At 64.8% G+C, this 54,095-nt stretch carries 65 protein-coding genes (2 of these 65 running past the window's edge); 41 read left to right on the top strand and 24 right to left on the bottom strand.

From position 1 onward, the window contains the following. The 5 genes from BLR35_RS18120 to BLR35_RS18100 all read left to right on the top strand — a co-directional run. On the top strand, nucleotides 1-150 hold the 3' portion of the coding sequence (locus BLR35_RS18120) for a bifunctional nuclease family protein (RefSeq protein ID WP_090385192.1). It extends 318 nt beyond the left edge of the window; the window shows 150 of its 468 coding nt (coding positions 319-468); its start codon lies off the left edge, out of view; the stop codon is at nucleotides 148-150. Next, nucleotides 151-435 (top strand): phosphoribosyl-ATP diphosphatase, encoded by a 285-nt coding sequence (hisE, locus tag BLR35_RS18115; protein ID WP_090385189.1) that lies wholly within the window; start codon nucleotides 151-153, stop codon nucleotides 433-435. A gap of 100 nt (nucleotides 436-535) precedes the next feature. Then, nucleotides 536-1,942 carry a DUF8130 domain-containing protein gene (locus BLR35_RS18110; protein WP_090385187.1) on the top strand — a complete coding sequence of 469 codons (1,407 nt, stop codon included), beginning with the start codon at nucleotides 536-538 and terminating at the stop codon, nucleotides 1,940-1,942. 95 nt (nucleotides 1,943-2,037) lie between these two features. Further along, nucleotides 2,038-2,385, top strand: coding sequence for a four-helix bundle copper-binding protein (locus BLR35_RS18105; protein ID WP_090385184.1), 348 nt, complete (start codon nucleotides 2,038-2,040; stop codon nucleotides 2,383-2,385). After that, complete coding sequence (locus tag BLR35_RS18100) at nucleotides 2,351-2,560, top strand: hypothetical protein (RefSeq protein ID WP_090385182.1); 210 nt, start codon at nucleotides 2,351-2,353, stop codon at nucleotides 2,558-2,560. Before BLR35_RS18105 ends, BLR35_RS18100 begins: the two co-directional genes overlap by 35 nt. An 18-nt stretch (nucleotides 2,561-2,578) precedes the next feature. On the opposite strand, the gene BLR35_RS18095 is transcribed toward BLR35_RS18100, so the two are convergent. From BLR35_RS18095 to BLR35_RS18085, 3 genes are all read right to left on the bottom strand, one after another. After that, on the bottom strand, nucleotides 2,579-3,424 hold the full coding sequence (locus tag BLR35_RS18095; RefSeq protein ID WP_090385179.1) for an arylamine N-acetyltransferase family protein: 846 nt from the start codon (nucleotides 3,422-3,424) through the stop codon (nucleotides 2,579-2,581). Between the two features lie 95 nt (nucleotides 3,425-3,519). Beyond that, complete coding sequence (locus BLR35_RS18090) at nucleotides 3,520-4,812, bottom strand: hypothetical protein (RefSeq protein ID WP_090385178.1); 1,293 nt, start codon at nucleotides 4,810-4,812, stop codon at nucleotides 3,520-3,522. 213 nt (nucleotides 4,813-5,025) lie between these two features. Beyond that, the gene (locus tag BLR35_RS18085) at nucleotides 5,026-5,433 is read right to left on the bottom strand and encodes a DUF5518 domain-containing protein (RefSeq protein WP_090385176.1); all 408 of its coding nucleotides are present in this window, start codon (nucleotides 5,431-5,433) and stop codon (nucleotides 5,026-5,028) included. A gap of 81 nt (nucleotides 5,434-5,514) precedes the next feature. On the opposite strand from BLR35_RS18085, the gene BLR35_RS18080 reads away from it, so the two are divergent. After that, entirely contained in the window at nucleotides 5,515-6,507 is a 993-nt protein-coding gene (locus BLR35_RS18080; protein WP_090385173.1) for an NOG1 family protein, read from the top strand. 1 nt (nucleotide 6,508) lies between these two features. Further along, nucleotides 6,509-6,826, top strand: a complete 318-nt coding sequence (locus BLR35_RS18075) for a hypothetical protein (RefSeq protein WP_090385171.1) — start codon at nucleotides 6,509-6,511, stop codon at nucleotides 6,824-6,826. 65 nt (nucleotides 6,827-6,891) lie between these two features. On the opposite strand, the gene BLR35_RS18070 is transcribed toward BLR35_RS18075, so the two are convergent. Beyond that, nucleotides 6,892-7,203, bottom strand: coding sequence for a hypothetical protein (locus BLR35_RS18070; protein WP_090385169.1), 312 nt, complete (start codon nucleotides 7,201-7,203; stop codon nucleotides 6,892-6,894). A 120-nt stretch (nucleotides 7,204-7,323) separates the two neighbouring features. Further along, entirely contained in the window at nucleotides 7,324-7,896 is a 573-nt protein-coding gene (locus tag BLR35_RS18065; RefSeq protein ID WP_090385166.1) for a helix-turn-helix transcriptional regulator, read from the bottom strand. A 143-nt stretch (nucleotides 7,897-8,039) separates the two neighbouring features. Between BLR35_RS18065 and BLR35_RS18060 the strand changes: the two genes are divergently transcribed. Next, nucleotides 8,040-8,714 (top strand): hypothetical protein, encoded by a 675-nt coding sequence (locus BLR35_RS18060; protein ID WP_090385163.1) that lies wholly within the window; start codon nucleotides 8,040-8,042, stop codon nucleotides 8,712-8,714. Nucleotides 8,715-8,942: 228 nt separating this feature from the next. Here BLR35_RS18060 and BLR35_RS18050 read toward each other — a convergent pair whose 3' ends face one another. After that, nucleotides 8,943-10,229, bottom strand: a complete 1,287-nt coding sequence (locus BLR35_RS18050) for a TIGR00341 family protein (protein ID WP_090385158.1) — start codon at nucleotides 10,227-10,229, stop codon at nucleotides 8,943-8,945. Nucleotides 10,230-10,385: 156 nt separating this feature from the next. Between BLR35_RS18050 and BLR35_RS18045 the strand changes: the two genes are divergently transcribed. After that, on the top strand, nucleotides 10,386-10,856 hold the full coding sequence (locus tag BLR35_RS18045; RefSeq protein WP_244510281.1) for a DUF7994 family protein: 471 nt from the start codon (nucleotides 10,386-10,388) through the stop codon (nucleotides 10,854-10,856). 80 nt (nucleotides 10,857-10,936) lie between these two features. Further along, on the top strand, nucleotides 10,937-11,554 hold the full coding sequence (engB, locus tag BLR35_RS18040) for a GTP-binding protein EngB (RefSeq protein WP_090385156.1): 618 nt from the start codon (nucleotides 10,937-10,939) through the stop codon (nucleotides 11,552-11,554). A 7-nt stretch (nucleotides 11,555-11,561) separates the two neighbouring features. Here engB and BLR35_RS18035 read toward each other — a convergent pair whose 3' ends face one another. The 3 genes from BLR35_RS18035 to BLR35_RS18025 form a co-directional block, all read right to left on the bottom strand. Continuing rightward, entirely contained in the window at nucleotides 11,562-12,470 is a 909-nt protein-coding gene (locus BLR35_RS18035) for an AEC family transporter (RefSeq protein ID WP_090385154.1), read from the bottom strand. A gap of 94 nt (nucleotides 12,471-12,564) precedes the next feature. Then, entirely contained in the window at nucleotides 12,565-13,494 is a 930-nt protein-coding gene (ddh, locus tag BLR35_RS18030; RefSeq protein WP_090385151.1) for a D-2-hydroxyacid dehydrogenase, read from the bottom strand. Between the two features lie 175 nt (nucleotides 13,495-13,669). Further along, nucleotides 13,670-15,022 carry an eIF2B alpha/beta/delta subunit family protein gene (locus BLR35_RS18025; RefSeq protein ID WP_090385150.1) on the bottom strand — a complete coding sequence of 451 codons (1,353 nt, stop codon included), beginning with the start codon at nucleotides 15,020-15,022 and terminating at the stop codon, nucleotides 13,670-13,672. Nucleotides 15,023-15,082: 60 nt separating this feature from the next. Between BLR35_RS18025 and BLR35_RS18020 the strand changes: the two genes are divergently transcribed. The 7 genes from BLR35_RS18020 (at nucleotide 15,083) to BLR35_RS17990 (ending at nucleotide 22,347) form a co-directional block, all read left to right on the top strand. After that, nucleotides 15,083-15,586: a metallophosphoesterase family protein gene (locus BLR35_RS18020; protein ID WP_090385316.1), complete on the top strand. Its 504-nt coding sequence runs from the start codon at nucleotides 15,083-15,085 to the stop codon at nucleotides 15,584-15,586. A gap of 52 nt (nucleotides 15,587-15,638) precedes the next feature. Then, on the top strand, nucleotides 15,639-16,184 hold the full coding sequence (locus BLR35_RS18015; protein ID WP_090385314.1) for a ribbon-helix-helix protein, CopG family: 546 nt from the start codon (nucleotides 15,639-15,641) through the stop codon (nucleotides 16,182-16,184). A gap of 145 nt (nucleotides 16,185-16,329) precedes the next feature. Beyond that, nucleotides 16,330-17,556 carry an Nramp family divalent metal transporter gene (locus BLR35_RS18010; RefSeq protein ID WP_090385146.1) on the top strand — a complete coding sequence of 409 codons (1,227 nt, stop codon included), beginning with the start codon at nucleotides 16,330-16,332 and terminating at the stop codon, nucleotides 17,554-17,556. A 129-nt stretch (nucleotides 17,557-17,685) separates the two neighbouring features. Continuing rightward, nucleotides 17,686-19,710, top strand: a complete 2,025-nt coding sequence (locus tag BLR35_RS18005; RefSeq protein ID WP_244510280.1) for a hydantoinase/oxoprolinase family protein — start codon at nucleotides 17,686-17,688, stop codon at nucleotides 19,708-19,710. Then, nucleotides 19,707-21,344, top strand: coding sequence for a hydantoinase B/oxoprolinase family protein (locus BLR35_RS18000; protein WP_090385141.1), 1,638 nt, complete (start codon nucleotides 19,707-19,709; stop codon nucleotides 21,342-21,344). The genes BLR35_RS18005 and BLR35_RS18000 overlap by 4 nt, the downstream gene beginning before the upstream one ends. Before the next feature lie 8 nt (nucleotides 21,345-21,352). Beyond that, nucleotides 21,353-22,069 (top strand): maleate cis-trans isomerase family protein, encoded by a 717-nt coding sequence (locus BLR35_RS17995; RefSeq protein WP_090385139.1) that lies wholly within the window; start codon nucleotides 21,353-21,355, stop codon nucleotides 22,067-22,069. Between the two features lie 35 nt (nucleotides 22,070-22,104). Then, nucleotides 22,105-22,347, top strand: a complete 243-nt coding sequence (locus BLR35_RS17990; RefSeq protein WP_090385137.1) for a hypothetical protein — start codon at nucleotides 22,105-22,107, stop codon at nucleotides 22,345-22,347. 47 nt (nucleotides 22,348-22,394) lie between these two features. Here BLR35_RS17990 and BLR35_RS17985 read toward each other — a convergent pair whose 3' ends face one another. Beyond that, nucleotides 22,395-22,736 (bottom strand): hypothetical protein, encoded by a 342-nt coding sequence (locus tag BLR35_RS17985; RefSeq protein ID WP_090385134.1) that lies wholly within the window; start codon nucleotides 22,734-22,736, stop codon nucleotides 22,395-22,397. 227 nt (nucleotides 22,737-22,963) lie between these two features. On the opposite strand from BLR35_RS17985, the gene BLR35_RS17980 reads away from it, so the two are divergent. Beyond that, nucleotides 22,964-23,188: a DUF8066 domain-containing protein gene (locus BLR35_RS17980; protein WP_090385131.1), complete on the top strand. Its 225-nt coding sequence runs from the start codon at nucleotides 22,964-22,966 to the stop codon at nucleotides 23,186-23,188. Nucleotides 23,189-23,258: 70 nt separating this feature from the next. Here BLR35_RS17980 and BLR35_RS17975 read toward each other — a convergent pair whose 3' ends face one another. Continuing rightward, nucleotides 23,259-23,591 carry a growth inhibitor gene (locus BLR35_RS17975; RefSeq protein WP_090385127.1) on the bottom strand — a complete coding sequence of 111 codons (333 nt, stop codon included), beginning with the start codon at nucleotides 23,589-23,591 and terminating at the stop codon, nucleotides 23,259-23,261. After that, on the bottom strand, nucleotides 23,588-23,953 hold the full coding sequence (locus tag BLR35_RS17970) for a MarR family transcriptional regulator (RefSeq protein WP_090385125.1): 366 nt from the start codon (nucleotides 23,951-23,953) through the stop codon (nucleotides 23,588-23,590). The genes BLR35_RS17975 and BLR35_RS17970 overlap by 4 nt, the downstream gene beginning before the upstream one ends. A gap of 118 nt (nucleotides 23,954-24,071) precedes the next feature. On the opposite strand from BLR35_RS17970, the gene BLR35_RS17965 reads away from it, so the two are divergent. Next, nucleotides 24,072-24,848: a coenzyme F420-0:L-glutamate ligase gene (locus BLR35_RS17965; RefSeq protein WP_090385122.1), complete on the top strand. Its 777-nt coding sequence runs from the start codon at nucleotides 24,072-24,074 to the stop codon at nucleotides 24,846-24,848. Next, complete coding sequence (locus tag BLR35_RS17960; protein WP_090385119.1) at nucleotides 24,845-25,870, top strand: 5,10-methylenetetrahydromethanopterin reductase; 1,026 nt, start codon at nucleotides 24,845-24,847, stop codon at nucleotides 25,868-25,870. Before BLR35_RS17965 ends, BLR35_RS17960 begins: the two co-directional genes overlap by 4 nt. Before the next feature lie 84 nt (nucleotides 25,871-25,954). On the opposite strand, the gene BLR35_RS17955 is transcribed toward BLR35_RS17960, so the two are convergent. Continuing rightward, entirely contained in the window at nucleotides 25,955-26,152 is a 198-nt protein-coding gene (locus BLR35_RS17955; RefSeq protein WP_090385118.1) for a DUF8024 family protein, read from the bottom strand. A 119-nt stretch (nucleotides 26,153-26,271) separates the two neighbouring features. On the opposite strand from BLR35_RS17955, the gene BLR35_RS17950 reads away from it, so the two are divergent. From BLR35_RS17950 to yciH, 8 genes are all read left to right on the top strand, one after another. After that, the gene (locus BLR35_RS17950; RefSeq protein ID WP_090385114.1) at nucleotides 26,272-26,505 is read left to right on the top strand and encodes a DUF7573 domain-containing protein; all 234 of its coding nucleotides are present in this window, start codon (nucleotides 26,272-26,274) and stop codon (nucleotides 26,503-26,505) included. A gap of 128 nt (nucleotides 26,506-26,633) precedes the next feature. After that, the gene (locus BLR35_RS17945) at nucleotides 26,634-29,060 is read left to right on the top strand and encodes a methyl-accepting chemotaxis protein (RefSeq protein WP_090385111.1); all 2,427 of its coding nucleotides are present in this window, start codon (nucleotides 26,634-26,636) and stop codon (nucleotides 29,058-29,060) included. A gap of 400 nt (nucleotides 29,061-29,460) precedes the next feature. Then, nucleotides 29,461-31,101, top strand: a complete 1,641-nt coding sequence (locus tag BLR35_RS17940) for a BCCT family transporter (RefSeq protein ID WP_090385110.1) — start codon at nucleotides 29,461-29,463, stop codon at nucleotides 31,099-31,101. A 92-nt stretch (nucleotides 31,102-31,193) separates the two neighbouring features. Next, nucleotides 31,194-31,388, top strand: a complete 195-nt coding sequence (locus BLR35_RS17935; protein WP_090385108.1) for a cold-shock protein — start codon at nucleotides 31,194-31,196, stop codon at nucleotides 31,386-31,388. A gap of 282 nt (nucleotides 31,389-31,670) precedes the next feature. Then, on the top strand, nucleotides 31,671-32,678 hold the full coding sequence (locus tag BLR35_RS17930) for an AAA family ATPase (protein WP_090385105.1): 1,008 nt from the start codon (nucleotides 31,671-31,673) through the stop codon (nucleotides 32,676-32,678). Next, entirely contained in the window at nucleotides 32,675-33,760 is a 1,086-nt protein-coding gene (locus BLR35_RS17925; protein WP_090385104.1) for a DUF58 domain-containing protein, read from the top strand. The genes BLR35_RS17930 and BLR35_RS17925 overlap by 4 nt, the downstream gene beginning before the upstream one ends. Beyond that, nucleotides 33,757-36,090 carry a transglutaminase TgpA family protein gene (locus BLR35_RS17920; protein ID WP_090385100.1) on the top strand — a complete coding sequence of 778 codons (2,334 nt, stop codon included), beginning with the start codon at nucleotides 33,757-33,759 and terminating at the stop codon, nucleotides 36,088-36,090. Before BLR35_RS17925 ends, BLR35_RS17920 begins: the two co-directional genes overlap by 4 nt. Nucleotides 36,091-36,171: 81 nt before the next feature. Continuing rightward, entirely contained in the window at nucleotides 36,172-36,465 is a 294-nt protein-coding gene (gene yciH / locus BLR35_RS17915; protein WP_004217450.1) for a stress response translation initiation inhibitor YciH, read from the top strand. Nucleotides 36,466-36,652: 187 nt separating this feature from the next. On the opposite strand, the gene BLR35_RS17910 is transcribed toward yciH, so the two are convergent. Continuing rightward, nucleotides 36,653-37,015, bottom strand: coding sequence for a rhodanese-like domain-containing protein (locus tag BLR35_RS17910; protein ID WP_090385098.1), 363 nt, complete (start codon nucleotides 37,013-37,015; stop codon nucleotides 36,653-36,655). A 112-nt stretch (nucleotides 37,016-37,127) separates the two neighbouring features. Between BLR35_RS17910 and BLR35_RS17905 the strand changes: the two genes are divergently transcribed. After that, nucleotides 37,128-37,550 carry a DUF2237 family protein gene (locus BLR35_RS17905; protein WP_090385095.1) on the top strand — a complete coding sequence of 141 codons (423 nt, stop codon included), beginning with the start codon at nucleotides 37,128-37,130 and terminating at the stop codon, nucleotides 37,548-37,550. Nucleotides 37,551-37,587: 37 nt separating this feature from the next. Here BLR35_RS17905 and BLR35_RS17900 read toward each other — a convergent pair whose 3' ends face one another. Next, complete coding sequence (locus BLR35_RS17900) at nucleotides 37,588-37,977, bottom strand: hypothetical protein (RefSeq protein ID WP_244510279.1); 390 nt, start codon at nucleotides 37,975-37,977, stop codon at nucleotides 37,588-37,590. Nucleotides 37,978-38,078: 101 nt separating this feature from the next. On the opposite strand from BLR35_RS17900, the gene BLR35_RS17895 reads away from it, so the two are divergent. From BLR35_RS17895 to BLR35_RS17885, 3 genes are read left to right on the top strand one after another with little or no spacing between them, the layout of a single operon-like run. Beyond that, nucleotides 38,079-38,450, top strand: a complete 372-nt coding sequence (locus tag BLR35_RS17895) for a hypothetical protein (RefSeq protein WP_090385090.1) — start codon at nucleotides 38,079-38,081, stop codon at nucleotides 38,448-38,450. A gap of 9 nt (nucleotides 38,451-38,459) precedes the next feature. Further along, nucleotides 38,460-39,284 carry an MBL fold metallo-hydrolase gene (locus tag BLR35_RS17890; RefSeq protein WP_090385088.1) on the top strand — a complete coding sequence of 275 codons (825 nt, stop codon included), beginning with the start codon at nucleotides 38,460-38,462 and terminating at the stop codon, nucleotides 39,282-39,284. 45 nt (nucleotides 39,285-39,329) lie between these two features. Continuing rightward, nucleotides 39,330-39,527, top strand: a complete 198-nt coding sequence (locus BLR35_RS17885; protein WP_090385085.1) for a hypothetical protein — start codon at nucleotides 39,330-39,332, stop codon at nucleotides 39,525-39,527. A 31-nt stretch (nucleotides 39,528-39,558) separates the two neighbouring features. Here BLR35_RS17885 and BLR35_RS17880 read toward each other — a convergent pair whose 3' ends face one another. The 3 genes from BLR35_RS17880 to BLR35_RS17870 all read right to left on the bottom strand — a co-directional run bounded on the left by BLR35_RS17880 (nucleotide 39,559) and on the right by BLR35_RS17870 (nucleotide 42,049). After that, on the bottom strand, nucleotides 39,559-40,536 hold the full coding sequence (locus tag BLR35_RS17880; protein WP_090385082.1) for a DUF5787 family protein: 978 nt from the start codon (nucleotides 40,534-40,536) through the stop codon (nucleotides 39,559-39,561). Between the two features lie 103 nt (nucleotides 40,537-40,639). Further along, the gene (locus tag BLR35_RS17875) at nucleotides 40,640-40,993 is read right to left on the bottom strand and encodes a hypothetical protein (RefSeq protein WP_090385080.1); all 354 of its coding nucleotides are present in this window, start codon (nucleotides 40,991-40,993) and stop codon (nucleotides 40,640-40,642) included. Nucleotides 40,994-41,131: 138 nt separating this feature from the next. Next, nucleotides 41,132-42,049 carry a winged helix-turn-helix domain-containing protein gene (locus tag BLR35_RS17870; protein ID WP_090385076.1) on the bottom strand — a complete coding sequence of 306 codons (918 nt, stop codon included), beginning with the start codon at nucleotides 42,047-42,049 and terminating at the stop codon, nucleotides 41,132-41,134. 264 nt (nucleotides 42,050-42,313) lie between these two features. Here BLR35_RS17870 and BLR35_RS17865 point away from each other — a divergent pair, with 264 nt between their 5' ends. The 7 genes from BLR35_RS17865 to BLR35_RS17835 are packed head-to-tail and all read left to right on the top strand — an operon-like array spanning nucleotide 42,314 to nucleotide 48,013. Next, complete coding sequence (locus BLR35_RS17865) at nucleotides 42,314-43,549, top strand: translation initiation factor IF-2 subunit gamma (protein WP_090385073.1); 1,236 nt, start codon at nucleotides 42,314-42,316, stop codon at nucleotides 43,547-43,549. Between the two features lie 21 nt (nucleotides 43,550-43,570). Continuing rightward, nucleotides 43,571-44,020, top strand: a complete 450-nt coding sequence (locus tag BLR35_RS17860) for a PIN domain-containing protein (RefSeq protein ID WP_090385071.1) — start codon at nucleotides 43,571-43,573, stop codon at nucleotides 44,018-44,020. After that, nucleotides 44,021-44,596, top strand: a complete 576-nt coding sequence (locus BLR35_RS17855) for a DNA-directed RNA polymerase (protein ID WP_090385068.1) — start codon at nucleotides 44,021-44,023, stop codon at nucleotides 44,594-44,596. It abuts the gene before it with no gap. A 2-nt stretch (nucleotides 44,597-44,598) separates the two neighbouring features. Then, entirely contained in the window at nucleotides 44,599-44,796 is a 198-nt protein-coding gene (gene spt4 / locus BLR35_RS17850; protein ID WP_090385067.1) for a transcription elongation factor subunit Spt4, read from the top strand. 6 nt (nucleotides 44,797-44,802) lie between these two features. Then, entirely contained in the window at nucleotides 44,803-45,384 is a 582-nt protein-coding gene (locus BLR35_RS17845; RefSeq protein ID WP_090385064.1) for a GTP-dependent dephospho-CoA kinase family protein, read from the top strand. A gap of 50 nt (nucleotides 45,385-45,434) precedes the next feature. After that, on the top strand, nucleotides 45,435-46,526 hold the full coding sequence (locus BLR35_RS17840; protein ID WP_090385062.1) for a geranylgeranyl reductase family protein: 1,092 nt from the start codon (nucleotides 45,435-45,437) through the stop codon (nucleotides 46,524-46,526). Between the two features lie 59 nt (nucleotides 46,527-46,585). Continuing rightward, a complete protein-coding gene (locus BLR35_RS17835) occupies nucleotides 46,586-48,013 on the top strand; it encodes an MATE family efflux transporter (RefSeq protein ID WP_090385060.1) in 1,428 nt (475 codons plus the stop codon). On the opposite strand, the gene BLR35_RS17830 is transcribed toward BLR35_RS17835, so the two are convergent. The 6 genes from BLR35_RS17830 to BLR35_RS17805 form a co-directional block, all read right to left on the bottom strand. Continuing rightward, entirely contained in the window at nucleotides 47,937-49,325 is a 1,389-nt protein-coding gene (locus BLR35_RS17830; RefSeq protein ID WP_090385058.1) for a TIGR00341 family protein, read from the bottom strand. The genes BLR35_RS17835 and BLR35_RS17830 overlap by 77 nt on opposite strands. A gap of 60 nt (nucleotides 49,326-49,385) precedes the next feature. Continuing rightward, nucleotides 49,386-49,790 carry a hypothetical protein gene (locus BLR35_RS17825; RefSeq protein WP_090385055.1) on the bottom strand — a complete coding sequence of 135 codons (405 nt, stop codon included), beginning with the start codon at nucleotides 49,788-49,790 and terminating at the stop codon, nucleotides 49,386-49,388. Nucleotides 49,791-49,874: 84 nt separating this feature from the next. After that, nucleotides 49,875-50,462, bottom strand: a complete 588-nt coding sequence (locus BLR35_RS17820; protein ID WP_244510278.1) for a DUF8173 domain-containing protein — start codon at nucleotides 50,460-50,462, stop codon at nucleotides 49,875-49,877. A gap of 119 nt (nucleotides 50,463-50,581) precedes the next feature. Beyond that, nucleotides 50,582-51,121, bottom strand: a complete 540-nt coding sequence (locus BLR35_RS17815) for a DUF8173 domain-containing protein (protein WP_090385053.1) — start codon at nucleotides 51,119-51,121, stop codon at nucleotides 50,582-50,584. A gap of 100 nt (nucleotides 51,122-51,221) precedes the next feature. After that, nucleotides 51,222-52,334, bottom strand: coding sequence for a CAF17-like 4Fe-4S cluster assembly/insertion protein YgfZ (ygfZ, locus tag BLR35_RS17810; RefSeq protein WP_090385050.1), 1,113 nt, complete (start codon nucleotides 52,332-52,334; stop codon nucleotides 51,222-51,224). A 100-nt stretch (nucleotides 52,335-52,434) separates the two neighbouring features. Then, nucleotides 52,435-52,731 (bottom strand): DUF6432 family protein, encoded by a 297-nt coding sequence (locus tag BLR35_RS17805; RefSeq protein WP_090385048.1) that lies wholly within the window; start codon nucleotides 52,729-52,731, stop codon nucleotides 52,435-52,437. Nucleotides 52,732-52,887: 156 nt separating this feature from the next. On the opposite strand from BLR35_RS17805, the gene BLR35_RS17800 reads away from it, so the two are divergent. After that, a complete protein-coding gene (locus BLR35_RS17800) occupies nucleotides 52,888-53,871 on the top strand; it encodes a DUF7093 family protein (protein ID WP_090385047.1) in 984 nt (327 codons plus the stop codon). 103 nt (nucleotides 53,872-53,974) lie between these two features. Further along, a protein-coding gene (locus tag BLR35_RS17795; RefSeq protein ID WP_090385309.1) for a DUF5611 family protein crosses the window boundary here: on the top strand, nucleotides 53,975-54,095 show its start. 269 nt of this gene lie beyond the right edge of the window; 121 of the gene's 390 nt are visible here — the first part of the coding sequence; it begins with the start codon at nucleotides 53,975-53,977; the stop codon falls past the right edge of the window.

Genomic DNA, 54,095 nt, shown 5'->3' with positions numbered 1-54,095 from the left:
GTCGACGCACGGCCCAGTGACTCGCTCGCGCTCGCTGCCAGAACCAACGCCTCGATCGAAGTCACGGAGGACGTCTTCGAGGACGGCCGAGACGACAGCGAAAAGTTCGACGAGTTGCAAGACATCCGCAACGTCGCCGGTGAAATGTAGATGGAGGACACACTCGAAGAACTGTTCGCCGTGATCGAGGACCGCAAGGAAACGCTGCCCGAGGACTCCTACACTGCCTCGCTGTTCACCCACGAGAAAGGCGAGAACGCAGTCCTGGAGAAACTCGGCGAGGAGACGACGGAACTGGTGCTCGCGGCCAAAGACGACGACCGCGACGAAATCGCCTACGAATCTGCCGATATCGTCTATCACCTGCTCGTCCTGCTCTCGATGAAAGACATGGAGCTGGACGATCTCGAGGCGGAACTCGAGGCGCGTCGCTGAGACGGACTGCTGGAACCAGTGTCGGGAGTCGACGAGTCGATTTTCACGATCACTTCGTGTTCGCACAAAACACATTACCGAGGGTTTCGAACAGAAGCGTATGCACCGACGAACGGTCCTCGCGACAGCCGGTTTCGCGGCAGTCGCCGGCTGCATTGCCGATCCCTCCAATCCGAGTCCCGGCACCGACCCTACTCCGTCCGAGACGGACGAGATCCCGTCGACGTTCGACGCGACGCTCTCGTTTCCCTCGTACGTCCTCTCGATGAGCGAACAGCTCGCCGACGAAGCGAGTTCGGGCCAGATCACGGACTTCGCGGATCTCGAGGAGCCAGTCGCTGAGACCCTCGAGGAAGCCATCGACGACGGCCCCTACGAGACCGAGGAGGCCGACGACGACGTCCTCGAGGGACTGTTCGGACTCCAGTACGTCGAGCGCGGTGGTACGGTCTACGAAATTTCGTACTCGATGCCCGAGTACGTCGTCTCGAGCCGCGACGTCTCCGAGGACGAGGTCGATTCCGATCGGACGATCTCCGCGATGGACGACACCCTTCGCGTCATGGGCGTCGACAACCGGGAGACTATTCGGGCGGTCAACGCCGTCCTCGAACCGTTCCGGGGTTCGACCAACGAGGGCGGCGCGAGCGACCACGACTACCGGGCGACGATCCTCGACGACCACCTCGAGGAGTTCCTCGAGACGTACGATTACGTCGTCTATCCGAGCGACGGCGACGACGAACCCGAACCGGAAGGGTACGTCGAACTCGAACTCGACCACGAGGACCCGGGGCCACCCTACACCGTCTCGGTCACGGAGGTGACCGACGAACAACGGTACGGCCGACCCGTCGTCGACGTGGCGACGTATCCCGACCCAGCCGCCGATGCGCTCCATGCCGCCGCGGAACGACGATCGCTCCGAACCGACGAACGACCCGAGGGGATCGACGTGGCTCTCGAGGACGACGCCTACGTCCGGATCGGCGACGGCGTCTACGAACCGGCCCTCGAGAGCGTCGACCACGACGCGGTGCCGGTCTCGCTCGAGATCACCGACGTCGATTCGGACGATCGGGCGTTCACGCTCGAGGTTTCGGCCGACGACGAACCGATCTCACTGTTCAGTGGTGCACCCGAACCGTTCGGTGTCGTCGGCGCGTATCCAGTGACCGAAGACGGCGATGCGAGCACCGACGACGGCCGCGCGATCCTCTGGACCGACACCTACGAGGAGGACGGTCACGTCCACGTCGGCGAGCGCGACGGCGAGCCGTCGATCGGCGTCAACGACATCGGTATCACCACCCGCCTCGAGCCAGGCGACTCGATGAGCGAGATCTACGAGATTCGCGACGAGTGGGGGTTCGAGGGCGGCCACTACCGATTCGAGGACGCGCTGTCGGTCGAATGGGGCGGCGACCTCGAGGGGCCTAGTGACGACACCGAGTCGTCGTCCTATCCGTTCGTGGTATCGCTAGCAGTTCCCGAGTTCGATTCCTGATCCGTGTATCGATCGCGTGTGCCGTTTCGACCGCGGAGACGGACTTGCAGTCGCCCGGTCCGGGTTGATACCGCTGATAGACGTGGGTTGACCGCATGGCGCTCCAACGGATCGATCACGCGGACGACCACATGCAGGAGTGTATCGACAACTGCCTCGAGGCGGCCCAGGTCTGTGAGTGGTGTGCAGACGCCTGTGCGGGTGAGGGCGAGGAGATGGCCCGCTGTATCCGACTCTGTCGGGACGTGGCCGACGTCGCGGCACTGCACGCACGGTTCATGGCTCGCAACTCGAGCTACCACCAGGAACTGGGCGAACTCTGTGCCGACCTCTGCGAGGAGTGTGCCGACGAGTGTACCCAGCACGACCACGAGCACTGCCAGGCCTGTGCGGAGATCCTGCCGGAGTGTGCCGAGAGCTGTCGGGAGATGGCCTCGAGTTGAGCGGTTCCACATTCCCGTTTTCCGTCACCATGGCTACACCACTACCGGGGACCGCCGAACGCGTCCCGACGAGATCGACGATCGGCTGGCCGAACTCGAGGTGTCGTGTGGCGACGAGACGCTCGAACTGGCCGTCGACGAGGAGTTGACGGTGCTCGATCGAACTCGCCGGTAGCCTCGCCCGAGAGCAGGGTTACGGCGAATCCCGGTCGAGTCGAAGGCCAAACGCTCGTGCCAACGTCGCCTGCCACTCGTCGTCGGCGATCGGCTGTTCGCGTTCGTCACCCCGGATCGTCTCGAGTAACGTCTCGCCGGTCAGTTTCCGGTGACCGTCGTCGGTGGCGATCGAGACGATCGGATCGCCCGTGAACGGGGACTCTCGGGCCTGCTGGAGGTAGTCGTTGGTCGCCTCGAAGTATCGCAGATCCCGCGGTTCGTCGTCGAACACGTACCGGGTCGTCCACTCGTCTGCCTGTGACGGACAGTACGCCGTCTGATGGGTCTCGCTCGGCCAGTCACACTCGGTGACGCGCCATTCGACGCCTGCCTCGTCGGTACGGGTGGAGCCGTCGAGCGGCGTCGGCCGGCGCATCACCGGCGTTCCCATTCCCACGTCGACGACGTACCGCCGATCCAGATGGACCACGTTCGCGTGGTGGTTCGCGGGTGGCGAAGCGTTACTCTCGGTGACGACTCGTGCAGCGACGCGGTCGACCTCGAACCCGAGTTCGTCTAGCAACCAGTGGAACAGTCCGTTGAGTTCGAAACAGTAGCCGCCGCGGTTCGACGAGACGATCTTCTCGTAGAGACGCGGTATCGAGAGCGTTACCGGTCGCGTCTCCCACCGACCGTCGAGTCCGCCGACGATGTCCAGATTCTCGAACGGCACCGACGTGACGTGGGCCCGTTGGAGCCGCTCGAGCGTCTCCAGGTTCGGCGTTTCGATCGTTTCCGGTTCGAGGCCGATGCGTTCTACGTACGCTTCGACGGACAGGTCGACTCCGCTCTCGACTCGAGTACACGGTGGGAGATCGGTCATCTCGTTCGCTCGGAGGGGAGCCGACGTAGTCACTTTTTCCGGGAATTAGTTTTTGTAGAGCGCTTGATTGTTCTTGGTCGAACCGACGGGATTCCCTACAGATACCCGAAAAGCGGCATCGCGAGGCCGACGATCCATCCCAGCAGGCCGATTCCGAAGACGACGGCTCCTTCGGCGTCGCTGCGGGCGGCTCCCGCCGCGAGCAGGCCGAGCGCGACCATCAGTCCGAGCCGGTGGACGAGCAACTGGAGCGGGAGCGTCGTGATCCCGATCGCGACGAAGTCCACGATGAATCCGAGTCCGAGCCCGACGATACTGAACGCGAACGCGGCCTGGGGTTCCAGCGGGCCGCCCAGCCAGCTCGCGACGCGTTGCAGCCGGAGAAAGCGGGTCGCCCGCTCGAGCGGCTGGGTGAGAACGATCGCCGTCACCGGCAGGCCGACCACCAGCGCCGGATAGAGGACGACGACGAAGGCCTGTGGCGTGATCCACGGCACCGCCGCTTCGACGGCGAGACCGGCGCTTCGAACGCCGACGACCAGTCCCGCGAGCGTCCCGACGAGGATGAAGCCGCGAATGTTCCGGTACGTCCAGCCGAGCAGGTTCCGGGTCCCCCGAACGACCCCGCGCGTCGTTTCGCCGCCGATCAACCCGAGCAGCCCGAGGACGCTCCCGGCGAGGACTGGGACGATCGCCGCCAGTTCGACGACCGAGAGCCAGCCGTCGTTCCACCCGCCGTGTGTGCCGTGATACTCGCGTCGCACCTCGTCGACGTAGGGTTCCTCCAGGAACTCCGCCTCGAGCGCGGTCTGGGAGTCCTGAATGTCGGTCACCGAGTGTCGCAGGCGAAAGAAATCGAAGTACTCCTCGTGGACCTGAATCGCCGTCCAGTTGTCGTACTCCGTCGTGTACGCACGGATGTGGTATCGACTGCCGAGATAGGTCCCCGTATGGAGCTGATAGCTCTCCTCGATCCAGGCGACTTCCTCGTCGTGTGGGCCGGCGTCGACGTAGGTGTACCGCGTCGAGCCGTGGGCGTCGTCCCACTGAATCCCGTCCTCGGTGTCCTCGTAGACTTCCGGCTCGTCTTCTTCCTCGGGATCCAGTTCTTCCCACTCGAGTTCTTCCTGATCGACGAGCGTCTGCTGGACCCGCTCGTCGTCGCCGTGAACGAGGAGATTGATCGCGAGCGTTCGCTCCTCGGCCGATCGGTCGCGGCTGGTGTAGGGCCAGACGTAGCTCCCGTTTTCCTCGGGCTGAACGAGCTGGTCGCGTTCGAGCGTCTCGGGTTCGGCCGGTTCGTCCGTCAGATCGAGGACGCCGCCGGCGATCAGATAACTGGCCCCGAGAACGACGAGCCCCAGCAGCAGGATCTGGCGACGATTCATCCGTGCTCGAGTTGGGCTACTGTGTGACGGGTGGAGCCGTTTTCGGGGCGTTTCTCGTGGTGCAACGAGACCCTGCCAGTGACGGCAACCGATCGATCCGGTCGATCGCCGTCGAATACTGCCGTATCACGTCGTGCGTCGAAACACTCGCTCGAGTCGTTACGAAATCGCTTGCAGTGTCCGGCACCGGCTGGACGGCACGGAGCCACTGTGTCAGTAGTAGTCTCGGCTCGTCGACCGGGCCGGCCGATCGGGATTGAGAAGCCCGCCGATGGCACCCGCAATCGCGCTCTCGAGGGCCATCACGAACGCGACGAGCACTGCCACAGTGAGGATGCTCAGGCCCGCGAGACCGCCGAGCGCACCACCTGCGGGACCGGCCGCCCAGCCCGCGATGGCGACGAAGAGCGCGATCACCAGTCCGCCGAGGATGCCACCGAGCGCGCCAGCGAGGAGGCCGTGCCAGAATCCGCGTGCGAGGCCGCCGCCGGCGAGATAGCCGGCCACGAAGCCACCGATCAGGCCGGCGGCCAGTTGGCCGATACCCGGCACCGCGAGTCCGACGACGCCGAGAACGGCCGCGACGAGAAAGCCGACGAGGACGGCTCGCCAGTTGGTCATACACGAAATAGACGGTCCGCGGAGATAAGCCCTCGCCGCGTAACGAACGACCTTATAAGACCGCGCGTTCTAGCTCACGCTATGATTTTCGAAGACCTTCCGACGACGCCCACGTCGGAAGAGCTGATCGACAAGGCGTTTTCGCGGGCAGCGCGGGCCGGCAAAGCCCAGGGCGGCCTCGAGGCCCAGCAGTCGATGCTCCAGACGGCGTCGAACATCATCTCGGACAACCTGGAAAACGTCGTCACGGCGTGGCCGGACTTCGCGTACGAGGACGACGTCCACCCGTTCTACTACGAACTCGCGGACGCGATCGTGGACGTCGACGAACTGCGCCAGAGCCTCTCCGAGGTGATGTGGGCCAGCCGAAAGGCCCGCGAGATCCACGAGGAGTACCAGCCGCGGCTCCGGAAGACCGACGTCGATACGGCCCGGAAGCACCGCAAGCAGGCCTTTGCACGCCTCGCGGACATCGTCGAACAGGTCGACGATCACCTGTTGTACATCAACGAGGCGCGCAACGACCTCCGGGACCTGCCCGAGATCGATCCCGAGGAGCCGACGATCGTCGTCGCCGGCTACCCCAACGTCGGCAAATCCTCGTTCGTCAACGGCGTCACCCGCGCCCGCGGCGAAACGGCCTCCTACCCGTTCACGACGAGAGGAATCGGTGTCGGTCACTTCGAGCACGAACACATCCGCTACCAGCTCGTCGACACGCCAGGGTTGCTCGACCGCCCGCCGGCGGAGCGAAACGAGATCGAATCGCAGGCCGTCAGCGCCATCGAACACCTCGCGGACTGTATGCTCGTGATGGTCGACCCCAGCGGAGAGTGTGGCTACCCGATCGAGTCACAGCTCGAGCTCCGGGATTCGATCGCCGCCCAGTTCGAGGAGGTACCCGTCCTCACGGTCGCGAACAAAATCGACCGCGAAGAGGTCTGGAACAGCGACGTCGAGGAGATGGACGCCGACTACACCATGAGCATCGAGACCGACGAGAACGTCGAGACGGTTCTTGAAGCCACAATCGAAGCGGTCGACCACGAACCCGAACTGCCGTTCGAGGAGTGACATGAAAGGCCCGGGAATCCTCTGGATGTTACAGACAGCGGCCGGCCTCTCGATGGCCGGGCCGATGTTCGTCATCGGCTTCTCGTACCTCCGGTCGGGCCAGTACCCCGGCGGCATCGGCTTTCTCGTCCTGGGTGCCATCGCGCTGTACCTCCCGACGTACTTCATCAACCGGATCGGCGGCCCACGGGCGTGGATTCGCCGACGGCTCGGACGCAACGACGAGAGTGAAAACGACGATAGTAATCGTAATCTCGACTCCGATTCCGACACAGATGCGGATCACTCGAGTCTCCTGGGCCGGGTTCGGCGACGATAAGAAAAAACGGAGAGCGTCTCGTCAACGGGGCAGCACCGAATCGAGTCGAAACGGCTGGACGTCGCCTACTCGGTCTCCTCCTCCGACTCGTTCATCTCGACTTCGAACGCGATATCGTTGCTTCCGTCGGTTTCGGTAATGGAAGCACCGTAGGATTCGGCGCTCTCGTTCGACAACTCGACAGCTTCGAGATCTGACTCGTTCGAGTCGAGCGGGACCAACTCGACATCGTAGGTGACGATCTCGAGCGCGTCGTCTTCGTCTGGCGATACGTCAGAGCGGTCGGAACCCGCATCCGCCGCTGCGATCGCACCGCTGGCCGCGAAGCCAACGAGCGCGAGTGCGACGACTGCGAGCGTGAATGCTTTCGATCGCATGAGTTCGTGTAGAGCGACCAGACGAGGTAGGCACGGCGTACGGAGCCCCGTCGTCTATCGCTCCGTTTCATCCTCGTGTGAAAGCCCCCTTAGCTACCCGTTGGAAAGCGGTTGGGAACGCTACAGCAACAGGACGACGTTTCCCATCCCCCGTCGTTTCCGCTCGACGAGATTCTTGCTCTCGAGTCCATCGAGTGTCCTGCTGACGGTCGCCTTCGAGAGATCGGTCCGCTCGACGATCTCGCTCTGGCCGAGCACACCGTCGGCCTCGAGGACAGTATCGTAGACCTCGCGTTCGTTTTTCACCAGTTCCTCGGCGGTTCGCTCCCACTCCTCGCGGCGCGTCTCGAGCAACTCGTCGGAGCGCTCGTCATCGTCCGGGGCGGTCGGTTCCGCCACGTTCCGCCGAGACAGGCCCGACTCGACAGTCGAAGTCGATGACTCGCTCGAGTCGGTGCCGTCCGCGGTCACGAGATACGTTCCCGTCGCGCCGAGCAGACACGCTGCGACGGTGGCGACGGCCATGTCGCGATAGCCGAAGTAGCCCGAAAGTTCGGCGACCTCGGTGCCGTCGCTGCCGGCGGTGACGACGACGGGCGAGGGGTTGATCAACTGTACCGTCAGGACGACCGTCGAGGCGACGAAGACGGCTGCGACGAGCAGTTGCGTTCCGTGGAGGGCTCGCAGGTCCATAGGTCAACGCTTCGAACTGTTCCTCTAAGAAGTATCGATCCACCGCCAAAACTGGCGATGAAACGCCGCTGAAACGCGTTTCGAACGCGTTTCGTTACGTTTCACCCCAGCGCTCATGAGGGCTTTCACGCAACGAGTAGACGATGACCGCGAACGGGAGCGGCCAGATCGTGCTGCTCGTCGGCCTCGCAGCGCTCGGCATCGGCCTCGCCGGCATCGGAACCGCACTCGGTATCGGCGAACCGGTCACCGGCGACGAGCCGACCGCCGAGTTCGAACTCTCGGACGACCGGCTCACCCTCTCGAGCGTCGACCAGGAGGTTACAGTCCTCGAGAACCCGGAGACGGCCGAAATCATCGAAATCACGGAGTCCCCGGACGGGTTCGCCGTGATGACCGAGGAACGCGAGCCGTTGACCGACAGGGATCGCGAGCGGGCGAAAGAGATCGCCCGCGAGAACGACACCGTCCGGGAGCGACTCGAGGAACTCGGAGAGTACGATCTCACCGTCGAACCGATCGACGAATTCGGAAGCGACGCTGGCGAGGCGAACGCGGCGACCTACAACGTCACCGTCCGGGAGAGCGATCTGGAGCAAAACGAATCACTCGACTTCGAGGTCAACGAGACGGATACGGTCGACGAACTCTCGATTCAGGACGTGAGCGGCGCGGTCACGTTCGATCGGAAATCGACGGACGACGGTCGTCTCGTCGCCGTCGAAATCGACGATCCGAACCACGAGGTCGGCGACAGTGCAACGACCGACATCGCCGTCGTCGACCTAGACGCCGAACGCGTCGTTCGTGTCCGCTGATCCGTTTTCAATCCCGACTCGAGGAGGTCGTCCCTCGAAGACGACGTATCGCACCTCGATCGACACGTCTTCGTCCAACTGCTGGGCGGTCCGTTCCCGTAACGTCTCCGCGAGTTCTGCCGACGAGTCCGAACCCGACCCCGAAACTCGAACCACTAGCTCCAACGACTCGAGTCTGCTCGAGCGGGTTCGACGCCGATAAGAGCGACAGCGCGTCGATACGATCAGTTACATCACGTTGACGTACCTGACCTCGACCTCGACCGGGTCGTCGGTGTGCTGGTTGATCCGGTCGCGTAACGTCTCCGCGAGTTCCGGCGGCGATTCCCCGGGCGGGCCACCGATCGTGACGATCACCCGCTCCGGACTCACGAAGGGGTAGTCGTCGTCCATCACGACCTCGAACTCGAGTAGCTGGTACTGTTCGAACTCCTCCTCCGAGAGGACGAGTTCGACCTCCTCGCGGGCGTTCTCTTCGAACGTCGCGGTGACGTAGGAGGCGTACGTGATGCCGCCGAGGAAGAGCGCGAAGATGAAGACGATCGCGGCGAGTCCGACGACTCGACGACGGACGCGCTGTTCGGTCTCGCCGAGCGAGAAGAGGTTCTCGGGCCGGTAGCCGACGTACCACAGCGTGAGCAGGCCCGCGAGGTTCACCGAGAGGACGTTGACCAATACGAGCGCCGTCGAACCGATGGCGGCCGAGGGCTGCCCCCACGCGATAGCGATCCCCGCGGCGGCCGCTGGCGGGATCAGCGCCGCGGCGATCATGACGCCGACGAGGGCGACGGCCGTACCGGTCGCAATGCTGATGATCCCCGCGACGCCGGCTCCGAGCGCGATCGCAAGCGAGAGCAGGTCCGGCGCAAGTCGCTCGGAGATTTCGCCGACCGCACTGATGTCGAGTCCGGGCGGGACGATGTTGGTCACACGGACCAGCCACGCGAAGACGGCGGCCGCCGCGATCGCGAGGACGATCCCGAGGATCTGGTAGCGCAGACTCTTTCGGAACAGGTCCTCGTCGTCGATCACGGAGCCGACGCTCAGCCCGAGTGCCGGCCCGATCAGCGGCGCGATCACCATCGAGCCGACGACGACCGCCGGCGAGTCGAGCAGGAGTCCCGCGGTCGCGACGACGGCGCTGATGATCGTCATGATCGCGTAGACGCTGAACGTCGGCGTCAGCGACTCCGCCTCGGCCTGAAGTTCCTGGCGCGAGATGCGATCGGAGTCGACGTCGCCGTTCTCGTATTCCTCGCGAAGCGCCTCGAACCGGCGGGAAACGACAGTCTCCGCATCGACGACGACCGTATAGGCGTCCTCGTCGATCCCCGCGTCCTGCAGTTCGTCGAGGACGGGTTCGACGGCCGGCGACGGCAACGGAAAGTAGATGACGGCCGTGTACTCCCGTCTCCCCTCCTCGTCAGTCACGACGTAGTCGATCTCGCGATCCTCGAGCGCATCGAGGACCGTCTCCCGCTTCCCCGTCGGAACCGTCAACTGTACGAGACGCACGTGGATTGGTGAGTACCTGGGGGCTCATAACTTGCGGCGCTTTCGGAATGCGCCGCTCGAGTTTTGCCGGTCGTGACTCGACCGTATCGACGGAGATCGGACCGATCGAACGAGGCCACCGGTAGTACTTTTGTCAATAGCATAGACCTACGGGCGATGATCAGACGATCGGCGCCGTGGTTCGGTGTCCTCCTGCTCGTGTTCACCGTCGCCCTCCTCGTCGGATTCGGACGCACCGTACTCGTCGATCCAGTCACTGCCGCCTTGCTCGTCGGCTTCGCCTGTGCCGGACTCCTGTCCATCGTCGGCGGGACGAGAGAGTCGGTGACGATCGGCTCGCGAACGATCCCGCGGAACGTCTTCCTCGGTGCCTCGAGCGTCGTGCTGGCAGTCGGCATCGCTCCGTCCGGAATTAGAGTGATCGGAACCGGCGGTACAGCACCCGTGGTCGCCGGGGCAGGACTGCTCGTCAGCAGCGTGTCGCTCGCCTGGCTCGGAGTCCAGACGGCACGCGACAGCCGACACGTCGAACTCGAGGACACCCCATCCACGAAACGGATCGTCACGGTCGCCGCTCTCGTGGCGGTTTCGTTCGGTTTCGGTGCCGTCCTCGTCTCGTACGTCTGAGTCGTTAGCGGGCGAACCGCTCTCGGTCGGCGACGAAGCCGATCACCGCGTATATACCCGCGACACCCGTACGGGCGGGTATGTTCGATACGCGTCCCGACCGCGAAGCCGAGGTCGCACTCGTCGGTCGTTCGAACGTGGGCAAGTCCACGCTCATGCGCGAGTTGACCGGTCACAAATTCGACACCGGCGGGAACCCCGGCGTCACCCGCCAGCCCAACCACTACGACTGGACAGCGGAGGACTTCGTCATCACCGATCTGCCCGGCTTCGGGTTCATGAGCGGCGTCGACGAGGATCACCGCGAGCAGATCAAGACGGACATCGTCCACTACTTAGAGGAGTACGCCGATAACGTCCTCGTCGCGATTCTGGTCGTCGACGGCAAGAGCGTGATCGACATCATCGATCGTCACTCCGGTCCCGACGAGGTCCCCTACGACGTGGAGATGTTTCACTTCCTTCGGGATCTGGAGGTCCCGGTCGTCGTCGCGGTCAACAAGATGGACAAGGTCGACGACAAAGACGAACGCCTGAACGAGCTCTGTGACCGACTCGGTCTCTACCCGCCGTGGAAACAGTGGCAGGAGACGATCGCACCGATCACCGCGAAGAAGGGACGGATCGAACCGCTGAACGAGGCCGTCCGGGAGCATCTCCACGAACAGCAGCGAGACGACCTGTTCAAATTCTTCTGAGCAGCGGCTAGCCGACGAGCACCACGAGCAACGACAGCGTCACGATCGAGACCAGCGTCGTGACGAAGACGTTCACCGACGCGAACGCGGCGTCGCCGCCGAACTCCTGTGCGAAGAGGTACGTCGACACCGAGGTCGGCGTGCCGAGCATGACGATACTCGCCGCGAAGACAGCGTGATCGACCGCGAGTGTAGAGAAGACGATCCAGGCCAGCGCGGGCATGCAACCGACTTTCAGCGCCATGACGGAGCCGGTAGCGCCGACGTCGAGCGACGACGAACCGAGCCGCAACGAGGAGCCGACGCAGATCAGCGCCAGCGGCAACGCGAGCGTCCCGATGGCGTCCAGCCCGACGATAGCGGGCGACGGCGGGACGAGTCCGACCGCGCCGACGACGAGTCCGACTGCCAGCGCCCCGAGCACGGGATCGGTCAGGAGTCGGCGAACTTCCCCGCGGATCGAGGTACTCGTACTCCCGAGCAGACTGAAGATTCCGATCGTCAGTGGCAACTGGATCAGCGAGAGCACGCCGTAGATCACGCTCGCGATCGCCGCGATCCCCGAATCGAACGTCGCCGCCACCAGCGGCAGCCCGAGGTAGCCGAGATTGGAGTGATAGGACTGGACGACCGCGACGCTCCGTCGGGGTCGCGACGAGCGATTCCGGTGGACGACCCAGGCGATTCCGGCCGTCCCCAGCATGACGACGATGAGGCCGACGAGCAACGCCCTCGAGAGCAACTCGTCGGCGGACTGGTCGTACGTGGAGACGAACACGACTGCCGGCAACGCGACGTAGTAGGCGAGCGCGTTCAGCCGTGCAGTTCGCTCGGCTCCGAGCACGCCGCCCCGACGGAGAGCAGTGCCCGCGAGTAGCAACGCGAGCATCGCGACCAGTCGTCCGACGACCTCCATACCTCGGCCCTGACTCGAGAGGGGTTTGTACTATTCGGTCGCGGCACGTCCTGCACCGTCGTAGTCGGTCGAATCGTACGTCTGATGCGCAGGTTCAGACGACTCGGTTGTAGAACTCCTCCTCGTCCTCGAGTCGCCCCACGTTCTCCTCGACGAGGTCGCCGACGTCCCGGAAGTAGTCCCGGGTGAATGCCGCACAGTGGGGCGTGACGATGACCTCGTCCATCTCCCACAGCGGCGACTCCTCGGGCAGCGGCTCTTCCTCGAAGACGTCCAGCGCCGCGCCCTCGATCGCTCCCGACTCGAGGGCGTCGATCAACGCATGCTCGTCGACGATCGGACCCCGACCGACGTTGACGAAGTAGGCGTCCTCGCGCATGGTCTCGAACACCTCACTATCGACGAGCTGGTGCGTCTCGTCGGTTAGCGGGAGCGTGACGATCACGAAGTCGGCATCGGCGACCGCCTCGAGCAGGTCGTCGGTCGCGTAAATCTCGTCGAAGCCGGGGACGGGATCGGCCGAACGGCGAACGCCAACGGTTCGAACACCCAGCGAACCGACGACGTCGGCGACGCCGCTCCCGAGCGTGCCCGTACCGAGGATGCAGGCCGTCTTGCCGGGCAGCGTAAAGGCCTCGTCCCAGGCGGGTTTCTCCCACTCACCCTCCTTCTGGGCGGCGACGTGGGCGTGGAGCCGACGGGAAAAGGCGAGCAGGTAGCCCGCGACCGTCTCGCCGACGGTCCGGTCGTGGATTCCGGTGCTGTTGGTGAGGACGACATCCTCTGCCTCGAGGTCGTCGAACGGGAATCGGTCGACGCCGGCCTGGATCGAGTGAATCCAATCACAGTCGAGAAACGCCTCGCGGTACGCGAAGGTGACGACGGCGTCACAGTCCCTGGCTCCGTCGTCGTCGACGGTCTCGACGGTGGCTGGAAGATCCGAGAGGTACGATTCCAGTTCCGCCGGCGGGAATACGTTGCCGACCGATTCGTGGACGCCGATTCGCTCGAGATCGAGTGACATGGATTGGGGTAAGAACGACTCGAGGTTCAAACTTTGTGCAATTCGTCGACAGGTATAACTCGAGTTCGGCGAACGGTGTAGCCGACGCTCCCAAATATAGGACGGCGGCTCGGGAAAATCCCTCATCACAAGGGGCTCAGAGGGGGTAACTCTTCGTCACGGCCGCCATCTCTGGCTACTCCCTCGAGGGGTTTCCGTCTATCGCTTCCGTCGATCCGTTCCGCCACGACTCGAGTTCGCGCAACTCCTCGACCACATCCCCGATCGCCCCGGCTTCGAGCAGTCCGCGTTCGGTCGCAATCTCGTCGATACAGTCGGCGGGCGTCACGTCGAACGTCGGATTCAGGACGTCGAGGGCGGAGTCACCGTCGTAGACTGCCGTTCGATCGCCAGACTCGAGGTTGAGTTCCTCGCGAGTGGAGACCTTGTCGATGGCGGCGACGACGGTGACGGGGACGTCTTCGTGGCTGGCTGCGAGCGCGGCGGTGCGCGTGCCGGTCTTGTTTACGACGGCGCCGTCCGCCCGAACGGTGTCCGCGCCGACGAGCACGCGGTCGACGTCTTCGCGCTCGAGGACGTGAGCCATCGCCGCGTCGGTGTGGACGGTGACGGGACAGTCGAGATCGTCGGCCAGTTCCTCGGCCACGTCGATCCCCTCGCGTGCTGGCCTGGATTCGCCGACGAAGACGCGGGAGGGATCGCCCTGCCGGAGCGCCTCGGCGACGGTTCCGGACCGCGAGAGCGTCAGGACGGTGCCGTCGACGATCTCGCCCGCGGTCGCCGCGGCCTCCTCGTCGGCCGCGAGCGCGCGGTCGATCCCCTCGAGCGTGGTCTCGAGAACGCCGGGCGCACCCTCGCTGGGGTCGGCTTCTGCCATCGCCCGGTTCACCCGGTTGCGGAGGACGGCCATCGAGGGTCGGGCCTCGAGCAATCGACCGGCGAGTTCCGCGAGTTCGTCGCGTTCGCCCTCCGGATCCTCGCCGAACTCCTCTCGTTCGGCAACGAGCAGTCCCGCCCGGTCCCGCAGCACCTCGAGCGCGCGGATCGAGAGCGCGGCCGCGCCGTGCTCGCCGTCCGCGGCGATAGAGCGTACCGTGGGCGCGACGCGTTCGTACGCCGTCCAGAGCTTCGGTACCGTCTCGAGGTCTTCGCCGACCGACTCGAAGAGCGTCGTCGGCGGGAACCAGGCGTACTCGTCGTGTTCGTCGCTCAGTTCGATCTCGAGTTCGGCGTCGCAGTCGAACAGGTAGGGATGGACGACCCACTCGCGCTCTACGTCCTCGTCGGTGAACTCTACAGGGCGGCCGGAGCGGACGAGCGAGACGTCCTCCGCTGCGAGGCCGGTCTCCTCGCGGATCTCGACCTGCACCTGCTCGTCCGGATCGTCCTCCGCGAACCCGGAGACGCCACCCCACACACCCTGGTAGGTGCCGACGGCGTCGCTGCGACACAGTAGAAGGACCTCGCCTCGCCGCCGGAGGAAGGCGGTGACGACGTGGTCCGCGTCGATCTCGTCGGAATCGTTCATACCGGCGCAACGATTCCCGGGAGGGAATCGCTTTCGGGACTGGACGCCGAACCGCCGCCCATGAAACGCGTCGCCATTGTCAGCGACACGCACGTCCCGTCCCGCGCGAGCGAGATTCCGGACTGGATCGCAGACGAGATTCGGCAAGCGGACCACACGATCCACGCGGGCGACTTCGACTCGAGACGAGCCTACGACCGCATCGAGGAACTCGCCGACGGAAACCTGACCTGTGCGCGAGGCAATATGGATCCCGCGACGCTCGAGGTGCCGTCCGCGGCAGTGAAACGGCTCGAGGACGTCACGTTCGTCGTCACCCACGGTACCGGATCGCCCGAGGGCTGGCACCGCCGGGTGACCGAGACGGCCGACGGGAAGACCGATTCCGACGTCGATCCGGTGGTCGTCGCGGGTCACACCCACGAAGTGGTCGACACGACCGTCGACGGAACGCGCGTGCTCAATCCCGGAAGTGCGACGGGTGCCAGTCCCGCGAATCGAGAGTCGATGTTCGTCGCGACGGTCGATGGGACCGACCTCGAGGTAGAACTGCAAACCCGGTAGTCAAGACCGAGGCTCCGTGAACTATACCCGTCTCGGGTTCATCGTCGGGGCCATGACCAGACGTGTCACGGTATCACTTGACGATGACTCGGCGACGGCACTCGAGACGCTACTCGCCGAGACGGGGGAGGGACAAAGCGAAGTCGTGCGGCGTGCACTGACCTTCTACGCGGCGAACCTCGAGGCGGCAAGCGGGAAACCGAGCGAGAACTTAGAACAGTACTACAAGATGCTTTCCTCGGGGGAGCACGTCTTACTGGATATCGACTTTCTGCACGCGTTTCTCGAGCACTGCTACGCAGGCGGCGATCCCGACCCCGAGTTCGTCGCGGCGGCCGATCGCGTTTCGGACTACCACGCACGCGAGTACGCCGAACGGTTCGACGAGGTCGGCGAGATACTCGAGTGGCTATCCTTCTGTGGTTTTCTCGAGGTGCGCTGCGAAGGCGACGGCGTCTATCACGTGGTCTTTCCTTCGGAACCGATCCGGTGGTTCATGACGCGCTTTATCGAACGGAGCACCGTCGACCTGCCGGCTGAAATCGAGATCGATCAGGGCGTCTCGAAAGTGATCGTTACCGAACGGACAGACGATTGATCGACTCGTGACTCATCTAGAGAAGTTCATACAGATTCATACGAATTCATAATCCGTATGTTCAGAAGGCAGTGAAATAGGTGAATACACCTACGCTTCTTAACAATATTTTTATTGTATCTGTGGAGAAGTGTGAGACCGTAACATGGGTGTGATAGACAGACTGAAGGCAATCGGTCCGGGGGCACTCGTCGCCGCGGCGTTCGTCGGACCGGGAACCGTCACGACTGCAAGTGTAATCGGGGCAGAGTACGCGTACCTGCTCGTGTGGACGATCGCGTTCTCGATCCTGGCGACGATCGTTCTGCAAGAGATGAGTGCGCGACTCGGCCTGATCACGCGGGAGGGACTGGGCGAAGCGCTTCGAAACGAGTTCTCGAACCCGATCGCGAAGTGGGGATCTGTCCTGCTGGTCGTGGGAGCGATCGGCGTCGGCACGGCCGCGTTCCAGACCGGTAACATCGTCGGCGGGGCCGCGGGTCTCGCGACGATCACCGGCATCAGCGAGAACATCTGGGGGCCGCTGATCGGTCTCGTCGCCGGCGTGTTACTCTGGTCGGGCAACTACAAACTGATCGAACGGGTCTTCATCGGCCTCGTCGTGATTATGGGACTCGCGTTCGTCGTGAACGCGATCGTTGTCCAGCCAGACGTCACCGCGTTCTCGCTCGGTCTCGTCCCGACGATCCCCGAGGGATCGGCCTACCTCATCGTCGGCCTCGTCGGAACGACCGTCGTCGGCTACAACCTGTTCCTGCACGCCAGTACTGTCCAGGAGCGGTGGGACGACGCCGACGACCTCACGGAGTGTCGTATCGACACAGTCGGCATGATCGTCGTCGGCGGACTCATCACGACGGCGATCGTCGTCACGGCCGCGGCCGTCTTCCCCGAAGGGACGTCGATCGAGGACGTCGGCGCGATGGCCGACCAGCTAGAACCCGTACTGGGCGGCTACGCGCTGACGTTCTTCGCAATCGGGCTCTTCGCGGCCGGCTTCACGAGCGCGATGAGCGCACCACTCGCCGGTGCGTACGCGACCGCCGGCGCGCTCGGCTGGGAACGCGACCTCACCTCGACGAAGTTCCGCGCGATCTGGGTGACGATCCTCGGCGTCGGCGTCGTCTTTTCCGGCCTCGGCTACGATCCCGTGGAAGTCATCGTGCTCGCGCAGGTCTTCAACGGGCTCCTGTTGCCGATCCTCGCCGTGTTCCTCATCTACGCGATGAACAACGACGACCTGCTCGGCGAGTACACGAACACCACGCTCCAGAACGTGCTCGGCGGTATCGTCACGATCGTCGTCGTCGTAATCGGACTGCAGACGCTCCTCGACAATCTGGATGCGCTGATCGCCCTGTTGCCAGTGTAGGGCGATAATCGGTGACGTACCGACCGTCCTGGCACCGCCCGGCGTCTTTTCGCCGGCAACCACACCGACCTCCAGCAGATGAACGAGACTGACACAAACGACGAACCCGTAGTATCACACGACCACCGAATGAACTCGAACGACACGACCGACGACACCCGAATCGGCGTCGACGTCGGCGGCACCTTCACCGACGTCGCCCTCTCGGTCGACGACCGACTCGTCACCGCGAAGGTGCCGACCACCGACGACCAGAGCGTCGGCGTCCTCGAGGGGATCGACAAGGCCTGCGAGCGCGCCGATATCGATCCCGGCGAGATCGACGACTTCGCCCACGCGATGACGGTCTCGGTCAACGCCCTCTTAGAGCGCGGCGGCGCGAGAACTGCGCTCGTAACGACGGAGGGGTTCCGGGACGTCCTCGAGATCGGACGACAGGACCGCCCCGATCTGTACGACCTCGAGGCAGAGAAACCCGATCCGCTCGTCCCGCGCGAACTCCGGTTCGAGGTGGACGAGCGGACGACCGACGACGGAATCGAGTCCGAGGTCGATCCCGACGAGATCCGCGATCTGGCAGAATCGATCGAGGAACGCGACGTCGAGGCCGTCGCCATCTGTCTGCTGCACGCCTACGCGGACACCGAGAACGAACGCGTCGTCGCGGAGACGCTGCGCGAGGAACTCGAGGTTCCAGTTTCGGCGTCCCACGAGGTGCTCGCGGAGTTTCGCGAGTTCGAGCGCACGTCGACGACGGCCGTCGACGCCTACGTTCGGCCGGCGATCGACAGCTACGTCGGGCGACTCGTCGACGAGTCCGAGGACGCGGGGATTCCGGCTCCACGGATCATGCAGGCCAACGGCGGCATCGCCGACCCCGAGACGGTCCGCGAACACGCCGTTACGACGACGATGTCCGGCCCCGCGGCCGGCGTCGTCGGCGCGGCCGCGACCGTCTCCGACGACGCTGTTGAGGGGCTCGTTACCTTCGACATGGGCGGCACCTCGAGCGACGTGAGCCTCGTCCGCGACGGCCAGGCTGAACGAACCACCGACGCCGAAATCGCCGGCCTGCCGATCCGGACGCCGATGGTCGACGTCAACACCGTCGGTGCGGGCGGCGGCTCGATCGCCTGGGTCGACGCCGGCGGCGCGCTCCGGGTCGGCCCCCAGTCCTCGGGTGCCGAACCGGGCCCCGCCTGTTACGGCAAAGGCGGCACGTTACCTACCGTCACCGACGCCAACGTCGTGCTGGGCTACATCGGCCCCGAGACTGCGCTCGGCGGCGAGATGACCCTGGACGTCGAGGCGGCTCAGGACGTTCTCGAGGACCTGGCGGACGAGGCCGGCCTCGAGAGCGCGCTCGAGGCCGCCCAGGGCGTCTACCGGGTCGCGAACGCGACGATGACCCGGACGATCCGCTCGGTGACCGTCGAACGCGGCCACGACCCCCGCGAGTTCGCGCTGGTCGCGTTCGGCGGCGCGGGCCCGATGCACGCCGCGGCGCTGGCCGACGCGCTCGAGGTCGACCGCGTGGTCGTCCCACGGCCGGGCGGCGTCCTCTCGGCATTCGGACTGCTCGCTGCCGACGAGAGCTACGACGCCGTCCGTACCGTGGGCGTCGGACTCGAAGAGGCAACACCGGCAGCACTCGAGGACGTCTACGACGACCTCGTCGCGGACGTGCTCGCCGACGCGTCCGACCCCGACGCGGCGCAGGTCGAACGCGCCGCGGACTGTCGGTACGCCGGCCAGAGCTTCGAACTGACCGTCCCCGTCGACGAGGAGTTCGACGCGGCGGCGGTTGCCGAGCGATTCCACAACGCTCACGAACGGGCCTACGGCTACGCGATGGACGAGGCGATCGAGGTCGTCAACCTGCGCGCGACGGCGACGATCTCTGGTACCGAACCGACCGTCCGCCACGACGGCGAGGGCGACGCACTCGTCGGCACGCGCGAGGCGTACTTCCCCGGCACCGGGCCGCGGGAGACGACCGTCTACGACCGCGATCGGCTCTCGCCGGGCGTGGCGATTTCGGGGCCGGCGATCCTCGAGCAGGCCGAGAGTACAACTGTCGTCCCCCCGACGTGGGCGGGCGAGATCGAACACGATGGAACTCTCGTGATGACGCGAGAGGGGGGAAACCAATGACGGACACCACAATCGACCCGGTAACGCTGGAAGTGCTACGAAATCAACTCGAGAGCATCGCCGAGGAGATGGGCCAGACCCTGATCCGCGGCGCGTACTCGCCGAACATCAAGGAACGTCGGGACTGCTCGACAGCACTGTTCGACGCTGGAGGCCGGATGATCGCACAGGCCGAACACATCCCGGTCCACCTCGGAGCGATGCCGGCGGCCGTCGACGCCGTCCGCGACCTCGACCCCCAGCCGGGCGACGTGTTCGTGCTCAACGATCCGTTTACCGGCGGAACGCACCTGCCCGACGTGACGATGGTGTCGACGCTTTCGGCGGCACCCTCGAGTGCGGGCGACGGCGACGAAGAGACTGACGACGAGATCGTCGGTTACGCCGTCTCTCGCGCCCACCATGCCGACGTCGGCGGGATGACCCCCGGAAGCATGCCCGCCGGCGCACAGGAGATCTACCAGGAGGGACTGCGACTACCCCCGACGCGACTCGTCGAGGGTGGCGAACTCCGCGAGGACGTCCACTCGCTTATCCTCGCGAACGTCCGCAACCCCCGCGAACGACGCGCGGACCTGCGAGCACAGCTCGCCGCGAACGAACGCGCGGCGGAACGGCTCGAGTCGCTGTTCGCCGAACACGGCCGCGAGACGGTTCTCGAGGCGTTCGACGCCGTGATCGACTACTCCCACGACCGGATCGTCGACGAGATCGCTGAACTGCCCGACGGCACGTACGAGGCGACCGACGTCCTCGAGGGCGACGGCGTCACGGACGAAGATGTCGAAATCGCTGTGACGGTCACCGTCGACGGCGAGACGATCGACGTCGACTTCTCGGGCACCGACGACCAGCTCGCGGGCAACCTCAACGCGCCAGTCGCGGTCGCAAAGAGCGCGGTCTACTTCGTCGTCCGTTGCGTGACCGACCCCGAGATCCCGCCGAACCACGGCTGCTACGAGCCGGTCAGCGTCCACGCACCCGAGGGGACGTTGCTCAACCCCGAGCCACCGGCGGCCGTCGTCGGCGGCAACGTCGAGACCAGCCAGCGCGTCACCGACGTCGTCTTCACCGCACTCGCGAAGGCCGCGCCCGACCGCGTGCCGGCCCAGGGCCAGGGGACGATGAACAACCTGACCATCGGTGCGCGCGACGGCTCCTTTACCTACTACGAGACGATCGGCGGTGGCTTCGGCGCTCGAGCGGGCCGCGACGGGATGGACGGCGTCCAGGTCGGAATGACAAACACGCTGAACACGCCCGTCGAGTCGATCGAGACCGAGTACCCGCTTCGCGTAAATCGGTACGCGCTCCGCGAGAACAGCGGTGGTCGCGGCCGGTATCGCGGGGGCCTCGGCCTCGAGCGCACCGTCACCGTCGAGAAGGACGCGACCGTTTCGCTGCTGACCGAACGTCGTCGCCACGCGCCGAAAGGCGTCGCCGGCGGTGAAGATGGCGCGACCGGCGAGAACCTGATCGACGGCGAGTCGGTGCCCGCGAAGACGACCGTCGACGTCGAGGCCGGGACGACCGTGACGGTCCGGACGCCCGGCGGCGGCGGACACGGCGACCCCGACGAGGACGCACTCGAGGACGACCAGCGCGCCGGAAAACGTACTGACGTGGAGGACTGAGTACCAGTATGCCAGCGACAGACCCGAGCACCCGACTGGGACTGATCGTCCCGTCGTCGAACACGACCGCCGAACCCGAGTTCCGGGCGGCGCTACCCGACTCGGTGACTGTCCACGGCGCGCGGATGTCCCTCGAGTCGGTCACCGTCGACGCGCTCGACGCGATGAGCGACGACGTCCGGCGCGCTGCCGAACTGCTCGGTCACGCCGACGTCGACGCCGTCGCCTACGCCTGCACCACCGGAAGCCTGCTTCACGGCCCCGGCTTCGACGCCGAACTCGAGGAAGAGATCGAAGAAGTCGCCGACGCGCCCGCTGTCGCGACCGCCCGCTCGGTCGTCCGCGCACTCGAGAGCCTCGACGTCGACCGAGTCGCCGTCCGAACGCCGTACACGGCCGACCTCGACGAGAAGGAACGCGACTTTCTCGAGGAGTCGGGATTCGAGGTCGCGAGCATCGACGGGCGCGGCATCGAGGCGAACGTCGAAATTGGCGCACTGACCCCAGAGGACGCGGCGGAACAGGTTCGCGAGGGAGTCGACGCCGAGGACGTCGACGCCGTCTTCGTCTCCTGTACGAACTACCGGTCGCTCGCCGCAGTCGAGGAACTCGAGTCCGACCTCGGAGTCCCCGTGGTGACGAGCAACGGCGCGACGCTGTGGGACGTCGCTCGAGTGACCGACCTCGAGGTCGACAGGCCGGGCGCGCTGTTTACGAGTCAGTAAATTTAACTTTCGGCTTTTTCTCGTAATAGCCAGCAGTGAACGCCTTCGAACCCGAGCCCACGCAGTCCCCACGAAAGATCGCGTCCTGGGTATTCACCAGAAGTCTCCTTATCACCGTCTTCACCGGCTACGGAATACTACTGGCGTGGAACCTGTTTGGCCTCCTACGGATCCCAGCGATGACTGCCATTGGACTCTACGGCGTTTGGTACTCGTATCTCGTCGTGTTTCGCGGTGTCGACGCCCTGCTCGAGGGACGGACCGGAGCTACACCGTAGCCGATGAATCGGCTGTGTACTGTAGCGGGCGTCTGGAGTCGCTAAGATTACCGTGTCATCCAGGACGGAAGGACGGGGTTGTCTGCCTCCGATTCTTCGGTTTCGCTGACACCGTACTCGACGTCCAGTCGATACACGTAGACGAGTGCAACGACGCCAAGGACACCAGGAAGGACGAGATCGGGCCCGAGACGATACGTCATCTCCTGCTGTAACGAGGACGGTCCCGCTGCGTCGACTAGCGCGAGAAACGCAATATCTACGAAATACACCGCGAAGAACACGGGCCAGACGTAGCGAACGCGTGTCTCCCCTCGCCACAACCAGACCGCAGTGAGAAGGCCGAGAACAATCAGCGAGAGCGACAGGACGAGAGAGGTGAAAACCACCCGTTCTACTGCAGAAGGCGCGTCGTGCTGGAGAAGTATCGTAGAAAGCGTCCAGACAGTAGGAATACTGACGACGCTACCGAGTACGAGCCAGAGACTCAGAATCGACGCTCCCAGTGGACGACGGGAACGGTCGGATCGTGACGAGGGCGACATTTGAGACGTGAACTACAGTATAGAAACCCCGGACCAAAAATATTAGTCAGAGAGAAAGTCCAACAGTTCGTATGGCAACCAGCGAACCCTCCGTCCGCGACCGGCATCGACTCACGGAATACGGCTATCTGCTCGGCGTGATCGTCGCGTTCGTCGTCCTGGCACTGTTCTGGGCGGTTCGGCCGGAGTTCATCCTCGCCGGCTGTCTCCTCATCGTCGCGCTGTACGTCATCGGGCGAATCGTTCGGGCGCTCGAGCGGATCGCGGACTCTTTGGAGCGACTTGCCGACGAATAGTTCGTTTCACCGATCGTACGACCTATAGGTCCCAGTCCTCGGTAGCAGCACGGCTGTTTCCAGCCAGCGATTACTCTCGCAAATATTCGACGAGTCGATCGACCGCTTCGTCTACGCGAGCGTCTTCGATTCGGCCGAACCACTCGAGAATTTCGTCGTGGTTCAGCGATACGACACCCCAGGGAACGAGGAAACTCCGCTTTGGCAATTCGCCGTCGATAAAGTCGTCTTCGGTGACCGAGATCGTCTCGTCGTACCACGTTCTGGTCGTGAGCGTCACCGCGACGTATTGCTCGCCGTCGAACGGATGTTCTTCGGTGTTGCAGATGACGAACGGGCGACTGGGCTTTTCCTCGTCGAACGGATCGCCGACTTCGACGACGTCTCCGCGTTCGTACTTCATTCGTGCTCTCGTTCGTTTGGATGCGGCCCGTCAGCAGCGGCGTCGCGCCATTCGTCCATATCCTCGGTACCGAGTCGCTCGTTCAGCGTCTCGAGACTCAGACTGAAATCGACTGCTCTTCGGATGCGCTCCCGATCGCCGACCGCCCAGTACGGTGGCTTGTGTCGGACGAGATTTCGCTCCTTCAACCGACTCAACACTGCACTGACGGCATTCGGATCGATATCCGTCGCATCGGCGATCTCCTGCCGACGAAACGCCTTGTCGTCGTTCGTGAGAAGAAAAGAGAGAATCCGCTCCGCGTTCGTCCGCTCAGAGTCGAACTCGGATTCCCGCTCGAACGTTTCGATATCGATCGGCATGCGTCGATATACGTGTTTGTGATGTATGGCTGTTTTCCTGTTTGGGCCGAGTCGTCTCACTATTGTTCCTATTCTCCGGTGACGGTGCGCTTTTGACGCCGCTCCCCAACCCTCCGGTATGGAACTGACGCCAGTGACGGACCTGCCCGAGATCCGTCCCGGCGACGACCTCGCCGAATTGATCGCGGATCGGGCCGGGGACGACCTCGAGTCGGCGGACGTGCTCACCGTCGCGAGTACGGTCGTCTCGAAGGCGGAGGGACGGACGGCCGACCTCGAGGACTATCCCGTCAGCGGCCGCGCCCAGGAGATAGCCGACCGGATCGAGGACGTCGCGGGCGAGGAGAAGGACCCGCGGTTCGCACAGGCGGTCTTGGAGGAGAGTACTGAGCTGTTGATCGAGGCTCCCTTCCTGCTGACGGAGACGCGTTTCGGCCACATTACGGTCAACGCGGGGATCGATCGGTCGAACGTGCCCGATCACGACTTGCTGTTGTTGCCCGAACGACCGGGCGAGAGCGCCGAGCGAATTCGGCGAGGACTCGAGGACCTCGGATTGTCGGACGTCGCCGTCGTCGTCACCGACACCTGTGGTCGGCCGTTCCGACACGGACAACGCGGCGTCGCGATCGGCTGGGCGGGGATGCCCGCGAGCCGTGACTGGCGCGGCGAACGCGACCGCGATGGCCGGGAACTCGGCGTCACCGTCCAGTCGGTGGTCGACGAACTCGCGGCGGCAGCGAATCTCGTCACCGGCGAGGGAGCCGACGGCACGCCCGCGGTCGTCGTTCGTGACTGGGACTTTGGCGACTTAGAGGGCAGCGACGAACTGTTCAGATCGGTCGAGGACGACCTCGTCCGAAAGGCACTGCGAGAGTGGGAGTTCGACCAATGACACGCAACACCGACGAACCGACCTGGGGTATCGAACTGACGCCCGAACACTCGCCCGACCGGATGGCGTCCCTCGCGACACTCGCGGAGGACGAGGGGTTCGACGTGGCCTTCACGAGCAGCCACTACTTCAACCGCGACCCCTTCGTCGTCTGCTCGCGGATGGCGGAGGCGACGGAGGAGATCCGACTGGGGCCGGGGATCGTCAACCCCTACGAGACCCATCCGGTACGGCTGGCCGCACAGACGGCGACGATCGACGAGGTCAGCGACGGCCGCGCCGTCTTCGGCGTCGGGCCAGGCGACCGATCCTCGCTCGCGAACCTCGGCGTCGAGCACGACCGGCCGCTGCGACGCGTCCTCGAGACGTTCGACGTCGCCCGTGATCTGTGGGACGGCGAGACCGTCACCCACGACGGCACCTTCACTGCCCGGGACGCCTCGTTGAACCTCGAGCCCACATCGGACGAGATTCCGGTCTACGTCGGCGCACAGGGACCACACATGCTCCGGATGAGTGGCAAGCACGCCGACGGCGTCCTGATCAACGCCGCCCACCCGCGTGACCTCGAGTGGGCGGCGGGACAGATCGAGCAGGGACTCGAAGAACGACCCGACGACTACGGCGAGTTCGAGTCGCTCGCGTTCGCGAGCGTCAGCGTCGCCGCAGAGGAAGACGAGGCCCGCGAAGCCGCGCGCCCGCCGGTGGCCTTCATCGTCGGCGGCGCAGCCGATCCAGTGCTCGAGCGTCACGATATCGATCGCGAGGCGGCAGCAGCGGTCAGCGAGGCGCTCGAGGCTGGCGACCTCCCCGAGGCGTTCGGCCACGTCACGCCGGAGATGGTCGATGCGTTCTGTATCGCCGGGACGACGGAGACGGTCGCCGAGCAGTTCGAAGCGGCGCTCGAGCACGTCGACGGGATCGTGGTGGGGTCGCCGCTGGGTCCGGACCTGGAGGATGCGATCGAACGGGCGAGCGACGCGCTCGAGCAGGCGACTAGTGGCGGTCCAAGCCTGAACTGATGGGTCGAATTCAGCGGTGTGGTTCGATTCGACCCCTCAGTTGACGCTTGGAACGGTACTAGCTGAGCGGGGACGAGAACGAATTCAACTGGAATTTGAGGAGAAGAGACTACCGACAGCACCGAGCGTCAGGAATCCGAAGACGGCAAGCGAGAAGACGACCAGCAGGGTTCCGAGCAGGACCAGCAGTCCTGCGAGTCCGTCGCCGGTTGCGACGTCGGTGAATAGTTCGTTCATCTCGACGATGTTGTCCACGATTACGTTCAGTGGCGTGGGTTCCATGCGTGGAGGTTGTCAGTGGTGGTACTTGGCCGTGCCGGTCCGTCCCAGACGGGAAGTGGGGGTGGTCGTCCGAGGCTCGAGTCGGTGCGACTAAGCCCCGGCCGGCCGTATCGGTTGCCGTGACCGACGACGCGAGCCTCTCTGAGTTTACGGCGGAGACCGATTCTGACACGGACGACGAGGCCGTCGGATCGGAACCGGAGACTGAATCGCCGGAGGGCGACGACGTCAGCGGGTCCGCGCTATCGACGTACGCGTGGGGCGATCACGAGTGCGAGCGGTGTGGTGACGACAGCGAGCGCGTCTGGAGAGACGAGGACGCGTTCGTCTGTCCTGACTGCAAGGAGTGGTGACGCGTCGTTCTGTGTTCGCCGGTGACTGCCGTCGGTACTTTTAACCCGTCTGTCCGGGCTTCCTCCTCGAGCGATCCGGCTGGCCACAATCTACATACGTTTGATGTAATATTTCACTAATAATTCAAATGAGGGGCGCGATAGATCTGGGTACGACCGTCCGTCGGCTGATACCATCGGTCGTCAGGCAACGATACGCGCTGAAGTTCGGTATCGTCTTGCTCCTGCTGGGGCTGTCGATCGGTGGGCTCGGATTCGTCGCGACCGAGGCGATCACCGACAGCGTCGCCGCGTCCGCGCTCGAGGACCAGGAGGACGCTGCGGTCCGCGAGGCAGTGGCGTTCGACGACTGGAACGACCGAAACGAGAACTTCGTCGTCGCATCGGCCGGCGCGCCGGTCGTCCAGTCGGGGACGAACGAGGAGATAGAGACGTACCTTCAGGAGATCTACTACGACCTCCCCGAGGAGCGAATGCACGCACTCTACGTGGACACCGAAACCGGGGACGTCCTGGCCGGTGCCGACGCCGACCACGAGACGCTCGAGGAGATGGAGTTCCCCACCGACCTCGAGAACGACCTTTCGGAACACGAGATCCAGCGAACGGAGCCGTACGCGATGCCCGACGCGCTCGGTCTGGCCGCGGACGAACATCCCGTCGTCTCATACTACGTCGGCGTCGGCGACGATCGGGCACTCGTCTACACCTTCGTGCTGTCGGAACGGCTGGTCGACTACACCGGCGACGAAACGGTCGTCACGATACTCGACGACGACGGCAGGATCGTCTTCGACGACCGACAACTGGGATACGACGACGACGAGACATCGGCAAGTTTCCTGCAGGAGTACGAGGGGTACGAATCGCTCCAGAGCCAGGCGCACTCGAGCGGACCGGGCGCAACGACGATCGACGGCCAGCCGAGTGAAAGTCTCCAGGAGTCACCGTACGATTTCAGGCCGGACGGATACGTCGTCGGCTACCACACGACCGACGACGACTGGACCGTTCTCGTCCACACGAGTCGGGCCGACGCCCTCGGGTTCGTCGACACGGTCAACCAGTTCGGCTACCTGATCACGGTCGCCGGGGTCGCGCTGATCGGCGTCTTCGGCGTCGTCGTGGGTCGAAACACCGCGACGTCGATTCGACGGCTCTCGCGACAGGCGGGCACGATCCGCGACGGCGAGTACGACGTCGACCTCGAGACCGCTCGCACCGACGAGATCGGCCAGCTTTACGGGGCGATCGACGATATGCGTGACTCGCTGGTGACGCAACTCGAGGAGTCCGAACGGGAGCGCGAGCGAGCCGAGCGAGCGAAGACGAAGGCCGACGACGCCCGTCAGGAGGCCGAGCGAGCGAAAGAACAGGCAGAGCAAGCTCGCAGGGAGGCACAGGAACAGACCGAACACCTCGAGCGGACGGCAGCCGAGTACTGCGAGGTGATGGGAGCGTGTGCCGACGGCGATCTGACCCGGCGACTCGAGCCAGACGAGGAGAACGAGCCGATGGCCGAGATCGCCACGACGTTCAACGAGATGGTGGCGGACCTCGAGCGAACGGTCGCGACGATCGCCGCGTTCGCGGGCGAGGTGGCCGAGACGAGCGACGAAGTGCAGGGCGAGTGTGCCGACCTCGAGGTGAGCAGTGACAGCGTCACCGAGTCGATTCGGGAGATCACGGCGGTCGCGGAGCGACAGAACGAGCGTATGGAGGCGATGGCGAGCGAGGTTCAGGATACGTCGGCGACCGTCGAGGAGATCGCGTCGACCGCGGACTCGGTCGCCGACACCTCGCGGCAGGCAGCCGAGCGCGCCGGCGAGGGGATGGACGCGGCCGAGGACGTCGTCGACGAGATGGAACGGATCGAGAGACGGGCGGAGAGTGCGCTCGAGGAACTGCGGACGCTCGAGGAAGCGGTCGACCGGATCGACGAGATCGTCGGTACGGTGACGGACATCGCCGATCAGACGAGCATTCTCGCGCTGAACGCCTCGATCGAGGCCGCACACGCGGGAGGCAGTGGAAGCAGTGACGGCAGCGGGTTCGCGACCGTCGCCGAGGAGGTCAAGGGCCTCGCCGCCGAGACCAAGACCGCTGCGAACGAGATCGAGGAACTGATCGAGACGGTCCAGCACCGCACAGGAGCGACCGTCGACGAAATGGAGGGGATGCGCGAGAGCGTCGCGGACGGAACTGGAACGATCGAGGACTCGGTCGCCGCGTTCCGCGAGATCGAAAGCGACGTCCGGCAGGCTAACGACGGCGTCCAGGACATCGACGAGGCGACGGACGCGATCGCCGACTCCGCCGCAGAACTGGTCGCGATGGCCGACGACGTGACGTCGCTGAGCGAGACGACCGCAACCGAGGCCGACGAAATCGTCGAGAGCGCGACCGAACAGACGGAAGCGATCTCGACCGTCTCGGAGAGCGCATCCGACCTGCACGACCGGTCTGTTCGCCTCAAAACGCTGCTCGAGGAGTTCTCGACGGCTGCAGTCACTATCGACGAGAAATCGGCTCTAGAAACGACCGACGGCGAGTAGGGCGCTGTTCGGATTGGCGTTCCAGTTCTATCTTGCCCGTGAGCTATGGCTGTCCGTCCAGGTCCCGAAACTGCTTCAGAAACCGATCGGACAACCGCTATAGTAGCCACTGCAAGTCAATGCACACCTGATCGCACGACAGCTATGCGATCAGTGTGTAACTAGTTGCAGTTGTCACTATAGAGCGTGATTGCAGGACCACACGTACTACTGGAACCGGCTACTCCGAACGGTGCTCTCTCGTGCAAGCCCAGTACACTTTCCCGCGCTCGGTATACGGTCTCAGGCATGACTCGAGACTCCTCCCCTCGTCCGGTCACGACCAGTGGTGATCGTCTAGAGACGGCGGTAGCTGGCCCTCTGGACTACGTTCGACGATCGGTATCGATCGCACGATCCGATGACTGATACAGATCACCGGGACGGTGACGAGGGGTTTTTCGAGGAACTCGATCCCGTCGTCTTCGGCGTCGGCTTCGCGATTGCCGTCGCTGCCGTAGTCGCGTTCGTCGTCAGGCCGGCGACGGCAGCGGGGTACATGGATGCCGCGAACGACGTCATCTGGACCGGGTTCGGCTGGTGGTATCTGCTCGTGATGTTCTTTCTCGTCGTGTTCGTCATCTTCCTGATCTTCGGCCCCTGGGGGAACATCAAGCTCGGCGAGGAAGACGAAGAACCGGAGTTCGCCTTTCTCTCCTATTTCGCGATGCTGTATTCGGCGGGAATCGCCGCTGGTATCGTCTTCTGGGGGCCGGCAGAGGCGGTGTCACACTACGACGACGTATCTCCTTTCGTCGGAGCACAGTCGCAGTCCTCCGAGGCAGCCGTCGGCGCGATTCAGTACACGTTCTTCCACTGGGGCGTCTCCGCGTGGACAGCGTACGTCGTCGTCGCCTTGCCGATCGCCTACTGTGCGTATCGCTACGACGCGCCGATGCGAATTTCGACGGTGCTCGCACCGTGGATCGGCATCGACAATCTCGATACCCCCGTCGCGAAAGCCGTCGACATCCTGGCGGTGTTCGCGACGATCGGCGGAGTCGCGACGACCCTCGGACTGGTCGGGAGCCAATTCCTGGTCGGTCTCGAGTGGACCATGGGCGTCTCGGTCGGCGACCTGGGGACGATCCTCATCATCACCGGCATGACCGTCGCGTTCACGGCGTCGGTCGCGCTCGGGGTCCAGAAGGGAATTCGCCGGATATCGTACGTTAACCTGTCCCTGTTCGGACTACTGACGGTCGTAACCTTCCTGCTCGGGCCGACGAACTTCATCACGGCGATCGGAACCGAAGCGCTGGGCACCTACATCAGCCAGTTCATCCCGATGAGTTTCTACACCGGAACCGCCGAGACCGGGACCGGTGGCGTCTCCGGGTGGGTCGGGGACTGGACGATCTTCTACTGGGCGTGGTGGTTCTCCTGGACCCCGTTCGTCGGGCTGTTCATCGCGCGGATTTCGCGCGGACGTACCGTCCGCCAGGTCGCTGCAACGGGCGTTCTCGCGTCGACTGGAATTACGATCCCGTGGTTCGCGACGATGGGCGGAACGGCGATCTACCTGCAGGACGACGGCCGGGCCGACGTGCTCTCTGCGATCCAGACGTACGACGAAGCGGGTGCAGGCTACCCGCTCTTCGAGGCGCTCCCGCTCGGTGGGCTGTTGACGGCGCTGTTTCTCCTGCTCGTCCTCCTCTTTCTGATCACGTCTGCGGATTCGTCGACGCTCGCACTCGGCATGCTCACGACGGGCGGGACACACCAGCCATCGACGGTCAACCGGATTATCTGGGGCTTTCTCATCGGTGCGCTCGCTTCGTTGCTCATCGTTACGGGCGGTGTCGAAGCCCTGCAAGCAGCAGCGATCATCACCGGCGGTCCGTTCTCCGTCATCACGCTCATCGCCGTCGCCTCGATGGCGCTCGCGTTCGGAACTCAGCGGTCGCTGTTCCTGCGAGAGGAAGACGAAGTCGACGTACCGAGTTCTAGTGCGGTTGCCTCGAACGACGCCGATCCCGATCCGAAAACCGACGACGACTGATCGTCGATTGCTTCGCGTCTCCCGGCCGGACGGCCCGTGCCCGCGAGTGGCCCCGAACATTTATATCTCAGTCGTGGTTTTGTAGACCTGCAATGGCGCAAGGTACGGTCGCATTCTTCAACGACACTGGCGGCTACGGTTTCATCGAGACTGAGGACGCGGACGAGGACGTTTTCTTCCACATGGAAGACGTTGGCGGCCCCGACCTCGAAGAAGGTCAGGAAGTCGAGTTCGACATCGAGCAGGCCGAGAAGGGCCCGCGCGCGACGAACGTCGAACGGCTGTAAGCTGTTCCAGTCAGGGGTATCGTTTTACGATCGCTAACCGGGTAGCGATGGCTGCGTCGATTGCTGGAACCGGAAGCGACGAGTTTCTGGCGCTCGTTCACTATCACAATCGATCTTCTCGGCCCAAGTAATAACTATATTGACACAAAACATATATTTCGGAGTGCCCGAGGTGAGACAACGCATGAGACGCCGCCAGCCCGTCCGCTCCCGCACTCGAGAGGGCAGCCGATCCAGTGGCCACCCCGACTGTCCGGCAGACGGAGGGTGTCGACTCGAGCCATGACCGACGCACCCGAGCCCGTATCCGACGGAACGACCGGATCGACCAGCCGGGACTCGCAGTCGAAGCCGGAGCCTCTCCCCATCTCGACAGTGTCGACGCTGTGTACCGACGTCACGGACAACGTCTCCCGCGTGATCGTCGGCCACGACGACGCGATCGAACACGTCGTCGTCGCGTTGCTCGGCCGGGGACACGTCCTGCTCGACGACGTCCCCGGCGTCGGCAAGACGATGCTCGCGCGTTCGATCGCGACCTCCGTCGACTGTCAGTTCAGCCGAATCCAGTTTACGCCCGATCTCCTCCCGTCCGACGTCACCGGCGTCAACGTCTTCAACCAGAAGAGCCGAGAGTTCGAGTTCCAGCCCGGCCCCGTCTTCGGCAATATCCTGCTGGGCGACGAAATCAACCGCGCGCCACCGAAGACCCAGTCCGCGCTGCTCGAGGCGATGGAAGAGAAACAGGTGACGGTCGACGGGACGACCCGGTCGCTTCCCGATCCCTTCACCGTGATTGCGACCCAGAACGCGGTCGATCCCGACCGCACCTACGAACTCCCCTTCGCCGAGCGCGACCGGTTCATGAAGAAACTCCGACTCGGTTACCCCGACCCGGACGAAGAGGCCGAACTGCTCGGTCGGACGGTCGGCAACCACCCGATCGAGTCGCTCGAGTCGGTGACCGACCGTGAGACGGTCGTTCGCGCCCGCGAGACGGTCGCGAACGTTCGCGTCGAGGAACCCGTCCGGGAGTACGCGACCCGGCTGGTCGGCTACACCCGTGATCACGCCCACATCGGTGCTAGCCCGCGCGCGACGATCTCGTTGCTTCGGGCGGCCCAGGCCCGTGCCGTGATCGACGGCCGGGAGTACGTCGTCCCCGACGACCTCCAGACCGAGGCTCCTGTGGTGTTGAGCCATCGGATCGAAACTGCTGGTCGGAACACGAAAAGCGGCGACGAGATCGTCGCCGACGCCCTCGAGCGCGTCCCCGTCGAGCCACCATGAGACTCACGCGAAGGGGGTGGACGGCCCTCGCAGTCGTCGCGTTCTCGGTCGCGATGAGCTGGCAGTACGGTCCGCGGGCGCTGAACGCGGTCGTCACGCCGCTTGCCGTCGTCCTGGTAGCGGGCGTCGTCTTGACCTTCCGGTTCGAGCGGCCGACGGTCAGGCGCCACGCCGTCGCGGACGGTCCGATCGGCGAGCGACGGACCGTGACGATCGACGTGGAGTGTGAGCGATCGATATCGGCAACGATCCGCGAGGCGATCGGTGACGGGCTGGCGCTGGCCGAGGACGAATCGGACGGACCGGTTGCGGACAGCAACCTCGAGTCCGGGACGAACACCGTCTCCTACGATCTGACGCTCGGGGATCGTGGTGCTCACGAGGTGGGGCCGATTTCGATCACCGTCCGAGATGCGTTCGGCCTCGTCGAGCGGCGGTTCGAGTACGAGGAGACGACGTCCGTGTGCGTCTATCCGCGCCCCGTCGACCTGCACGGTGGTGGCGGCCACAGACTTCGGGCGCTCGTCGAATCGTCGAGTAGCCAGGGTCGCGGGGCGGATCTCGAACACGAGCGCGAGGAGTTCGATCGCCTCCGGGAGTATCGACGCGGCGATTCGCTGCGGAACGTTCACTGGAAGTCCGCGGCGAAGCGACCCGACGGAGAACTGTTCGTGACGGAGTACGCCACCGACGCGGGCCGTGACGCCACCGTCGTCGCAGCCGAGTGTGCGCCCGGCTACGACGACGACCTCGCGAAGGCACTCGCGAGCGTCGTCACGTTCCTCCTCGAGTCGGAACTGCGAGTCGGACTCCGGACCGAAGACGACGCGTTCCGGCCCGAAGCGGGACGGAGCCACCATCGCGACCTGCTCCGGACGATCGCCGTCCTCGAGTCGGGCGAGCTTTCGGACCGGGACCGCGACGAGGCCGACGTGCTCGTGACCGCGGACGGGACGGGAACGCGAGTCGTCGTCGACGGACGAGAGCTTCCCTTCGAGGGGCTCGCTGGCTCCCGGGAGAGCGAGAGCGGCCTCGAGCACGACGCGTCCGACGCGAGCGGCGCGACGGAGGTGGTGTCGTGAGCACCGACACGGACTCGCGTTCGGGTCTGCGCCGGGAGAAGGCCGGCCGAACGCGAGTCGTCTCGCTCGAGACGGACGGGACGGTCGGACCCGACGCGTTTCGGCTTCTCGCGCTCGGCTGCGTGCTGGTCCTGACGGCGTCGTACGTGAGCGTCCTGCAGGACGTGACGCAGGTCGTCGGCGGGACACGGACGTTGCTCGCGCTCGTCGGCAGCATGCTCCTGGCGGCGACGGTGCTCGCGCGGGCGATCAGACCACGCACGGCGATACTGCTCGCGATCGTCGCAGCCGCCGCCGGCTTCGGTTACTACCTCGAGCAAAGCGGCGTCGGCGTCGAGGCGGTTCTCTCGGCCGGCGACGCGCTCGAGGCGCTGGCCGTCGATACCGTCACGCTCGTGACCGGCCTCGAGTTGCTCCGGATGGTCGAGGCCGGCATCTGGACGCTCGGGTTCGCGCCGGGGCCGGTCTTTCTCTCGTGGTATCTCGCCCTTCGCGGCCGCTACGCATTGAGCGTTCTGCCCGGTGGATTCGCACTTGTCTTTCTCGTCCTGACGGGCGACGCCGAAACGACGGTGACGCTCGTCGGCGTCCTCGCCGCCCTCGGAACGGTCGCGTTCGGCGACCTCGAGCGACGCGGCGGCTCGATCGCACAGACCGACCTGCTGGCCGTACTGTTCGCGATCATCGTCGCGCTCTCGCTGTCGGTAACGTTCGTCCCCGGCGGAACGGGCAACGCGAGTCCCGCGGCCGGTGGCGCAGGCGACGGGACGCTCGAGGGGACGATCGACTCGGCCTCCGAGCGGTCGGGAATCTCCGGACAGGTGGATCTCTCGCCCGAGGTCCGCTTTACCGTCGAATCGGACCGGCCGTCGTACTGGCGGACGGGCGTCTACGACCGCTACACCGGCGACGAGTGGGTCCGGACCGGTCAGACGTACGGCCTCGAGGACGGGGCACTCGAGGCACCACCCGGGTCAGCCGAGCGAGTGCACCAGACCGTCACCGTCGAGACGGAACTGGGCGTGATGCCTGCCGCCGCCCAGCCCGTCGGCGTCGACGGTGGCATCACTGACTACACCGAGCTATCGGCCCACGGGCAGATCCGGCCCGCGACGACGTTGCTCGAGGGAGACACCTACTCCGTCGAAAGCGCGATCCTCGATCCCAGCCCGGCAGAGATGCAAACGGCGGGAACGGAGTACCCCGACGAAGTCGAGGAGAACTACCTGCAGACGCCGGAAACCCTCTCTTCGGAGTTCGAGGAACGAACCGCAGAGATTACCGCCGACGCGGAAGCGGAGACGCCGTACGAGAAAGCGACGGCGATCGAAACCCATCTCCGCGCGTCGAACGACTACTCGCTCGACGTCGAACAGCCCGACGGCGACGTCGCCGAAGCGTTCCTGCTCGAGATGGACGAGGGCTACTGCGTCTACTTCGCGACGACGATGACCCAGATGCTCCGGACCGAGGGTATCCCGGCCAGATACGTCACGGGGTACACTGCCGGCGAACGCACCGGTAACGAGTACGTCGTCCGCGGGACCGACGCCCACGCCTGGGTCGAGGTCTACTTCCCCGATCACGGCTGGGTCGCGTTCGAGCCGACTCCACCCCAGCCACGCGAGGAGGAACACTCCGAGCGACTCGCCGACGCCCGCGAGGAGGCCACCGAGAGCATGGATCCGGACGGCCTCGAGAGTGAACCGCAGGTCGAACCCGGAGACGCGGGCGACTCCGAGGACGAGGACGGCGACGACGGTGTCGACGACCCCGAACCCGACGAGAACGAGGGGGCCGACGAGGAGTCGAACGGCACGGAATCGTCGGTAAACGACTCCGATTCCGGAGCCGACGACGGCATTCCGTCCGGTCCCGACGAACTGCCGGGAACGAGCGGTGACGACGACATCTCCAGCCCCGTCCCGATTACGCGCGAAATGATCGTGATCGCGTCCGTCCTCCTGGTCGGGCTAGTCGCAACCGTCCACCGGGTCGACGCCACGGTCAGGGCCCGCCGACTGGTCGGTCGGTACTGGCAGCGTCCGACCGACGACCCCGACCGGGACGCCGAACGCGCGTTCCGACGACTCGAGTCCCTGCTCGAGGACGAGTACCGGCCGCGCCGTCCGCAGGAAACGGCACGCAGTTATCTGGCAGTGCTCTCGGCGGAGAACAGTCTCGATCCCCGGACCGAACGCGTCTTAGAGCGGTACGAACGTGCCGTTTACGGCGGTGGTATCAGTCGCGAGGAGGCAGACCGTGCGATCGAAATCGTCGACGAAATTGCGCGAGAACGCCTGCCAGGAGCGGGCCGAACCCGAAACTGAGGCGATCACTCAAAAAGAACCACACGACGGCATGCGGGTCCCGATAGTGTTTAATATGGCCATTTCGTAGCAGGGAACGTAATGTCGGAAGTCTGCTCGACGTGCGGGCTGCCCGAGGAACTCTGCGTCTGCGAGGACGTGGCCAAGGGACAACAGCAACTCAACATCCGCATTGACGAGCGCAGATACGGTAAAGAGGTAACGATCGTCGAAGGATTCGATCCGAAGGACGTCGATCTGGACAGCCTGTCGTCGGATCTCAAGTCCAAGTTCGCCTGTGGTGGCACAGTCGAAGACGGCCAGATCGAACTACAGGGCAACCACACCGGCCGCATCGAAGAGTTCCTTCGGGATCGCGGCTTCAACGTCGCATGAGCCCGCGATGATCTGATACCGTCGAACCTACTGCCCGACGAGTTCGAACCCGTCGGGCAGCCGGTCGGCGGTAGACGCCGACTTCCGAACCCGCGGCTCACCGTCGCACATCCTTCCAACTGTTTCCAACATCGACAGCGATCGGTCTCTCGAGAGGCGTCGCCGTTCGAACGGTACCCGCACTCGATCAGAACGGCGACTCGACGTCCGCCGACTCCTCCTCGCGTTCTTCGCGGACGAGGCCGAACTTCATTCCGTACTTCTCGAGGCCACCGGCCATGCTCTCCACGCGAGCATCCTCGATCCCCTCGTAGGAGCCGATGAGTCGTGCGGCCTGGACGCTCGCTTCTCCGTGGGGGCAGACGGTGACGATGCGGTCTGCGCCCTCGAACTCCTCGACTCGGTTCGTGAGTTCGTGGAACGGAACGTTCTCGCTCCCGGGAATGTGGCTCCGCTCGAAACTCGGCCGGTCCCGGATGTCGACGATCCGGACGTCGGCGTCTGTCTCGAGGAGTTCCTTGACCTCGTCGGTGGTGATTTCGCCGTCCATCGGGCAGACGTTGACGCCCGGGCGGAATAAGATCACGGATGGAACGAGCGGGTGGCGGCAAAGAACTGCCACAGCACCAGCCTTTTCGGACCCGGCAGTCGATGTCGCGGGTATGGCGGACGATCCGGGAGCGCGGGGCGACGACGAGCGAGGCGACCGCAACGTCTACGGCACCGAACTCGAGCCATGTAGCACCGATCCGATGACCGGCTTCCTGCGGGATGGCTGCTGTCGGCGCGTCGACTCCGATCGCGGCCGACACGAGATCTGTGCGGTGATGACCGAGGAATTCCTCGAGTTCAGCCGAGCGCAGGGCAACGACCTCGTCTCCCCGAAACCCAAGTTCGACTTTCCGGGGCTCGAGCCGGGTGATCGCTGGTGTCTCTGCCTGGGCAGATGGCTCGAGGCCGAGGAAGCCGGCTGTGCGCCGCCGGTCGTGCTCGAGGCGACCCACGAAGCCGTGTTGCGCGACGTCGAACCGGATCTGCTCCGGGAGTACGAGTACGAACCCGGGGACAGCGACGAACTCCGATAGGTCGTGAAAGAACACTCAGGTCGGACTCGAGCGAGAATCAGCCGAGATACGATCCGATCCCATATCCGAGTCCGCTGAGTAGTACGCTCGCTACGAGTTGGTAGGCGAACAAATATACGAGCAGGGGAGCGTACGGCTCCTGTTCGCCGCCGAGTGGCTCGAGTACAGTACCGACCAGCCCAACTGTAAGAAGGACTGCTAATGGGACGAGTGCGACGACAGCAGCGGTGAGAAGCGTTTTATCCGTAAATCCAGCCCATCCTGCGACGAGCGGTACACTGCCGTAGAGAGCGACGAAGAACGGTCCTTCGTACGGCCCCGTGAGGTCGCCAGCGAATAGTGAACGGATTCCGACGAGCAGGAGATACCACAGGATCAGGGCAAGGTAGAAGGTTACACCGATCTTTGCGCTCTCACCGCCGTTCATAATTCGCTCGCCCATATGTTACTAATATAGCAATTGTTCTCGGGAGTTCTTATAGAATCCAGTGGCAACGTCCTTACGGTTCGACTGCTAATGAGGCCACAATGAGAGAGGAGACGCGACTCGAGCAGGCAGGCGACGGCGGCGACGGTGACGCTGCCACAGCGTTCGCCGAGCGTGCACAGGCCGAGTACGGCGACTCGATCCATCGGCTCATTGCGTTCGGTGATGCCATGCGGGGCGACGATCGTGGCGTCCACTCGTCGATCGAGTTCCTGGTCGTTCTCGACGACGAAGGCGACGACGGACCGACGCTCGAGGAGCGCGAGCAACGACTCGAGCGTCTCGGCAGGACGGTCGGCATCGAACGCGAGGTCGTCGTCGAAGTCTACGTACTCCCGGCCGACCGCTTCGAGGACCAGCAGGAGCATCCGCTCGTCGAAGAGGCACTCGAGGAGGGCGTCTCGTATGTCTGACCGGGACCGATGCGAGTAACGCTGCTCGGAACCGGCGATACGACAGGGACGCCCACCGTCGGCTGTGACTGTGACACCTGCGAGGCCGCCCGCGAACGAGGAATCGAGCGCACCCGGTTCTCGGTCCACGTCGCGAACGAGCGAACCGGCGAGGCGCTGCTGGTCGATTTCAGCCCCGACTTTCGCTACCAGTTCCTCCGGGAGGACGTCTCGCTTCCCGACGCCGCCGTCGTCACGCACGTCCACTTCGACCACCTCGACGGGCTGGGCAACGTCTTCCGGATTCTCGACTCGCTCGACGTGTACGCGGCCGACGAGACCGATCCCCAGACCGGCCAAAGCGTCGCCGAGACCGTCGCCGAGGACTATCACTATCTCAGGGCGCTCGAGGTACAGCCGACGACGCCGCTCGAGCCGGTCCGAACGTGCGGGTTCGACGTGACGCTGGTTCCGGTCGAACACCCGCCACTGCTCTGTTACGGCCTCGCGATCGAAGATCCCGAGACGGGCGCGAAGCTGTCCCTCTCGGGTGATACGAGCTACGACGTGCCCGCCGAATCGCGGGCGGTGCTCGCCGATCCCGACCTCCTGTTGGCCGACGCGATCGTTCCCGCCGACTTCTGCGAGTACCACCCCGTCGGCGGCCGTCACGAGGGGCCAGATGGTGTGCCCCGGACGTTCGGAACGAAACACATGACTCGAGAGGGCGCGCTCGCGCTCGCGGAGGACTTGAACGCCGATCGGACGCGGCTGGTCCACGCCGCTCACTACTATCCGGTCGACGAGGCGTTCGAGGAGCCGCTTGCGGTCGACGGCGAGGAGTACGTGCTGTAAGGTCGACCATTTGGACTTATTTAATTACGGTTACAGTATTCGATCATGCCGGAAACCAGCGACTCGGAGATAGTCACCGCCCTCCATGCGATTCGGACCGCGATAGCTGCCCTGGCCCTTGCAGCACTGGCCGTCGGGTTTCTTCACGGCGGAAACGACGTGCTCGGACTGTGGCTCTTCCTCGGAACCGTCGTTCTCGTGGTCCATTCTTTCGTCCCGACGCGACTCGACTCGAGCGAGTAACGGCCATCGAATCCCTGAACCTCGATTGCGATTATCGAAACTGGTCTAATCCCGATTGTCGTCGCCGCCTGCCGTCCGGCTCCGCCCGCCACGCCGTCTCCCGGTCGCGTTCGGCCTCGAGGTCGACGTCCGGAGCCGAACCGGGCTCGTATCCCGGACACGACGGTCCACACTCGGCGTTGGCGTCGACGATCCGGCCGTGCCACTCGCAGTGAGGCAGGGTCGCGTTCTGAGTTTGCTTCGCGCTGCAGGCGGTACAGCCCGGGAACTCGTACGTCCGCCACCCCTTGCCGTACGCTCGCTCGGCGATGCGACGGCGAGCGCGCGCTTTCTCTTCGCGAGAGACGACGTCGACGTCCGTCCGGCCGGGGTGGGACTCGAGCAGTTCGATCCCGGGTTCGTCGACCGCGAGCGAGGTCGGTTCGCGGATCACCTCGAGGTCGATTCCCGTCTCGTTTCGGTGGACGCGCCAGACGCCGACTTCCTCGGGGATGCGATTCAGATGTGCGCGCGTGACGTAGCTCTCGGTCGCGAGCACGACCTCGTCGACGAGTCCGAGACTGACGTCGGTTCGAAGCTGTGACTCGAGGTCGCCCGGCCGCCCGAGATCGGGTTTGTTCTCGATGCCGACGATGCGGCCGTACCAGTCCGGGTACCGCGTGACCTGACGGACGTACTCACGACCCTTGCGGCGTTCGCGTTCGAGAAAGCCGATCTCGCAGGCTCGTTCCATCGCGCGGCGCGCGTGATCGGGGTGAAAGCCGTCGAAAGCGTCCTTCCAGTATCGCGCCCGACCGGGGCCAACGTCGGCTGCGATGGCGGCATCGGGGATCGTCTCGCCCGTGATCTCGGTTCGGTCGTCGAACTCCGGTCCGGGCTCGACCCGGACGACGTCGAGGATTCGGCCGCCGGGAGCGGCGACGCTCGCACCGAGCTGCCGCGCGAGAATTTCTTCGCCGCGGCGCTCGAGATGGGCACACAGCTCGAGTTCGAACGCGAACTCGCTCACGACCGATCGGTGGCGGCGAGCGGATAAAAACGAACTGTCCTGCTGACTCGGTGTTGTCCTGTTCGAAGGTCGGTGACGTCGCCGTCGTCGCTGTTCGGCAGTATCAGTCGACGCTCGCTCGCGTCGCGTGACACCGCTCGGTATCGGGCGACTCGGCGTCGGGGAACTCACAGCGCGCGTCGCGTTCGGATTCTCGGTCGGAACGCTCGAGACGGGTTCGGAGTCGTCGACTGGCGGCTGTCAGCGTTCCGGCGACCGCGACCAGCGTCACGAATCCGACGGCGATGCCGGTTGCGGCGGCAGTCGACGTGCCACCGAGTAGATCGATGGTGAGTGCTGTAACGCCGAAGCTGATGACGAACGCTGCGGTCGTCACGATCGTCGTCCCGAGCGACGGCGGATGGTTGGGATCGGCGGTACGCGTATAGGGCGGTCGAATCGGATCCTGAGATCGCATTGTCCTACACGTAGTGGAAGAACCCGACACCCGATAAGTATAATCTGAATTATATTTCTGTAGCGTTCGTTACTGAAATCGTCTTCAGTAGTGGCGGTGGCCGGACCGCATCGAACCGATCAGAACGAGAGCAGCGGTTTACTCCGCGAGTTCGACGCTCGTCTCGAGCACGTTCAGCCCCTCGTCGAGCCGAACGCGCAGCAGGTCCCCCTCGAGCGGAATCCGCACCTCGAGGCGGTAGGGATCGCGCTCGACGATACGAGTGTGTTCGTCGGCGACGCACCAGGGGAGCGTCCAGTACGGTCGCTCGTCCAGGGCGACGCCGCGGTCGCGGTGGAAGCTGACGACCGCAGAGTGGTCGAGCAGGCGGAGGCCGGCCGCAGAACAGAGCGTGTGACCACACTGGGCGCACTCGTGGTCGACGCGCAGTTCGACGCCGAGACAGCAGTCGCCGTGTTCGACGATCCGGCTCTCCATTCGGCCGCTACACTCCGGACAGACGCCGTCGGCCGCCAGACAGTGGAGATGACGGACGCGCTGGTCGAACGCGTCGGCGATCTCCCCGTGAGTGCGGTCGTTCAACCCACCCGGCGGGAAGGCGTACTCGCCGTGACACTGCCCACAGTCGCGACACTCGATGCCGAGCCGTTCGTCCTCGTAGACCGCCTGTAGCGGGCCGTCACAGTCGATACAGGCCCCCTCGACGGGGAACGGCTCGAGCGTCGGCTGTTCGTTGAACGAGCCCGCGATCACCGACCGGACGACCTTCTCGCCGGCGTGTTTGAACGTGTAGCCGTCCTCTCCCTGCGTGACGAAGTGGCCCGTCAACTCCTGGAGGTGGTAGTTGAACTGCGCGGAGTCGGTCATCCCGACCTCACGGCGCAGTTCCGAGAACGACACGGGTCGCTCGTCGGCGGCCCACAGCGCACGGAGAATCGACAGCCGCGTCTCGTTGCCGACCAGCGCGAAGGCGTCGGCCGGGTCGAGACAGTCCACACACTCGAGGACGGGTTCGGTGTCGGGTTCCCGCTCGCTCGAAACGTTTGATCCGCTCATATCGGCACCTATGATACGCGTTATCAAAACTATTGGCTGAAACGCATTTTTGTAACTTCATTGACTTTTCCGAGCCACGAGCACCGGATCGTGTGCGGTCGATCGGCGCTCGAGGCCAGTATAGGTATTATATAGCGAACACGGACGCACGAGCACGGTCGAACCCTGTCACACCGACGCATCACCCCCCGCCGAGGCCGCCTTCAGAACAGTAGGTTTATCAAGCGCACGAGGGAAGCTATTCCCAAGATTACTCATCGTCTTATGGCAGGAAATCAACAACCGGAGGTGAACATCGGGCTCGTCGGTCACGTCGACCACGGCAAGACCACGCTGGTCCAAGCCCTGAGTGGGTCGTGGACCGACCAGCACAGTGAGGAGATGAAACGCGGCATCTCCATCAGGCTCGGCTACGCGGACGCGACGTTCCGTCACTGCGAGGGAGTCGAGGAACCCGAGTGTTACACCGTCGCCGAGGAGTGTCCGGACGGCTCGGAAAGCGAGCCGCTTCGGACCGTCTCGTTCGTCGACGCCCCAGGGCACGAGACCCTGATGGCGACGATGCTGTCGGGAGCGTCGCTGATGGACGGCGCCGTGCTGGTCGTCAGCGCCAACGAGCCCGTGCCACAGCCACAGACCGAAGAGCACCTGATGGCACTCGACATCATCGGAATCGACAACATCGTCATCGCCCAGAACAAGGTCGACCTCGTCGACTCCCAGCAGGCACGGGACAACTACGAGGAGATCCAGGAGTTCGTCGAGGGGACCGTCGCCGAAGACGCACCCGTCGTCCCCGTCTCCGCGGGCCAGGAGGTCAACATGGATCTGCTGATGCAGGCGATCGAAGAAGAGATCCCCACGCCCGAACAGGATCCTGACGACGATCCGCTGATGCACGTCGCCCGCAGTTTCGACATCAACAAGCCGGGCACGACCGCCGACAACCTCGCCGGCGGCGTCCTCGGCGGCAGCCTCGTCCAGGGCGAACTCGAGGTCGGCGACGAGATCGAGATCCGCCCCGGCCGCGAGGTCGAGGAGGGCGGCCAGAGCGAGTACGTCCCGATCAAGACGACGATACGCTCGCTGCAGGCAGGCGGCGAGGACGTCGACGCCGCGACGCCCGGTGGTCTGCTGGGCGTCGGAACCGGACTCGACCCGTCGCTGACGAAAGGCGATGCCCTCGCCGGTCGACTCGCCGGCCCCTCGGGATCGCTCCCACCGACCTGGGACGGCTTCACGATGGAGGTCGACCTGCTCGAGCGCGTCGTCGGCACCGACGGCGAAGAAGGCGAGGTCGAGGAGATCAGCACGGGCGAACCCCTGATGATGACTGTCGGCACGGCGACGACCGTCGGCGCGGTCACGAGCGCCCGAGAAGGAGAATGCGAGGTCAACCTCAAGCGGCCCGTCGCAGCCGCACCCGGCGCGAAGATCGCGATCAACCGCCGGATCGGTGCACGCTGGCGACTGATCGGCCTCGGGACACTCAAGGAGTAAACCTACGGCGGGCAACGACGAATGACTTCCCAGGACCGGACGCGAGTCGCACTCGATACGAGCGCACTCATGATGCCGGTCGAACTCGACGTACGGCTGTTCGACGAACTCGAGCGGTTGTTGGGCGGTGCGCGTCGCGCACCGGAACAGGCGAGCGGCGATCAGCCGCGAGCAGGCGGCTACGAGCCGACGGCGCCCCAGGCCGTCATCGAAGAGTTGCGACGGCTCTCCGAGAAGGGCGGCACGGAGGGAACGGCCGCGAACGTCGGTCACGACCTGGCGACCGAACGCTGTCTGGTCGTCGACACGGAGGCATCGTACGCCGACGACGCACTGGTTGAACTCGCCCGCGAGGGTGCAGTCGACTACGTCGTCACGAGCGATCGCCCGCTGCGCGACCGGGTGCTCGAAGCGAGCATACCGGTAATTGCATTACGCGGGAGAAACAAGTTAGCGATCACTCAACCATAGATGTACAAACGGGTCAGATTGAAAGACACGGTGGAAGTACCGCCGGAGGAGCTCGGCGACGTCTCGCCGGACCTCGTGAAGCGACTGCTGCAGGACAAACTCGAGGGACAGATGGACGAGGAGGTGGGAAGCGTCGTCTCCATCACCAAAGTTCACGACATCGGCGAGGGGACGGTGCTGCCCAACGAGCCCGGCGTCTACTACGAGGCCGACTTCGACGCGGTCACCTTCGACCCACAGATGCAGGAGGTCGTCGACGGGACCGTCGTCGAGGTCGTCGAATTCGGGGCCTTCGTCGGTATCGGTCCGGTCGACGGACTGCTCCACGTCTCCCAGATCAGCGACGAGTACCTCGCGTTCGACGGCGAGAACCAGCAACTAGCGTCCAACGAGTCCAGCCGAACCCTCGCGGTCGACGACGCCGTCCGCGCTCGCATCGTCACCAAGAGCATCGACGAGCGCAACCCGCGTGACTCCAAGATCGGGCTGACCGCGAAACAGCCCGGTCTCGGCAAACACGGCTGGCTCGAGGACGAACACGAAAAGCGCGAAGCAACCGCGACCGAAGGTGAATAACGATGGCATCCGATCGTCTCGTCTGTCGCGAGTGTCACCGCGTCAACGAACCGGACAACGAGACCTGCGACGCCTGTAACTCCTCGTCGCTGACCGAGGACTGGGCGGGCTACGTCGTCATCGCTCACCCCGAAGACAGCCAGATCGCATCGGAGATGCAGATCACCGAGCCCGGCGCGTACGCGCTGAAAGTCCGTTAAGCATCCGTGACGAGCGACGACAACGATTCCGACGCAGACGCCGCGGTCTCCGATCCAGCCGACCAGCTACTCGTCCTGCCAGCGGAGCTTCGAAGCGAACTCAAAGAGCCGATGGGACCGATCGAGACCGACACCGAGTCATTGCTCGAGGCCGCCGGCGAGCCCCTGATCGCGGTCGGCGACGTCGTCACCTACCACCTTCTGGAAGCCGGCCACGAACCCGACCTCGCGCTCGTCGACGAGCGAACCGAACGGGAGGCCGTCGACGAGGAGATCCGCGAAACCGTCGCCGAGCGGACGAACCTCGAGGCGGTCAACCCGCCCGGCGAGATCACCGAAGACGTCGTCTGGGCGCTCTGTGAAGGGCTCGAGCGTCTCGAGCCGGCGACGATCCTGGTCGACGGCGAGGAAGACCTCGTTGCCCTCCCCGCGATCGTCGTCGCGCCCGAGGGAGCGAGCGTCGTCTACGGCCAGCCCGGTGAAGGGATGGTCCACGTCCGCGTCACCGACGAGATTCAGACGCGAGTTCGAGAGCTACTCGAGGGCTTCGAGGGCGACACCGACCGATTCTTCCGGCTGCTCGAGTAAGCCTGCGACGTTCGACAGGATATTTACCGGCCGACGTGAACGTGAGTGACATGTACGATTTCGTCGTCGTGGGCGTCGGCCCTGCTGGTGCGCGGTTCGCTCGCCAGGCCGCCCGGCGAGGCTACGACGTCCTCGCTCTCGAGAAGGGGACGGTCGGGACGCCGCTTGCCTGTTCTGGCCACGTGAGCACCGACATCTGGGAGTTCACAGGCGACGGCGCACGTGACGAACTTTTCCAGAACGAGATCTACGGTGCCCGGTTCCACGTCGGCGGGCCGAACAGCGACGCCTACCCCTTCTACAAGGACGAGGTCGCCTCGAACGTCATCGATCGGGTCGGGCTGGATCGGCACCTCGCCGACCGCGCACGCGAGGCCGGCGCGGACGTTCGCGAGGAACACACCGTCACCGAGGTTCGCGAACGCCGCGACCGCGTCGAGGTCGTCGCCAGCGGTCCCGACGAGACCCACACGTTCGAGGCGAAGATGGTCGCCGGCTGTGACGGCCCACGCTCGAGGGTCCGATCAGAACTCGGCCTCCCCGATCCCGACGAACTGCTTCACGGCGTGCTCGCGTTCTCCGACGAGGAGGACCATCAGGACTTCGTCGACGTCCACCTCACCGCGCCGACGTTCTTCGCGTGGCGCATTCCCCGCGGCGACGCCGGCGTCGAGTACGGACTCGCCGCACCGCCGGGCGTCCAGGTGACCAAGCACTTCGAGGAACTGATCGACGGCTACGAGATCGACGTCTCCCATCGCTGTTCCGGTGCGATCCCGATCGGACCCCCAGAGCGCGTGACGACTCGCCGGGGCTTCCTGATCGGCGACGCGGCTGGCCAGACGAAGCCGTTCACCGGTGGGGGGATTCTCTACGGCATGACGAGCGCCGACCACGCCGCCCGCGAGATCGATCCCGATCGGCCGGCGACGCTCGAGGCGTACGACCGCGCGTGGCGTGGCGACCTCGAGCGCGACCAGTTCCTGGGCCACTGTATCCGGCGGGCGTACTCGCTACCCGAACCAGTCCAGCGGATCGGGCTGGGTGCGCTCTCGGGCGAGATCGGCGTCCACATGGATCGACCGACGTCACTCGTCTCGCCAGCACACCTCCGGACGATGGTCTCGCGGCTGTTTCGATAGCGGTTCGAGAGAGTCAGCAGGCGACAGATCGAAAAGGACCCTCCGGAAAGCAACGTCCGATGAGCGATTGGGCAGCGGTAGTCGACCGGGTCGCGACTCTTCTCGAGCGACTGGGGATCATCTCCGCCGAACGGTTTCGCCCGACGATGGATCTGGCCTGGCCCAGAATCGTCACCGGGTTTGCGATCATGTCGAAGCAGACGGCCGACCTCGCGATGGTCGGCATCGCCGTCGGAACGCTCGGTACCGCTGGCATGGCCTTCGCCTTCGCGTACTGGCAAATCGTGGTGATGCTCGGGCTTGGGCTCGCTGGCGGAACCGTCAGTCTCGTCTCCCAGAACTACGGCGGGGAGGCGACCGAGCGCGCGTCGCTGGTCGTAAAACAGAGCGTCCTGCTCGCCGTCGCCGTTGGCATTCCGCTCGCCGTCGGCTTCTTCGCGCTCGCTGAGCCGCTGATCTCGTTGCTCGGTTCGGATCCGACGGCGATCGATTACGGCACTACCTACCTCGTGTTCGTCGCGCCCGCGGTCCTCTTCGAACTGCTGAACCTCATCGCCAGCCGGACCTACACCGGCGTCGGCGACACCTTTACCGAGATGGTCGCCCGCGCTGGCGGCGCGGCGCTCAACATCGTCCTCAGCGGCGTTCTCATCTTCGGGTTCGGGCTCGGCGTCGCCGGCGCAGCGATCGGGACCAGCCTCTCGACGGGGTTCGTGACCGTCGTTCTGGCGTGGGGAATGGTCGGCCGGTCGTACGGCCAACTCGGAATGGAACCCAGTCCGGTACCGATCACGCGTGCCGGCACGTGGCTCGAGCCATCGCTCGCCCGCCAGTTGCTCGAGATTTCCGCACCCGAGATCGGGCGGCGACTCGCCGAGGGGATGGTCGTCTTCCCGCTCGTGTGGATCGCGGCCTCGTTCGGCCCGGTGATCGTCACCGCAGTCGAGGTCGGTCGCCGCATCCGCGGGCTCATAAACAGCATCAACTGGGGGATGTCGATGGCCTCGAGTTCGCTGGTCGGCCAGCACCTCGGAGCCGGCGAAGAGGGTGAGGCCGGTGCGTACGGCGCGGCGATCGTCCGACTCTCGGTCGTGATCTACGTGGCCGCCGCAGCCGTGGTCGTCGTCTTCGCGGAACCGATCGCGGGGCTTTTCGTCACCGATCCAGGGGAAGTCTCGCAGGCTGCCGTCTTCGTCGCCGTCGGCGCGATCAGTGCGGTCGGGTTCGGGATCGACGGCGCCGCCGCGGGCGCGCTGCTCGGTGCCGGCGACACGCGGCTACCGTTCGCCGCCTCGCTGATCGGCCGGTACGTCTTCGCACTTCCCGCAGCGGCACTCGGGCTGGTTACGCCGCTGGGAATCGGTGGGCTCTACCTCGCGTTCCTGCTCGAGACGTACGTTCCCGGCGGGATCAACTACTGGCTGTTCCGGCGGGGACGATGGAAGGCAGTGAGTCGGAAGTATCGGCCGTCTGCGGAGTCCGGCTGAGTTGACCGTCGTTCTCGCCACCACGTCGTTCGGAGACGACGTACTCCACCTCGACGACCAGCGACTCGTCGCCGTGGGCGCTGATTTCCTCGTGAAGTCGGTCGGCCAGCCCCGGTTCCGGCCCGGGTTCGTCATTGGCGACCGTGACGACGACCCGGTCGACCGACTGGATCGGATAGTTGCCGTCGAGTTCGACCGTGACGTCGTCGGCCTCGAGTCCCTCGTACTCGGGTTCGGCGAGCACCGTCTCGGCTTCGTCTTCGGCGGCCGACTCGAGTTCCGTCGTCTGAAAGTCGAGCAACGTGACGCCGGCCAGCGGCGCGGCGAGCACGAGCAGACCGATCCCGAAGATAGCTGCGTAGGTGTAGGTCGGCCGCCGGGTCGACGACACCTCGAACAGCCCCTGCGGGCGGTAGCCGGCGATCCACAGCGTCGCCAGTGCCGCGAGGTTGATCGACAAGACGTTGACGACCACGAGCGCACCAGCGCCGACCGCAGCGCCGTACATCCCCCAGGCGGCCGTGATGCCGACCGCAGCCGAGGGCGGGATAAGCGCCGCCGCGATCATGACGCCGACGATCGCTTCCGAAAACCCTCGCGTGAGACTCAGGATGCCGGCGATACCGGCACCGAGTGCCACCGCCAGCGAGAACAGGTTCGGCGACACGCGTTCCTCGAGTTCGGTCGCGACGACGACGTCGACGCCAGCGGGCTCGAGGCCAGCAAGACGCGCGAGGACGGCGAGACCGATCGAAGCGACGACGACCAGCGCGACGCCGACGAACTGGTAGGCAAACCCCTTCCATTTGAGCCGGTCGTCGCCGGTAACGATGCCGACATTGGCTGCCAGCGCGGGACCTAGAAGCGGCGCGATTACCATCGCTCCGATGACGACCGCCGGCGAGTCCGCGAGCAGGCCGGCGGTGGCGACGACGGCACTGATGAGCAACATGACGGCGTAGATGGAAAACGGCGGCGTGAGCTCTCGAGCTTTCGTCCGCAGGACCTGTCTCGAGGTTCGAGTCCCGCTCGGCCCGCCGTGGCCGTACTGTTCCCGTAGCGTCGAGAACTCTTCGGAGATGACCGTCTCGGCGTCGATCACGACGACGCTTGCATCGTCGCTGACGCCGGCTTGCCGGAGCCGATCGAGAATCGGTTCGACGGCCCGCGTCGGGAGCGGGAACCGGACGACAGCGGTATAGCCGCGGCCGCTGGTCTCGTCACTGACGACGTAGTCGACTCCTTCCGCCTCGAGGATGTCCAGAACGGCCCGTCGCCGCCCTTCGGGGACCGTGATTTCGAGGTAGCGCATACGGCCGGGGACCACCGGACGGTGGATAGTACCCTGGGCAGCAGTGGACGGGGGAAGTGGCTAACTCCCGGAACCGACGATTCCGCAGGCGATCCCCTCCGGTTCGGCGATCTCCGAGCCGTCGACGGCGTCGGGTGCGAGCAACAGGACGGTGTCGTTCGGCATCTCCCCGTCGACCTGGATCGGGTGACCGAGTCGTTCCTCGAGCGCCTCGAGGCCCTCCTCGCTCTTCTCGAGGAGCCTATCGGCGTTCGCCTCCGAGAGGACGAACACGGGTTCGTCCGTCGTCCCGCTCGCCACGTCGCCCTCGAAGGCCTCGACCAGCGTCGTCAGCGACTCGAGGTCGACGGAGCCGAGCGACCGGATCGTCACCCGTTCGGTGTCGGAGCCGGGTGCCTCCTCGGACTGCGTGCGGACTTCGTCTGTGAGTGCCTCGAGGTCGGTGTCGTCGATGCTCGTGGCCATACCGTTGTTCCGATGGGCAGGGCCGTCAGGATGGGGCCAGCCAGTTCCGGCACTGAGGGCTCGAGAAGAAGCGGAATCGATCGACTAACTCAGGAACTGGCGGATGGCGGCACCGATGCCGATCGATCCGATCACGAACGCGACGATCCCGCCGAGTACTGGAACGGCGCCGGAGACCGCCGAGACGACGACCGCGACCGCGAGGGCGACCGGCCAGTCGTCGTCGACCAGGCGACCGGTCGCGAGGTAGCCGAACTCGAGGGTGATCAGGGCGACAATCGCGTAGCCCAGAAGGAGTGGGACCGCGATCACGATGCCGATTCCCGTGATCGCGAGAAGGAAGGCAGAGCCGATAACGGCGATCAGACTACCGACTCCGTACAGGAAAGCGATTCCCGGCTCGTCTAGTGCCCGGTCCGTAACCCGTCGCGTCGTAGACTCCGCGATCATGATCAGGAGCCCGCCGATGACGAGCGTCATCACTCCAGCGGTAATCCCCTCGACGAACCACGGGAGTTCCGGGACGGTATCCGTCGGCTCCGGTCCACCGGTCTGTGCAGCGACCGTCGTACTCGAGCAGACGAGCGCGACGGCGGCGAGCCCGAACAGGCTGGCAGCGGCCGAGAGCGATCGTTCCGCCAGTCGATCCGTGGAAGTGGAGGGCAGTTTCACGTATCGACTTGCGAACGTGTCCGATATAAGGACTGATGTTTCGATCTGGTACCTACTCGTAGCTCGGCAGTCGATCTCCCGTAGAACGGTAGGTCGGTCCGGTTGCCGACGGCCGGGGACTACCGACTCGAGCGAGGTCGTCCGGCGCGGCCGATCTGGACGACGAAGGCACCCATGCCGAGAACAGCGAGCGCGAGCGCGACCAGTTCACCCCAGGGAACAGCGGCGAGAACCGCGGCGACGACGACCGCGACCGGGAACGCGACGCGCCAGTCGTCACCCGCGAGTCGACCGATCGCGAGAAACCCAAATCCGGCGGTGAGCAACACGGCAGCCACGTACCCGAACTGGAGCAGGGCGACGAACGCGCTTCCCACGACCGGAATCAACTGAAAGAGTTCGACCCCGACGACGGCGATCAAGATACTCAGACCGCACAGAAGCGAGACGACGGGGTCGACGAGCACGCGGTTGGTGACGGTCCGCGTCTCCGGTTCGGCGACGATCAGCAGGAAGCCACAGATCGCAGCCGTCCACCCTGCAGCCGTAATCGACTCGAGATACCACGGGCCCGAGACGACGTTCGTGGTGTCGAGTCCGGCGACGCTCGCGCTCGAGAGGACGACAGCGAGAACGAAGACGGCGAGACCGGCAGACACCGGAACTGTGTGTCGAGACCGAGTTGACCGAATTCGCACGGTCCGAACGACGGACCTATCAAATATGAAGATTGTTACTTCGAGAACTCGAGCGATCAGTTCACTCGTAGGCCGGGAGTCGAGCCGACCGATCCGATCCATCGTAGAACGGGAGTTCGGTCAGAGTCGCCGGCACCTCCTCGCCGCCGATCCGAACCGTCAGGTCGTCGCTCTCGAGGTCGTAGTCGACCAGCGCGAGCGCGATGCCCGCCTCGAGCATCGGGCTCTCACCCGCTCGAGTGACCTCGCCGACGGACGCGTCGCCGTCGAAGACGGCTGCGCCGGCGTCCGGGACTCGGAGTTCGTCGTCACCGTCCCCCTCGCTCGAGAGCGTCAGTCCTACGAGCCGTCTGCTCGGCTGTCCGCGGTTCTCGACGCGGGAGACGACCTCCTGGCCGACGTAACAGCCCTTGTCGAAGTCTAAGCCGTTTCGCAGACCGAGTACGTTCGGCACCGTCCCCTCGAGTTCGGTCTCGAACAGCGGCGACCCGGCCTCGAGCGTGAGGCTCTCGAAGGCCCGGTAGCCGAAGGGGGCAGCGTTCAGTCCCTGGTTCAAGAGTACGTCGTAGACGGCCTCGGCGTCGGCGGCGGCACAGATCACCTCGTAGCTCTCCTCGCCGGTCAGCGCGTCGGTGCGGACGACGGTGACGCCGGAGTCGCCCATCGAGCCGCGGACGAACGACAGCCGTTCGTCGGGCGAGGCCGCGCCGTTGAGGACGCTCGCGATCTTCTCGGTCGCGTGCGGACCGTGGATGCCGAAGATGGCGTAGTCGTCGGTCGCGACGCGGATGTCGACGTCCTGAATGAACACCTTCTCGGACCACTCCTCGGCCAGCGGTTCGGCCTTCTCGGGTGGAACGAACAGCAGGAGACGCTCGCCGGCGTTGTAGACGTAGAGTTCCACGTCGATGCCGCCCTGGGGCTCGAGCACGAGCGCGTAACAGCCCCGGCCGTCCTCGCTGGGGACGCGGTTCGAGACGACGTTGTCGACGTACTCGAGGCGGTCGTCGCCCTCCACGACGACGACGCCGTAGATCATCTCGAGCAGGCCGACGCCGTTGCGAACCGCTCGATGCGTGCGCTGTGGTCGGCCGAAGTGCTCGACGACGGTGCGGCCGCCCCGCTCGCCGAACGTGGCACCGTGATCCTCGTGAATCGACTCGATGACGCTCATAGCTACGTTCTGGGGCCTGATACGGATTGCTGTAACGGTTTATCGGCGCAACCGCAACCCGATTCGCGGTTTCGCCGGGAAGTCGTTCCAGTAGGTCGTGTCAAAAGGGCAGCCGATCCCGCAGCCAGTCACCGATCGACTCCTCGGGTTCTTCCTCGGTGACGTCTGGGACCACTCGCTCGTCGGGTTTGATCAGGGTCTGGTCGCCGTCTGCCTCGACGACGATCAGATCGTCCTCCTTGAGGGTCGCGAGGGCGTCTTCCAGGTCGTCGATTTCGGCTTCCGCGGCCGCGCGGAGTTCGAAGACAGTCATCCCCTCGTCGGCCTGATCGACGAGGGCGTCGAGTACCGCTACCTCCGTCCGGCCGCGATCCCGGTACTCCCGCTTTGCTCTCATCCGTCTACGTATTCGACGACCCGGGATTTGACGTTTGTCGTTCTCGCTCCAGAGTCGTCTCGAGCGACGCCGACAGTGCAACTGACAGCAAGCGATCACCTAGAATTCGGGGTCAGGCGGTACGTTTTTTATGGCCCGGGTGGGAACGGTGGGACAATGGTCCTGCGATGTTCGCTGCTCGGTCACGACTTCGGTGATCCGGAGGTCGAACGCGAGCGCGAAGAACGGGGCAGTGAGGTCGTCGTCACCGTCCAGGAGTTCGAGGAGTGTACCCGCTGTGGCGAGCGCACCGTCATCAGCGAAAACACCGAAGTAACGAGCCTTCCGGACGGAGCCGACGTCGGCGCGCTGCCCGACGATCACGAGTTCAAATCCAAACCTGAGGTCAACTCGGAGCCGGATTTCGAGCCTGCCGAACCGACCGACGTGGAGACCGAGCCCGTCGAAACCGACGACACCGAGCCCGAACCCGTCGAGGCCGAAGACGTCGAAATAATCGACGCCGAAGAGCCCGACACCGGCGGCCCTATCGACGCCGAATCCGTCGACCCGATCGACACCGAACCGGAGTCCACGACGGCGAGTACGGACGCCACCACAGACGAGACGGAACCCGCGAGCGAAAGCGACGGGACCGAGTTCCCCGACGACGACGGCGAAATCCTGGACGACGACTCGAGTAGCCCGACCCGGGACGGCAATCGCGACCACGGCGAGTGGCCCGACTCGCCGGACGTCGGTGGGGCGGCCGATACCGGCGACGAACTGACCGAGTGGCCGGACGCCGGAACGGAACACGAGTCTGCCGACGACAGCGTCGTCCTCGAGCACGACGCGGAGTACGTCACCGACACGCCGAGTGAAGTCCAGGTCGGAGCGGAAGAGACCGTCACCGCCGACTCGAGTGCAGACGCCGAGGACGAATCGGCCACGGAACTCGACAGCGGTTCCGGGATCGAGCGGGGAGACTCGGCTCCAGACCCCACCGAGAGCACGGTCACGACCATCGACGACGGCCCCTCGGAGTTTTACTGTCCTCGCTGTGAGTACGTCGTGACCGACGACCGTGGCTCGCTGCGTGCCGGCGACATCTGTCCGGACTGTCGGAAAGGCTACCTGGACGAGCGGCCACAGCACTGACGCTCGTCTCTCTCGTTCTTACACCGCTACTTCGGCCGATTGTCGCCAGAGCGAAACGTCGGGTATGAAAAGAGGTAAACACCCCGCCGTGTATCTCCAGACCATGAAGGAGTACAAGATGCGTCGCGGTGAATATCTCGAGGAGCGAATCCCAGACATGGAGTCGACAGTCGAGGACTACTTCGGTTCCATCACTGGCACCCAGGAGTACAAGGGAAGCGACC

The organism is Natronobacterium texcoconense, from assembly GCF_900104065.1.
Lineage (GTDB): Archaea > Halobacteriota > Halobacteria > Halobacteriales > Natrialbaceae > Natronobacterium > Natronobacterium texcoconense.
The sequence above is the reverse complement of the archived record's forward strand: the minus strand, read 5'-3'. Positions and strand labels throughout refer to the sequence as shown.

Excerpts from the sequence above, each read along its gene's own strand:
- BLR35_RS17855 (WP_090385068.1), top strand. The coding sequence starts at position 44,021 with ATGTACAAACGGGTCAGATTGAAAGACACGGTGGAAGTACCGCCGGAG.
- BLR35_RS18105 (WP_090385184.1), top strand. The coding sequence starts at position 2,038 with ATGGCGCTCCAACGGATCGATCACGCGGACGACCACATGCAGGAGTGT.
- BLR35_RS17865 (WP_090385073.1), top strand. The coding sequence starts at position 42,314 with ATGGCAGGAAATCAACAACCGGAGGTGAACATCGGGCTCGTCGGTCAC.
- BLR35_RS18020 (WP_090385316.1), top strand. The coding sequence starts at position 15,083 with ATGAAACGCGTCGCCATTGTCAGCGACACGCACGTCCCGTCCCGCGCG.
- BLR35_RS17830 (WP_090385058.1), bottom strand. The coding sequence starts at position 49,325 with ATGCGCTACCTCGAAATCACGGTCCCCGAAGGGCGGCGACGGGCCGTT.
- BLR35_RS18010 (WP_090385146.1), top strand. The coding sequence starts at position 16,330 with ATGGGTGTGATAGACAGACTGAAGGCAATCGGTCCGGGGGCACTCGTC.
- hisE (WP_090385189.1), top strand. The coding sequence starts at position 151 with ATGGAGGACACACTCGAAGAACTGTTCGCCGTGATCGAGGACCGCAAG.
- BLR35_RS18060 (WP_090385163.1), top strand. The coding sequence starts at position 8,040 with ATGACCGCGAACGGGAGCGGCCAGATCGTGCTGCTCGTCGGCCTCGCA.
- ddh (WP_090385151.1), bottom strand. The coding sequence starts at position 13,494 with ATGTCACTCGATCTCGAGCGAATCGGCGTCCACGAATCGGTCGGCAAC.
- BLR35_RS18090 (WP_090385178.1), bottom strand. The coding sequence starts at position 4,812 with ATGAATCGTCGCCAGATCCTGCTGCTGGGGCTCGTCGTTCTCGGGGCC.
- BLR35_RS17930 (WP_090385105.1), top strand. The coding sequence starts at position 31,671 with ATGACCGACGCACCCGAGCCCGTATCCGACGGAACGACCGGATCGACC.
- BLR35_RS18075 (WP_090385171.1), top strand. The coding sequence starts at position 6,509 with ATGAAAGGCCCGGGAATCCTCTGGATGTTACAGACAGCGGCCGGCCTC.
- BLR35_RS18080 (WP_090385173.1), top strand. The coding sequence starts at position 5,515 with ATGATTTTCGAAGACCTTCCGACGACGCCCACGTCGGAAGAGCTGATC.
- BLR35_RS17975 (WP_090385127.1), bottom strand. The coding sequence starts at position 23,591 with ATGAAGTACGAACGCGGAGACGTCGTCGAAGTCGGCGATCCGTTCGAC.
- BLR35_RS17955 (WP_090385118.1), bottom strand. The coding sequence starts at position 26,152 with ATGGAACCCACGCCACTGAACGTAATCGTGGACAACATCGTCGAGATG.
- BLR35_RS17910 (WP_090385098.1), bottom strand. The coding sequence starts at position 37,015 with ATGGACGGCGAAATCACCACCGACGAGGTCAAGGAACTCCTCGAGACA.
- BLR35_RS18095 (WP_090385179.1), bottom strand. The coding sequence starts at position 3,424 with ATGACCGATCTCCCACCGTGTACTCGAGTCGAGAGCGGAGTCGACCTG.
- BLR35_RS17965 (WP_090385122.1), top strand. The coding sequence starts at position 24,072 with ATGGAACTGACGCCAGTGACGGACCTGCCCGAGATCCGTCCCGGCGAC.
- engB (WP_090385156.1), top strand. The coding sequence starts at position 10,937 with ATGTTCGATACGCGTCCCGACCGCGAAGCCGAGGTCGCACTCGTCGGT.
- BLR35_RS17870 (WP_090385076.1), bottom strand. The coding sequence starts at position 42,049 with ATGAGCGGATCAAACGTTTCGAGCGAGCGGGAACCCGACACCGAACCC.
- BLR35_RS17905 (WP_090385095.1), top strand. The coding sequence starts at position 37,128 with ATGGCGGACGATCCGGGAGCGCGGGGCGACGACGAGCGAGGCGACCGC.
- BLR35_RS17885 (WP_090385085.1), top strand. The coding sequence starts at position 39,330 with ATGCCGGAAACCAGCGACTCGGAGATAGTCACCGCCCTCCATGCGATT.
- BLR35_RS17805 (WP_090385048.1), bottom strand. The coding sequence starts at position 52,731 with ATGAGAGCAAAGCGGGAGTACCGGGATCGCGGCCGGACGGAGGTAGCG.
- BLR35_RS18110 (WP_090385187.1), top strand. The coding sequence starts at position 536 with ATGCACCGACGAACGGTCCTCGCGACAGCCGGTTTCGCGGCAGTCGCC.
- BLR35_RS18035 (WP_090385154.1), bottom strand. The coding sequence starts at position 12,470 with ATGGAGGTCGTCGGACGACTGGTCGCGATGCTCGCGTTGCTACTCGCG.
- ygfZ (WP_090385050.1), bottom strand. The coding sequence starts at position 52,334 with ATGAGCGTCATCGAGTCGATTCACGAGGATCACGGTGCCACGTTCGGC.
- BLR35_RS17835 (WP_090385060.1), top strand. The coding sequence starts at position 46,586 with ATGAGCGATTGGGCAGCGGTAGTCGACCGGGTCGCGACTCTTCTCGAG.
- BLR35_RS17945 (WP_090385111.1), top strand. The coding sequence starts at position 26,634 with ATGAGGGGCGCGATAGATCTGGGTACGACCGTCCGTCGGCTGATACCA.
- BLR35_RS17900 (WP_244510279.1), bottom strand. The coding sequence starts at position 37,977 with ATGAACGGCGGTGAGAGCGCAAAGATCGGTGTAACCTTCTACCTTGCC.
- BLR35_RS18085 (WP_090385176.1), bottom strand. The coding sequence starts at position 5,433 with ATGACCAACTGGCGAGCCGTCCTCGTCGGCTTTCTCGTCGCGGCCGTT.
- BLR35_RS17940 (WP_090385110.1), top strand. The coding sequence starts at position 29,461 with ATGACTGATACAGATCACCGGGACGGTGACGAGGGGTTTTTCGAGGAA.
- BLR35_RS17825 (WP_090385055.1), bottom strand. The coding sequence starts at position 49,790 with ATGGCCACGAGCATCGACGACACCGACCTCGAGGCACTCACAGACGAA.
- BLR35_RS18025 (WP_090385150.1), bottom strand. The coding sequence starts at position 15,022 with ATGAACGATTCCGACGAGATCGACGCGGACCACGTCGTCACCGCCTTC.
- BLR35_RS17925 (WP_090385104.1), top strand. The coding sequence starts at position 32,675 with ATGAGACTCACGCGAAGGGGGTGGACGGCCCTCGCAGTCGTCGCGTTC.
- BLR35_RS18000 (WP_090385141.1), top strand. The coding sequence starts at position 19,707 with ATGACGGACACCACAATCGACCCGGTAACGCTGGAAGTGCTACGAAAT.
- BLR35_RS17970 (WP_090385125.1), bottom strand. The coding sequence starts at position 23,953 with ATGCCGATCGATATCGAAACGTTCGAGCGGGAATCCGAGTTCGACTCT.
- BLR35_RS18070 (WP_090385169.1), bottom strand. The coding sequence starts at position 7,203 with ATGCGATCGAAAGCATTCACGCTCGCAGTCGTCGCACTCGCGCTCGTT.
- BLR35_RS17860 (WP_090385071.1), top strand. The coding sequence starts at position 43,571 with ATGACTTCCCAGGACCGGACGCGAGTCGCACTCGATACGAGCGCACTC.
- BLR35_RS17935 (WP_090385108.1), top strand. The coding sequence starts at position 31,194 with ATGGCGCAAGGTACGGTCGCATTCTTCAACGACACTGGCGGCTACGGT.
- BLR35_RS17875 (WP_090385080.1), bottom strand. The coding sequence starts at position 40,993 with ATGCGATCTCAGGATCCGATTCGACCGCCCTATACGCGTACCGCCGAT.
- spt4 (WP_090385067.1), top strand. The coding sequence starts at position 44,599 with ATGGCATCCGATCGTCTCGTCTGTCGCGAGTGTCACCGCGTCAACGAA.
- BLR35_RS17995 (WP_090385139.1), top strand. The coding sequence starts at position 21,353 with ATGCCAGCGACAGACCCGAGCACCCGACTGGGACTGATCGTCCCGTCG.
- yciH (WP_004217450.1), top strand. The coding sequence starts at position 36,172 with ATGTCGGAAGTCTGCTCGACGTGCGGGCTGCCCGAGGAACTCTGCGTC.
- BLR35_RS18005 (WP_244510280.1), top strand. The coding sequence starts at position 17,686 with ATGAACTCGAACGACACGACCGACGACACCCGAATCGGCGTCGACGTC.
- BLR35_RS17895 (WP_090385090.1), top strand. The coding sequence starts at position 38,079 with ATGAGAGAGGAGACGCGACTCGAGCAGGCAGGCGACGGCGGCGACGGT.
- BLR35_RS18065 (WP_090385166.1), bottom strand. The coding sequence starts at position 7,896 with ATGGACCTGCGAGCCCTCCACGGAACGCAACTGCTCGTCGCAGCCGTC.
- BLR35_RS17840 (WP_090385062.1), top strand. The coding sequence starts at position 45,435 with ATGTACGATTTCGTCGTCGTGGGCGTCGGCCCTGCTGGTGCGCGGTTC.
- BLR35_RS18045 (WP_244510281.1), top strand. The coding sequence starts at position 10,386 with ATGATCAGACGATCGGCGCCGTGGTTCGGTGTCCTCCTGCTCGTGTTC.
- BLR35_RS17800 (WP_090385047.1), top strand. The coding sequence starts at position 52,888 with ATGGTCCTGCGATGTTCGCTGCTCGGTCACGACTTCGGTGATCCGGAG.
- BLR35_RS17980 (WP_090385131.1), top strand. The coding sequence starts at position 22,964 with ATGGCAACCAGCGAACCCTCCGTCCGCGACCGGCATCGACTCACGGAA.
- BLR35_RS18015 (WP_090385314.1), top strand. The coding sequence starts at position 15,639 with ATGACCAGACGTGTCACGGTATCACTTGACGATGACTCGGCGACGGCA.
- BLR35_RS17960 (WP_090385119.1), top strand. The coding sequence starts at position 24,845 with ATGACACGCAACACCGACGAACCGACCTGGGGTATCGAACTGACGCCC.
- BLR35_RS17890 (WP_090385088.1), top strand. The coding sequence starts at position 38,460 with ATGCGAGTAACGCTGCTCGGAACCGGCGATACGACAGGGACGCCCACC.